The 56,987-nt window shown below is 62.7% G+C and carries 50 protein-coding genes, 1 other RNA gene and 1 pseudogene (2 of these 52 cut by a window edge); 19 read left to right on the forward strand and 33 right to left on the reverse strand.

Annotated features, from left to right (window positions below; genetic code table 11):
• The 3 genes in view from DOM32_RS12905 to DOM32_RS12915 are tightly spaced (at most 11 nt apart) and all read right to left on the reverse strand, a layout consistent with a single transcriptional unit that may run on beyond the window.
• Window positions 1–175, reverse strand: partial view of a tautomerase family protein gene (locus DOM32_RS12905; protein ID WP_110635117.1) — the 5' portion only. The gene continues 11 nt to the left of window position 1, outside the view; only the first 175 of its 186 coding nucleotides appear in the window; it begins with the start codon at window positions 173–175; the stop codon falls past the left edge of the window.
• Window positions 176–186: 11 nt separating this feature from the next.
• Window positions 187–603 carry a hypothetical protein gene (locus DOM32_RS12910; protein WP_167400672.1) on the reverse strand — a complete coding sequence of 139 codons (417 nt, stop codon included), beginning with the start codon at window positions 601–603 and terminating at the stop codon, window positions 187–189.
• On the reverse strand, window positions 563–847 hold the full coding sequence (locus DOM32_RS12915) for an FAD assembly factor SdhE (protein WP_071232836.1): 285 nt from the start codon (window positions 845–847) through the stop codon (window positions 563–565). The genes DOM32_RS12910 and DOM32_RS12915 overlap by 41 nt, the downstream gene beginning before the upstream one ends.
• 196 nt (window positions 848–1,043) lie before the next feature.
• Between DOM32_RS12915 and DOM32_RS12920 the strand changes: the two are divergent.
• The 3 genes and pseudogenes from DOM32_RS12920 to lapB form a co-directional block, all read left to right on the forward strand.
• Window positions 1,044–1,352: pseudogene (locus DOM32_RS12920) on the forward strand (integration host factor subunit beta); the annotation flags it as partial.
• Window positions 1,353–1,448: 96 nt separating this feature from the next.
• Window positions 1,449–1,754, forward strand: coding sequence for a LapA family protein (locus tag DOM32_RS12925; RefSeq protein WP_071232838.1), 306 nt, complete (start codon window positions 1,449–1,451; stop codon window positions 1,752–1,754).
• Window positions 1,755–2,942 (forward strand): lipopolysaccharide assembly protein LapB, encoded by a 1,188-nt coding sequence (lapB, locus tag DOM32_RS12930; protein ID WP_110635126.1) that lies wholly within the window; start codon window positions 1,755–1,757, stop codon window positions 2,940–2,942.
• A gap of 5 nt (window positions 2,943–2,947) precedes the next feature.
• Here lapB and pyrF read toward each other — a convergent pair whose 3' ends face one another.
• Window positions 2,948–3,652, reverse strand: coding sequence for an orotidine-5'-phosphate decarboxylase (pyrF, locus tag DOM32_RS12935; RefSeq protein WP_110635129.1), 705 nt, complete (start codon window positions 3,650–3,652; stop codon window positions 2,948–2,950).
• 230 nt (window positions 3,653–3,882) lie between these two features.
• On the opposite strand from pyrF, the gene DOM32_RS12940 reads away from it, so the two are divergent.
• The 5 genes from DOM32_RS12940 (at window position 3,883) to DOM32_RS12960 (ending at window position 7,836) form a co-directional block, all read left to right on the forward strand.
• Window positions 3,883–4,146, forward strand: a complete 264-nt coding sequence (locus tag DOM32_RS12940) for a ComEA family DNA-binding protein (protein WP_110635132.1) — start codon at window positions 3,883–3,885, stop codon at window positions 4,144–4,146.
• Window positions 4,147–4,246: 100 nt separating this feature from the next.
• Window positions 4,247–4,729 carry an FxsA family protein gene (locus DOM32_RS12945; protein ID WP_110635134.1) on the forward strand — a complete coding sequence of 161 codons (483 nt, stop codon included), beginning with the start codon at window positions 4,247–4,249 and terminating at the stop codon, window positions 4,727–4,729.
• A gap of 204 nt (window positions 4,730–4,933) precedes the next feature.
• On the forward strand, window positions 4,934–5,227 hold the full coding sequence (locus DOM32_RS12950) for a co-chaperone GroES (RefSeq protein ID WP_071232843.1): 294 nt from the start codon (window positions 4,934–4,936) through the stop codon (window positions 5,225–5,227).
• Window positions 5,228–5,286: 59 nt separating this feature from the next.
• Entirely contained in the window at window positions 5,287–6,927 is a 1,641-nt protein-coding gene (gene groL, locus DOM32_RS12955; RefSeq protein ID WP_071232844.1) for a chaperonin GroEL, read from the forward strand.
• Between the two features lie 180 nt (window positions 6,928–7,107).
• Window positions 7,108–7,836 carry an RNA methyltransferase gene (locus DOM32_RS12960; protein ID WP_110635137.1) on the forward strand — a complete coding sequence of 243 codons (729 nt, stop codon included), beginning with the start codon at window positions 7,108–7,110 and terminating at the stop codon, window positions 7,834–7,836.
• A gap of 222 nt (window positions 7,837–8,058) precedes the next feature.
• Here DOM32_RS12960 and rpsA read toward each other — a convergent pair whose 3' ends face one another.
• From rpsA to DOM32_RS12995, 7 genes are all read right to left on the reverse strand, one after another.
• Window positions 8,059–9,735, reverse strand: a complete 1,677-nt coding sequence (rpsA, locus tag DOM32_RS12965; protein WP_071232846.1) for a 30S ribosomal protein S1 — start codon at window positions 9,733–9,735, stop codon at window positions 8,059–8,061.
• Window positions 9,736–9,959: 224 nt separating this feature from the next.
• Window positions 9,960–10,640 carry a (d)CMP kinase gene (gene cmk / locus DOM32_RS12970; RefSeq protein WP_110635139.1) on the reverse strand — a complete coding sequence of 227 codons (681 nt, stop codon included), beginning with the start codon at window positions 10,638–10,640 and terminating at the stop codon, window positions 9,960–9,962.
• Window positions 10,637–12,817, reverse strand: coding sequence for a bifunctional prephenate dehydrogenase/3-phosphoshikimate 1-carboxyvinyltransferase (locus DOM32_RS12975; protein WP_110635142.1), 2,181 nt, complete (start codon window positions 12,815–12,817; stop codon window positions 10,637–10,639). The genes cmk and DOM32_RS12975 overlap by 4 nt, the downstream gene beginning before the upstream one ends.
• Before the next feature lie 58 nt (window positions 12,818–12,875).
• Window positions 12,876–13,976: a prephenate dehydratase gene (gene pheA / locus DOM32_RS12980; RefSeq protein WP_110635145.1), complete on the reverse strand. Its 1,101-nt coding sequence runs from the start codon at window positions 13,974–13,976 to the stop codon at window positions 12,876–12,878.
• Window positions 13,977–14,010: 34 nt separating this feature from the next.
• Window positions 14,011–15,093 carry a 3-phosphoserine/phosphohydroxythreonine transaminase gene (gene serC / locus DOM32_RS12985; protein ID WP_071232850.1) on the reverse strand — a complete coding sequence of 361 codons (1,083 nt, stop codon included), beginning with the start codon at window positions 15,091–15,093 and terminating at the stop codon, window positions 14,011–14,013.
• A gap of 89 nt (window positions 15,094–15,182) precedes the next feature.
• Entirely contained in the window at window positions 15,183–17,900 is a 2,718-nt protein-coding gene (gene gyrA, locus DOM32_RS12990) for a DNA gyrase subunit A (RefSeq protein ID WP_110635147.1), read from the reverse strand.
• A gap of 161 nt (window positions 17,901–18,061) precedes the next feature.
• Window positions 18,062–18,493 carry an acyl-CoA thioesterase gene (locus DOM32_RS12995; protein WP_087717894.1) on the reverse strand — a complete coding sequence of 144 codons (432 nt, stop codon included), beginning with the start codon at window positions 18,491–18,493 and terminating at the stop codon, window positions 18,062–18,064.
• A 189-nt stretch (window positions 18,494–18,682) separates the two neighbouring features.
• Here DOM32_RS12995 and DOM32_RS13000 point away from each other — a divergent pair, with 189 nt between their 5' ends.
• The 3 genes from DOM32_RS13000 to DOM32_RS13010 all read left to right on the forward strand — a co-directional run bounded on the left by DOM32_RS13000 (window position 18,683) and on the right by DOM32_RS13010 (window position 21,966).
• Window positions 18,683–19,609 (forward strand): recombination-associated protein RdgC, encoded by a 927-nt coding sequence (locus DOM32_RS13000; RefSeq protein ID WP_110635150.1) that lies wholly within the window; start codon window positions 18,683–18,685, stop codon window positions 19,607–19,609.
• Window positions 19,606–20,865, forward strand: a complete 1,260-nt coding sequence (locus tag DOM32_RS13005) for a 1-acyl-sn-glycerol-3-phosphate acyltransferase (RefSeq protein WP_083387471.1) — start codon at window positions 19,606–19,608, stop codon at window positions 20,863–20,865. Before DOM32_RS13000 ends, DOM32_RS13005 begins: the two co-directional genes overlap by 4 nt.
• Before the next feature lie 297 nt (window positions 20,866–21,162).
• On the forward strand, window positions 21,163–21,966 hold the full coding sequence (locus tag DOM32_RS13010; RefSeq protein ID WP_110635153.1) for an RIO1 family regulatory kinase/ATPase domain-containing protein: 804 nt from the start codon (window positions 21,163–21,165) through the stop codon (window positions 21,964–21,966).
• Window positions 21,967–22,000: 34 nt separating this feature from the next.
• Here the strand turns inward: DOM32_RS13010 and DOM32_RS13015 are convergent, their stop codons facing one another.
• The gene (locus DOM32_RS13015; RefSeq protein WP_244179917.1) at window positions 22,001–23,452 is read right to left on the reverse strand and encodes a TrkH family potassium uptake protein; all 1,452 of its coding nucleotides are present in this window, start codon (window positions 23,450–23,452) and stop codon (window positions 22,001–22,003) included.
• A gap of 380 nt (window positions 23,453–23,832) precedes the next feature.
• On the opposite strand from DOM32_RS13015, the gene DOM32_RS13020 reads away from it, so the two are divergent.
• Window positions 23,833–24,117 (forward strand): hypothetical protein, encoded by a 285-nt coding sequence (locus DOM32_RS13020; protein WP_071232855.1) that lies wholly within the window; start codon window positions 23,833–23,835, stop codon window positions 24,115–24,117.
• Between the two features lie 100 nt (window positions 24,118–24,217).
• Here the strand turns inward: DOM32_RS13020 and DOM32_RS13025 are convergent, their stop codons facing one another.
• Complete coding sequence (locus DOM32_RS13025; protein WP_110635156.1) at window positions 24,218–24,721, reverse strand: pilin; 504 nt, start codon at window positions 24,719–24,721, stop codon at window positions 24,218–24,220.
• 425 nt (window positions 24,722–25,146) lie between these two features.
• Here DOM32_RS13025 and pilB point away from each other — a divergent pair, with 425 nt between their 5' ends.
• From pilB to yacG, 5 genes are all read left to right on the forward strand, one after another.
• The gene (gene pilB / locus DOM32_RS13030; RefSeq protein WP_110635159.1) at window positions 25,147–26,874 is read left to right on the forward strand and encodes a type IV-A pilus assembly ATPase PilB; all 1,728 of its coding nucleotides are present in this window, start codon (window positions 25,147–25,149) and stop codon (window positions 26,872–26,874) included.
• A 115-nt stretch (window positions 26,875–26,989) separates the two neighbouring features.
• Window positions 26,990–28,243 (forward strand): type II secretion system F family protein, encoded by a 1,254-nt coding sequence (locus DOM32_RS13035; RefSeq protein WP_110635162.1) that lies wholly within the window; start codon window positions 26,990–26,992, stop codon window positions 28,241–28,243.
• 251 nt (window positions 28,244–28,494) lie between these two features.
• Entirely contained in the window at window positions 28,495–29,337 is an 843-nt protein-coding gene (locus tag DOM32_RS13040) for a prepilin peptidase (RefSeq protein ID WP_110635261.1), read from the forward strand.
• Entirely contained in the window at window positions 29,334–29,987 is a 654-nt protein-coding gene (coaE, locus tag DOM32_RS13045) for a dephospho-CoA kinase (protein WP_244179919.1), read from the forward strand. Before DOM32_RS13040 ends, coaE begins: the two co-directional genes overlap by 4 nt.
• Before the next feature lie 45 nt (window positions 29,988–30,032).
• Complete coding sequence (gene yacG, locus DOM32_RS13050) at window positions 30,033–30,311, forward strand: DNA gyrase inhibitor YacG (protein ID WP_110635165.1); 279 nt, start codon at window positions 30,033–30,035, stop codon at window positions 30,309–30,311.
• 141 nt (window positions 30,312–30,452) lie between these two features.
• On the opposite strand, the gene DOM32_RS13055 is transcribed toward yacG, so the two are convergent.
• The 4 genes from DOM32_RS13055 to DOM32_RS18125 form a co-directional block, all read right to left on the reverse strand.
• Complete coding sequence (locus DOM32_RS13055; RefSeq protein ID WP_071232858.1) at window positions 30,453–31,406, reverse strand: Nudix family hydrolase; 954 nt, start codon at window positions 31,404–31,406, stop codon at window positions 30,453–30,455.
• 97 nt (window positions 31,407–31,503) lie between these two features.
• Entirely contained in the window at window positions 31,504–32,712 is a 1,209-nt protein-coding gene (gene argJ, locus DOM32_RS13060; RefSeq protein ID WP_110635168.1) for a bifunctional glutamate N-acetyltransferase/amino-acid acetyltransferase ArgJ, read from the reverse strand.
• Window positions 32,713–32,760: 48 nt separating this feature from the next.
• Window positions 32,761–35,502, reverse strand: a complete 2,742-nt coding sequence (gene secA, locus DOM32_RS13065) for a preprotein translocase subunit SecA (RefSeq protein ID WP_110635172.1) — start codon at window positions 35,500–35,502, stop codon at window positions 32,761–32,763.
• A gap of 99 nt (window positions 35,503–35,601) precedes the next feature.
• The gene (locus DOM32_RS18125; protein WP_071232861.1) at window positions 35,602–35,946 is read right to left on the reverse strand and encodes a hypothetical protein; all 345 of its coding nucleotides are present in this window, start codon (window positions 35,944–35,946) and stop codon (window positions 35,602–35,604) included.
• Window positions 35,947–36,008: 62 nt separating this feature from the next.
• Here DOM32_RS18125 and DOM32_RS13075 point away from each other — a divergent pair, with 62 nt between their 5' ends.
• The gene (locus tag DOM32_RS13075) at window positions 36,009–36,581 is read left to right on the forward strand and encodes a DciA family protein (protein WP_110635175.1); all 573 of its coding nucleotides are present in this window, start codon (window positions 36,009–36,011) and stop codon (window positions 36,579–36,581) included.
• Window positions 36,582–36,758: 177 nt separating this feature from the next.
• On the opposite strand, the gene lpxC is transcribed toward DOM32_RS13075, so the two are convergent.
• The 16 genes from lpxC to rsmI all read right to left on the reverse strand — a co-directional run bounded on the left by lpxC (window position 36,759) and on the right by rsmI (window position 55,096).
• Window positions 36,759–37,670 carry a UDP-3-O-acyl-N-acetylglucosamine deacetylase gene (gene lpxC, locus DOM32_RS13080; protein WP_110635178.1) on the reverse strand — a complete coding sequence of 304 codons (912 nt, stop codon included), beginning with the start codon at window positions 37,668–37,670 and terminating at the stop codon, window positions 36,759–36,761.
• 114 nt (window positions 37,671–37,784) lie between these two features.
• Window positions 37,785–38,954, reverse strand: coding sequence for a cell division protein FtsZ (gene ftsZ, locus DOM32_RS13085; RefSeq protein WP_071232864.1), 1,170 nt, complete (start codon window positions 38,952–38,954; stop codon window positions 37,785–37,787).
• Between the two features lie 32 nt (window positions 38,955–38,986).
• On the reverse strand, window positions 38,987–40,258 hold the full coding sequence (ftsA, locus tag DOM32_RS13090; protein ID WP_071232865.1) for a cell division protein FtsA: 1,272 nt from the start codon (window positions 40,256–40,258) through the stop codon (window positions 38,987–38,989).
• Window positions 40,259–40,617: 359 nt separating this feature from the next.
• On the reverse strand, window positions 40,618–41,337 hold the full coding sequence (locus tag DOM32_RS13095) for a cell division protein FtsQ/DivIB (RefSeq protein WP_071232866.1): 720 nt from the start codon (window positions 41,335–41,337) through the stop codon (window positions 40,618–40,620).
• Between the two features lie 91 nt (window positions 41,338–41,428).
• Window positions 41,429–42,838, reverse strand: coding sequence for a UDP-N-acetylmuramate--L-alanine ligase (gene murC / locus DOM32_RS13100; protein ID WP_244179927.1), 1,410 nt, complete (start codon window positions 42,836–42,838; stop codon window positions 41,429–41,431).
• A gap of 34 nt (window positions 42,839–42,872) precedes the next feature.
• Window positions 42,873–43,958, reverse strand: a complete 1,086-nt coding sequence (gene murG, locus DOM32_RS13105) for an undecaprenyldiphospho-muramoylpentapeptide beta-N-acetylglucosaminyltransferase (RefSeq protein WP_110635183.1) — start codon at window positions 43,956–43,958, stop codon at window positions 42,873–42,875.
• On the reverse strand, window positions 43,955–45,169 hold the full coding sequence (gene ftsW, locus DOM32_RS13110; RefSeq protein WP_244179920.1) for a putative lipid II flippase FtsW: 1,215 nt from the start codon (window positions 45,167–45,169) through the stop codon (window positions 43,955–43,957). The genes murG and ftsW overlap by 4 nt, the downstream gene beginning before the upstream one ends.
• On the reverse strand, window positions 45,163–46,575 hold the full coding sequence (murD, locus tag DOM32_RS13115; protein WP_110635186.1) for a UDP-N-acetylmuramoyl-L-alanine--D-glutamate ligase: 1,413 nt from the start codon (window positions 46,573–46,575) through the stop codon (window positions 45,163–45,165). The genes ftsW and murD overlap by 7 nt, the downstream gene beginning before the upstream one ends.
• 4 nt (window positions 46,576–46,579) lie before the next feature.
• Entirely contained in the window at window positions 46,580–47,662 is a 1,083-nt protein-coding gene (gene mraY, locus DOM32_RS13120; RefSeq protein WP_110635189.1) for a phospho-N-acetylmuramoyl-pentapeptide-transferase, read from the reverse strand.
• A gap of 9 nt (window positions 47,663–47,671) precedes the next feature.
• Window positions 47,672–49,072: a UDP-N-acetylmuramoyl-tripeptide--D-alanyl-D-alanine ligase gene (locus DOM32_RS13125; protein WP_244179921.1), complete on the reverse strand. Its 1,401-nt coding sequence runs from the start codon at window positions 49,070–49,072 to the stop codon at window positions 47,672–47,674.
• Window positions 49,069–50,601 carry a UDP-N-acetylmuramoyl-L-alanyl-D-glutamate--2,6-diaminopimelate ligase gene (locus DOM32_RS13130; RefSeq protein WP_110635195.1) on the reverse strand — a complete coding sequence of 511 codons (1,533 nt, stop codon included), beginning with the start codon at window positions 50,599–50,601 and terminating at the stop codon, window positions 49,069–49,071. Before DOM32_RS13130 ends, DOM32_RS13125 begins: the two co-directional genes overlap by 4 nt.
• On the reverse strand, window positions 50,598–52,328 hold the full coding sequence (locus DOM32_RS13135; protein ID WP_110635198.1) for a peptidoglycan D,D-transpeptidase FtsI family protein: 1,731 nt from the start codon (window positions 52,326–52,328) through the stop codon (window positions 50,598–50,600). Before DOM32_RS13135 ends, DOM32_RS13130 begins: the two co-directional genes overlap by 4 nt.
• Window positions 52,325–52,657, reverse strand: a complete 333-nt coding sequence (ftsL, locus tag DOM32_RS13140) for a cell division protein FtsL (RefSeq protein ID WP_071232873.1) — start codon at window positions 52,655–52,657, stop codon at window positions 52,325–52,327. The genes DOM32_RS13135 and ftsL overlap by 4 nt, the downstream gene beginning before the upstream one ends.
• 8 nt (window positions 52,658–52,665) lie before the next feature.
• Window positions 52,666–53,667, reverse strand: a complete 1,002-nt coding sequence (gene rsmH / locus DOM32_RS13145; protein WP_110635200.1) for a 16S rRNA (cytosine(1402)-N(4))-methyltransferase RsmH — start codon at window positions 53,665–53,667, stop codon at window positions 52,666–52,668.
• 31 nt (window positions 53,668–53,698) lie between these two features.
• Window positions 53,699–54,049: RNase P RNA component class A (gene rnpB / locus DOM32_RS13150), an RNA gene on the reverse strand.
• A 192-nt stretch (window positions 54,050–54,241) separates the two neighbouring features.
• A complete protein-coding gene (rsmI, locus tag DOM32_RS13155; protein ID WP_110635202.1) occupies window positions 54,242–55,096 on the reverse strand; it encodes a 16S rRNA (cytidine(1402)-2'-O)-methyltransferase in 855 nt (284 codons plus the stop codon).
• 241 nt (window positions 55,097–55,337) lie between these two features.
• On the opposite strand from rsmI, the gene DOM32_RS13160 reads away from it, so the two are divergent.
• Window positions 55,338–56,987 carry the 5' portion of a penicillin-binding protein activator gene (locus DOM32_RS13160; protein WP_110635205.1) on the forward strand. Its footprint extends 231 nt past the window's final position, so only the first 1,650 of its 1,881 coding nucleotides appear in the window; it begins with the start codon at window positions 55,338–55,340; its stop codon lies beyond the right edge, outside the window.

Here is a 56,987-nt window from a genome sequence, read left to right on the forward strand (position 1 = left end):
CCACACCCAGACGACCGCCTCTCGCCCAATCTTCCTGCTCGGTTTCCTGAAAAAATATCTGCACCGACTCGGGCGCCTGTCCGTATGCCTGCACGAACGCATCGGTGATTCGCTCGGCAAGCTCGCGCTTCTGCTCGACGCTACGGGGAAACTGCTGGATCGTCACAATGGGCATGAAAGATACCTTCAGGATGAGAAATCGGCACGTTCGACCTGTTCGGCCAAGGTTTCGCGCAAATGACGTAACGAATCCACGTCGCTGCTGTCAGGCCAGAGCCACACTCGTCGCCCGGAGAGATCGATAGCGGAGAGAAGCGGACCCAGCCGAATCAGGCGACACGTCTTCGTTTGCCAGGTACGGGCGTCGATCGAGCTTTCCCAGACCGGTCGTTCCCGTTCGTATGTACAGCGCAGGTACAGCCTTTCCGGCGTCTCGAGATAGTGCCGATACCCCGCTGCAATGGCCACCACCGCGATGATGGCAGCCACCCGCCAATCGATCCACCAGCTCGCATAGAGCGCCACTCCTCCTGCCAGCAGGAGTTGAAAACCCAGTGATAGCCTAGAGCGCCTGATGACGACTGCGGTCAGTGGTTTCGGCATGTTCGACGATCATCTGGACGAGGCGACGCATCTCCGGGTCCTGCGGCCATTCGCGACGCATCAGCCAGACAAAGAGATCCTGGTCCTCCTGGGCCAGCAGCTCACGATAGAGCTCCTTGTCCCCAGGGGGCAGTTCGTCATAGCAGGCCTCGAGAAACGGCATCAGAAGCAGGTCCAGCTCCCACATGCCGCGTCGGGAATGCCAGTAAAGCCGTCGACGCGTGACATCTTCGTTGTCTGACATGGACTATCCTCGATCCCGTGTACTGAATGAATGTGTCGCGCTGCATTATACCCAAGGGAATCCCCCACCACTATTCGGGAACGCGCGGTGACCGGCTAATGCGTTGTTTTCTCGAAAGTTGCGAAGTATGCTGAGACGACAATAACAGACGTCGGACGCCCATTGTGCGGTCTCCCACCGCCAGGCCGAGGCCTTACGGAGAATGTCGATGACCAAGTCTGAATTGATCGAGCAGATTGCCGCCCGCCGGTCGGAACTGTCGGCGAAGGAGGTCGAAGCCGCGGTGCGTGTCATCCTTGACGACATCACCAACGCCCTGGCAGAGGGCGGGCGCGTCGAAATTCGCGGATTCGGCAGTTTTTCCCTGCATTTTCGCGAGCCCCGCACCGGACGCAACCCAAAGACCGGCGCCCCCGTCGATCTCGACGGAAAGTACGTCCCGCATTTCAAACCGGGAAAGGAACTACGCGAACAGGTCAATGCCAGCCGCGCGCTCGGCTATTGATCTTCCCAGTCACTGCAGCCGGCGCAGAGTCGGCGGCTGCCACCGCAATATGTAACGACGGCATGAGCCGTCGGCGGTGCGTCACCAGGAAAACCTATGCGCTGGCTCAAAGGCGTCATTCTCGCCATCATCTTGATCGTCGTGTTGCTGCTGGGCATTCTGTTTGCCGTCAATAACCAGCAGCCGCTGCCTCTGGATCTGATCTGGGTACAGCTGCCCCCGGCTTCGCTGTCGTTGTGGCTTCTGGTCGCTCTCGCCTGCGGCGTCATCCTCGGCATGCTCGCCATGACCGGCATGTATCTGCGGCTGCGAACCCTACTGACCCGGGCGCAACGTCATAATCAGCAACAACGCAAGGAACTCGATCGTCTCCGGACGCAGGAGTTCAAGGAAAGCCCCTGAATGAGCGATGTTCTGCTACTGGCGTTGCTGGTGGCAGCCATCGCCATCGGCTGGTTTCTGGGGCGATGGGAGTCCGGCCGGTTCCGGTCTCGTCCACAGCCGCCGCGCGGTTCGTTGCCGAGGGACTACTTCGTCGGCCTGAATTACCTGCTCAACGAGCAGCCCGATCGCGCGATAGAGACTTTTACGCAGGCCCTGGAAGTCAATAGCGACACGGTCGAAACGCACATCGCGCTAGGCAACCTCTATCGCTCACGGGGAGAAGCCGATCGGGCGGTGCGCATCCATCAGAATCTTCTCGCCCGCCCTGCCCTGACGCCCTCTCAGAGCGGGCAGGTACAGCTCGAACTCTCCCGCGACTTTCTCAATCTCGGCCTGCTGGACAGGGCGGAACGGCTGTTGCTGGCCCTGCAGAAAAGCCATGTCGACGACTCGCAGAAGCTCGCCGCCAAACGCCTGCTGGTCGATCTGTTCGAGCGAGAAAAGGAGTGGGCACAAGCTCTGGAGACCGCCCAGCCACAGCTGGTGCGCCAGGATGCCGATATCCGTCGAGCCGCCGCGCACTGGCATTGCGAACTGGCGAGCCAGCATCGCAACAACAGCAGCCCATCCTTGGCACGCAAGGCGTTGAAGCAGGCTCTGGGTATCGATGACCGCTGCGTTCGGGCCAACTGGATGCTGGGCCAGCTCGAATGGGACATCGGCCAGTATCGTGATGCAGCGCGGTTCTGGCAGCGCGTCCCCGAACAGGACGCCAGCTTCACCGCCATCGTGCTTGAGCCGTTGCGAGATGCGTATCGCCTGCTCGACGACGACAACGGCTGGTGGCAGTTTCTGGAAAGGCAATTGCAGCACAATCCGCAGACCACGGTAGTCATGATGGCGGCGGACACACTGAGACAACGACAAGGCGCCGATATCGCCTGCGCCTTCGTCAGCGATCAATTGCGCGAGCATCCCAGCCTGCGCGGGATCGACTATCTGATGGATCTCTATCTCGACGACAGCGATCCTGCAGAGCGCGATCGCCTGGAGCTGCTCAAGCAACACACCCGCCAGTTGCTGAGCATCCGGCCTCGCCACCGCTGCCAACGCTGTGGTTTCGGTACCGAACAATTGCATTGGCAGTGCCCTCGTTGCCGCAGTTGGGGCACCACCAAGCCGGTTGCCGGTCTGGAAGGCGAATGATCACGCTACTGCCAAGAGAGTGAACGCTCGATCTCCGTCAGCGCTGACATCGGGTCTACTGCCTGAGTGATCGCCCGACCAATGACCAGATGCGTACTGCCGGCAGCCATCGCGGCCTCCGGCGTCATTACGCGTCGCTGATCCCCCTGCTCGGCCGTCGCGGGACGGATCCCCGGCGTCACCTTGAAAAAGGCCTCGCCACAGAGTTCCGTCAGCCTCGCGCTTTCACGTGCCGAGCAGACGACGCCATCCAGCCCGCTCTCCCGTGTCAGTCTGGCCAGCCGTTCGACCTGAGCCAGCGCGTCGCCCGATACGCCTATCTCCTGCAGCTCGTCGTCCGACATGCTGGTCAGCACGGTGACCGCGATGAGATGAGTTTTCAGCCCTCGCTGCGCCAGCCGCTCGGCACTCGCCTCCATCATTCTACGGCCACCGGAGGCATGGACATTGACCATCCATACCCCCAGATCCGCCGCCGCCTCGACGGCACCGGCCACAGTATTGGGAATATCGTGAAACTTGAGATCGAGAAAGACCTCGAACCCCCGTTGATGCATGGCCTCGACGGCCGCCGGCCCCGCTCGAGTAAATAGCTCCTTGCCGATCTTGACGCGGCAACGGGCCGGGTCGAGCGCATCGACCAAGGGCAACGCCTGCGACAGGTCGGAATAGTCGAGCGCAATGATGAGCGGCGAGTTCGGGGAAGGCATGAATCGTCTCCGGCATTCGAGTTCGAGCGGAGTATACCGAATGGAAGGCATCTGCGGGGGCAGAAGCGAACCGAAGCGCCGCCTGGCGCCGGCATGTAGCCATTGTCTTACGACAATCTGCGATATTTACCCATTAATTCCTTGGAACAGCCGTCGATACACAGAATGAAGACCGGCCAGGAGCATTACCGGCCTTCATCCACCTTCCTGTTCCGATCAAGGAAATCGATATGAAGACTTTGATTCACGCAGCACTCTTCTCGCTTCTCAGCTTCAGCGCCCTCCCCGCACTGGCGCAGGCCACCCCGATCAATATCAACGAAGCGTCGGCAGAAGAATTGGCTACCCTCCCCGGCATCGGCGAAGTCAAGGCACAAGCCATCGTCGATGACCGGGAGGCCAACGGCGATTACAAGAGCCTCGAGGACCTGACTCGCGTCGACGGCATCGGTGAGACAACCGTCAGCAATCTGGCCGAAGAAGCGACGCTGTAATCGTCTCCGGGGTCGCCGACGGCCCCGGAACGTCAATACTTGTAATCCTGTCGATCGTCTCCATCTTGGCTGAACAGGCAGCGTCAACGACGGAGACACCATGCCCCTGCTATTCCTACTGGCGCTTTTCGCTATTGCGGATTTCGCCTTGCTGTTCACCCTTGGCGCCAAGATCGGTCTGCTGGCAAGTCTGGCATGGATCATCGTGAGTGCCGCTTTCGGTATTCATCTCATTCGCCGCGAGAGCCTGCTTACGCTTCAGAGAGCTCGTGAGCGCATGGCCGCGGGCCAGATTCCCTCTGACGAACTGATGGCCGGCGCCTCGTTCCTGCTCGCCGGCATCCTGTTGATAGCGCCCGGTTTTCTTTCGGACATCGTGGGCCTACTATGCCTGCTCCCCGGCAGCAGCCAGTTGATGCGCCGGTGGTCCGGGCGCGGCACGCGACATGCTGGCGGGAGCGGACAGGACATTCCCGGCGACTGGGACGTTGGTCGGCGCAGATCCGAGAGCGCTTCCCACGATGACCAAGCTCGACACGGGAGCACGCCGATCGAAGGGGAGTATCTGGGCAAGGATCGCTGATCCGATCGTCTGCCACACAGACGACACCAGGCGAGAAAATTTTTGGCCCGCCCCTTGAAACCGACCGGCAAGGCCCAATCAAGGCAACAGCGATAGCTTTAGGCCATCAGGCCCATTAACCGGAAGGCTAAGCCTTCACCCCTTGAGCCTCGCTCATGTGGGAACGTGCATTTGCAACATGCAACCATCAGGAGAACGTGAGCAATGAAAATCCGTCCCTTGCACGATCGCGTCATCGTACGTCGCAAAGAAGAAGAGCAGAAAACTGCTGGCGGCATCGTGCTTCCGGGCAGTGCCCAGGAAAAGCCGACCCGCGGTGAGGTCCTGGCCGTGGGCAACGGTCGCATCCTCGAAAGCGGCGAAGTCCGCGCACTGGACGTCAAAGTTGGCGATACCGTGATTTTCAAGGAAGGTTTCGGCGTCGAGAAGCAGAAGGTCGACGGTGAAGAAGTCCTGATCATGAGCGAAAGCGACATTCTGGCCGTCGTCGAAGGCTAATCGTCGCATCGCTCGACGCTTCATTACGATTTCACGTATTACATTAGGAAGATCGAACAATGGCAGCTAAACAAGTCAAGTTCTCTGATGATGCTCGCAAGCGCATGGCGCGTGGCGTCAACGTTCTCGCTGATGCCGTCAAGGCCACGCTGGGCCCGAAAGGCCGCAATGTCGTTCTGGAAAAATCCTTCGGCTCACCGACCGTGACCAAGGACGGCGTTTCTGTCGCCAAGGAAATCGAACTGAAGGACAAGTTCGAAAACATGGGCGCACAGATGGTCAAGGAAGTCGCTTCCAAGACCTCCGACGCTGCCGGTGATGGCACCACCACCGCAACCGTCCTGGCACAGGCCATCGTCAACGAAGGCCTGAAGGGCGTTGCTGCCGGCATGAACCCGATGGATCTGAAGCGCGGCATCGACAAGGCTGTCGTCGAGGCCGTCAAGCACATCCAGTCGCTCTCCGTACCGTGCACCGACTCCAAGGCTATCGCTCAGGTCGGCACGATCTCCGCCAACGGTGATGCTCGCATCGGCGAGATCATCGCGGAAGCGATGGAAAAAGTCGGCAAGGAAGGCGTCATCACCGTCGACGAAGGTCGCGGCTTCGAAGACGAGCTGGAAGTCGTCGAAGGCATGCAGTTCGATCGCGGCTACCTGTCTCCCTACTTCGTGACCAACCAGGACACGATGGCGGTCGAGCTCGAAGATCCGTACCTGCTGCTGGTCGACAAGAAGGTTTCCAACATTCGCGAGCTGCTGCCGGTTCTGGAAGCCGTCGCGAAGGCAGGCAAGCCGCTGGCCATCATCGCTGAAGATATCGAAGGCGAAGCGCTGGCAACACTGGTCGTCAACAACATGCGCGGCATCGTCAAGGTCGCTGCGGCCAAGGCGCCTGGCTTCGGCGATCGTCGCAAGGCCATGCTGCAGGACATCGCCATCCTGACCGGTGGCACCGTGATTTCCGAAGAAGTCGGTCTGAGCCTCGAGCAGGCCAACCTCGACCACCTGGGCAGCGCCAAGCGCATCACCATGTCCAAGGAAAACACCACCATCATCGATGGTGCTGGCGTCGAGTCCGACATCGAAGCCCGTGTCGCCCAGATTCGTGCCCAGATCGAAGAAACCTCTTCCGATTACGATCGCGAAAAGCTGCAAGAGCGTGTTGCCAAGCTGGCAGGCGGCGTTGCGGTCATCCGCGTGGGTGCGGCGACCGAATTCGAGATGAAAGAGAAGAAGGCTCGCGTCGAAGACGCGCTGCACTCGACTCGCGCCGCTGTCGAAGAAGGTGTCGTGCCTGGTGGCGGTACCGCCATGGTTCGCGTCCTGACGCTGATCCAGGGCCTGACCGGCGACAACGAAGACCAGACTCATGGTATCGCCATTGCACTGCGCGCCATGGAAGCGCCGCTGCGCCAGATCGTGACCAACGCTGGCGAAGAAGCTTCTGTCGTCGTCAACCGCGTCAAGGATGGCGAAGGCAACTTCGGCTATAACGCGCAGACTGGCGAATACGGCGACCTGTTCGAAATGGGCGTTCTCGATCCGGCCAAGGTCACGCGTACCGCACTGCAGTCCGCAGCTTCCGTTGCCGGCCTGATGATCACCACCGAAGCCATGGTGGCCGAAGATCCGGAAGATGCACCGGCAGGCGGCGCACCGGACATGGGCGGTATGGGTGGCATGGGCGGCATGATGTAAATCATCGCCCCGCCATCACCTGATTTTTCAGACTATCGAAAGGTTCAGGTATCATGGAAAGCCCCGCCATTGGCGGGGCTTTTTTGTTTTCGAGCCAAGCGTCAAGCGTTCGGGGCTATGTCGTTACGCCTTGGTCATCACGCCTTGCCTTATTCTTTTGCCTGCAGGAGTTTTTCGCGCATGCTGAATCGCATTCGCATCGTTCTCGTCCAGACCTATCATCCTGGCAATATCGGTGCCAGCGCGCGCGCCATGAAGACCATGGGTTTGAGCGATCTGGTACTGGTCGCACCACGCCAGTTTCCCGATGAGGAGGCCACTCGTCTCGCTGCTGGCGCCACCGACCTCCTCGACGACTGTCGTGTCGTCGATTCTCTCTCCGAGGCCATCGGTGATTGCGTTCAGGTAATCGGCGCCAGCGCCCGCCTGCGCAGCCTGCCACTGCCTTGCTATCACGCCCCGAATCGAATGGCCGCCGAACTCTGGCAGCGATTGCCGGAAGGGCCGGTTGCCATCGTTTTCGGCCGCGAGCGCTACGGACTGACCAACGAGGAAATCAGCCACTGCACCCACCAGTTGAACATTCCTGCCAACCCGGACTATGGCGTGCTCAATCTCTCCCAGGCTGTGCAGATCGTCGCCTACGAAACGTTCCGACAGTCTCGAACCGAGGAAGCAGCCCAGCAACCCCACAGAGCCAATGGCCCCTACCCGACGGTGGAACAGCTGGAATACTTCTACGATCACCTTCATCGCGCCCTGGATAGCGCCGGATTTCTGACGCAGCCTCACGCCAAGACCGAAGCGCATCTACGCGCCCTGTTCGCTCGCGCCGAACCCAGCCGCAAGGAGCTATCGATTCTCCGCGGGGTACTCAATGCCCTGGAGAGCCGCAACCCATCCGAATGAAGCCCGGCGACAAAGGTCTTCGGCTACTATCACGACGAGTGCTCGGTAGGTATCTGTATCGGAAGCGCTGAAGGCTTTCTATAAGAAAGCTTTCTATAAGAAGACTCTCTGTAAAACTATAAAAGCAGCGCTCCATAAAAACAGCGCCTTATACAAAAAGCGCCCATAAAAAAACAGCGCCCGGAGGCGCTGTTTTTCATGGGAGAGAACGGATTCGGAGAATCAATCCTGACCCATCTGCTGCTTGATCAGATCACCGATGGTAGTCGGGCCGTTCGGCTCGGCTTCCTGATCCCGCTTGCCGCCAGTGCTGCGACGCGGCTCGACCTGATCCTTCGCCTTGATGGACAGGTTGATGACGCGGCTCTTGCGATCGACGTTGACGATCTTGGCTTCGACGCTGTCGCCTTCGTTCAGCACGTTGCGAGCGTCTTCGACGCGGTCAGCGCTGATCTCGGAAGCCTTGAGCACGGCCACGACGTCAGTCGCCAGCTCGACATGAGCTTCCTTGGCGTCGACTTCGACGATACGGCCCGTGACGATGGAGCCCTTGTCGTTGACGGCCAGGAACTCGGAGACCGGATCGGACTCGAGCTGCTTGATGCCCAGCGAGATGCGCTCGCGCTCCGGATCGATCGAGAGGATGACTGCTTCCGCCTCGTCGCCCTTCTTGAACTGGCGAACAGCTTCTTCGCCGGTCTCGCTCCAGGAGATGTCGGAGAGGTGAACCAGGCCGTCGATGCCGCCTTCCAGACCGATGAAGATACCGAAGTCGGTGATCGACTTGATGGTACCGGCAACGCGGTCGCCCTTGTTGTAACGAGCGCTGAAGTCTTCCCACGGGTTGGTGGTGCACTGCTTGATACCCAGGGAAATACGGCGGCGCTCTTCGTCGATGTCCAGAACCATGACTTCGACTTCGTCACCGACCTGAACCACCTTGGACGGATGGATGTTCTTGTTGGTCCAGTCCATTTCGGAAACGTGAACCAGACCTTCGACACCCTCTTCCAGCTCGGCAAAGCAGCCGTAGTCGGTCAGATTGGTGACGCGGGCGTTGACTTTCATGCCTTCCGGATAGCGGTCGACGATGTTGACCCACGGATCTTCGCCCAGCTGCTTCAGACCCAGCGATACGCGGTTGCGCTCGCGGTCGAACTTCAGCACCTTGACATTGATCTCGTCGCCAACGGCCACGATTTCGCTCGGATGCTTGATACGCTTCCAGGCCATGTCGGTGATGTGCAGCAGGCCGTCGACGCCACCGAGATCCACGAACGCGCCGTAGTCGGTCAGGTTCTTGACGATACCGTTGATCTGCTGGCCTTCCTGCAGGGTGGCGAGCAGCGCTTCACGCTCGGCACTGTTCTCGGCTTCGAGAACGGCACGGCGGGAAACGACGACGTTGTTGCGCTTCGGATCGAGCTTGATGACCTTGAAGTCCAGCTCTTTGTGCTCCAGGTGCGCGGTATCGCGGACCGGACGCACGTCGACCAGCGAGCCCGGCAGGAAGGCACGGATGGAGGCGACATCGACGGTGAAACCGCCTTTGACCTTACCGTTGATCACGCCCTTGACGATCTCGTCCTTCTCGAAGGCCGCTTCCAGTTCCTTCCACGCTTCGGCACGCTTGGCCTTCTCGCGTGACAGGCGGGTCTCGCCGAAGCCATCTTCCACGGCTTCCAGCGCGACCTTGACTTCATCACCGATCGCGATGGTCATCTCGCCATTGTCGTCGCGGAACTGCGCGACGGGGATCTGTCCTTCGGACTTCAACCCGGCGTTGACGGTGATCCAGTCGCCTTCGATGTCAACCACGGTTGCCATGACGATGGCACCGGGTTCCATGTTGATGTCCTGGAGAGACTGTTCAAACAACTCAGCAAAGCTTTCGCTCATGTGATTCCTACGTGATCAACGTTGATGACGGTCATACCGTCTTCCTCCGTACCACCAGCGAGCACGGGCCTTATCGACATATCCCTGGGGATGTTGGCGCTGGTTCGACCTGCAACGACTTGTCAGTCGGATCATTGCACGTCATGACATCTTGCCAGGGTCCCCGGTAGCGGAAGTGCGTCGTCGGCTTTTGCCACGAACCGGCAGTCAGACCAGAAAAGGCGCTAGACCAGGTTTCGTTCGGCGAGCAGCGTCTCGATACGCTCCACGACTTCCGGTATATCCAGCTGCGTCGTGTCCAGCTCTACCGCATCTGCGGCGGGTTTGAGCGGGGCCACGGCGCGCTGCATGTCACGCGCATCGCGCGCTTTGATTTCTTCCAAAAGGGTCGAGAGTCTAGCATCTTCACCCGCCTGCTGCAATTGCAGCAGGCGCCGCCTGGCACGCTCTTCGGCGGAGGCAGTGAGATAGATCTTGAGCGGCGCATCGGGAAAGACCACCGTCCCCATATCGCGGCCATCGGCCACCAGGCCCGGTGCCTGATGAAAATCGCGCTGACGCTGCAGCAACGCATCACGCACCGGTGGTAGCGCCGCGACCTGGGAGGCGGCGTTGCCGACTCCCTCGCTGCGAATCGCCGTGGTCACGTCGTCGCCTTCCAGCAGGATCTGCATCGCGCCATTCTCGACCGCGAACACTACATCGAGATTCTGGGCCTGCTCGGAGAGCGCCTGCGCATCATCGACAGCGATCCCATGGCGCAATGCCGACAGCGCCGTCAAACGATAGAGCGCCCCGCTGTCCAGTAGATGCCATCCCATGTGCTCGGCGATCATCCGGCTGATCGTGCCCTTCCCGGCACCCCCCGGACCGTCGATGGTCAGAACCGGTGCCAGCTGGGTCATGTCGATGCCTCCGTCAGTTCCAGCCCCACCTTGTTGGCCAGCGCGACGAAACCCGGGAAGGATGTCGCTACGTTGGCACAATCATCGATCACTACCGGCTCGCTGGCGCGCAATGCGGCAACGGCGAAAGCCATGGCGATACGGTGATCGCCCAGGCTATCCACCTGTCCGCCACCGTAGCTGGCACCATCGCCAGCCCGGCCGACGACATCGATGCCGTCTTCGTAGACCGTCGTCTCGACGCCGAGAATGGTAAGTCCATCGGCCATCGCCTGGATCCGGTCGGACTCCTTGACGCGAAGCTCTTCGGCGCCGCGCAGCCGCGTCGTGCCCTCGGCATTGGCTGCGGCGACGAACAGCGCCGGAAATTCGTCGATCGCCAGCGGCACCTGATCGACGGGAATATCGATACCCTTCAGCGGTGCATAGCGGATATGCAGGTCGGCGACCGGCTCGCCACCGACCTCGCGCGGATTCTCCAGCCGCAGATCGGCACCCATCGCCTTGAGAATGTTGATGACGCCGATACGCGTCGGATTGACCCCGACATGCTCGAGCACGAGATCCGACCCTGGCGTAATGGCCGCCGCCACCAGGAAGAAAGTGGCGGAAGAGATGTCCGACGGCACATCGATGGGCGCACTGGTCAGTTCGCCTCCACCCTGCAGCGTCGCCAGATCGCCGTCGCGGACGACCTTGTAGCCGAAGCCGTTGAGCATGCGTTCGGTATGGTCACGCGTCGGCGCCGGCTCGCGCACGCGCGTTTCACCTTCGGCATAGAGACCCGCCAGCAGCAGGCAGGATTTGACCTGGGCGCTGGCCATCGGCATGTCGTAGTGAATGCCTTTCAATGGCTGACCGCCATGGATCTTCAACGGCGGGCGGCCACCTTCGGCGGTATCGATCTTCGCGCCCATCAGGCGCAGCGGATCGGCCACCCGCGCCATCGGTCGCTTGGTCAACGAGGCATCGCCGGTCAGCTCGGTATCGAAGGCCTGGCCCGCCAGGAGACCGGCAAACAGACGCATGGCAGTGCCCGAATTGCCCACGTAGATCGGCCCCGCCGGCTTTTTCAGTCCGTGCAGGCCCACGCCATGGATCGTCACTCTGCCCTGGTGCGGGCCCTCGATGGCGACCCCCATGTCACGGAAGGCTTGCAGCGTTGCCAGGCTATCCTCGCCCTCGAGAAAGCCCTTGACCTCGGTGACACCACTGGCCAGTGCGCCGAGCATGATCGAGCGGTGAGAGATAGACTTGTCGCCGGGAACGCGAATCCGGCCACTGACCGAACCGCCGGGCGACACCCGGTACTGAACCTGTCGTGCTTCCATGGTCTGATAACTCGTCTGATTCAACAGCGTTTCAAAATAGTGTCTGGCGTGACTGGCACGGTCGAACGTACCCAGCATGGCGTCGCTGTCGCCCTGCTCTATCGCCGTTCGCAGCCGGGCGAGACCGGCTTCGAAATCATCCAGCGCCGCCAGCAACGCGCCGCGATTGGCAGTGAAGATATCGCGCCACATGACCGGGTCACTGCCGGCGATTCGGGTAAAGTCGCGAAACCCGCCGGCGGCATAGCGAAAGATCTCCAGACGTTCGTCCTGCCGTGCCAGCGTATCGACCAGCGAAAACGCCAGCAGGTGCGGCAGGTGGCTGGTCCTCGCCAGAACCTGATCGTGGCGATCCACCGGCATTTCCAGCACGTCGGCTCCGCAGCGTTGCCATAGCGCACGCACCGCAGCGACAGCGGCCGGTGCCGTGTCAGCCTCCGGGGTCAGGATGACCTTGTGATGACGATAGAGCGCCGGATTGGCCGCAGCCACGCCACTTTTCTCGGAGCCGGCGATGGGATGGCCAGGAACGAAATTGGTCGGCAGATGGCCGAAGGCTTCCCGTGCGGCATCGCAGACGCGACGCTTGGTACTGCCGACATCGGTCAGGATCTGCTCGTCGATCAACGGCGACAGCTGCGCGAAGACCTGTTTCATGGCCAGCACCGGCACCGCCAGCACGATGATGTCGCTCCGAGCGACCAGCGGCGCCAGTTCGCCACCGCCCTCGTCGATCACGCCCAGCTCGAGTCCGGTCGCGATCTCGTCCCGATCCCGGTCACAAGCCAGGATGCGCCCGGTATAGCCGTTGGCCTTGAGCGCCGCGGCCAGCGAACCTCCGATCATGCCCAGCCCCACGATCAGCAGCGTCGCCTCTCCTGTTGGCGTATCTCCGGCCCGCACCTTACAGCACACCTACCGGGTAGGAGCCCAGCACTTTCATGTCCTGGGCACAGTTGCGCACTTCATCCAGCACACGGGCGATCTCGGGCTGGTCGACATGTCCCTTGAAGTCGATGAAGAACACGTAGTTCCAGGCCCCGGTACGGGACGGACGCGTTTCCAGCCGCGTCATGTCGACACGGTGGCGATGGAACGGCTCGAGCAGATCGTGCAGCGCGCCCGGCTCGTTACGCATGGCGACCACGATGGAAGTCTTGTCGGTGCCGGATGGCGGGACCAACTCATTGCCGATGATCAAAAACCGCGTGGAGTTGTCCGGCCGATCCTCGATCTTCTCGGCGACGTGGTCGAGCCCGTAGAGCTGGGCGGCCATATCGCCCGCGATGGCGGCGCTGTGCCATTCGGTCTTGACCAGCCGCGCGGCCTCCGCGTTGGAGGATACCGCCACACGCTCGGCGTGCGGATAGTGCGCGTCCAGCCACTTGCGACACTGGGCGAAGGATTGCGGATGCGAGTAGATGCGCGAAATCTTGTCCTGGCGCGTGACGCTCGACATCAGCAGGTGATGATGAATACGCAGCACCACCTCGCCGCTGATATGCAGGCCGGAATCCATGAACGAATCCAGCGTGTTGTTGACCACGCCCTCGGTGGAGTTCTCCACCGGCACCACGCCGTAGTTGACCGCGCCCGCCTCGACCTCGCGGAACACTTCGTCGATCGCGGCCATCGGCAGGCTGATCGCACTGTGCCCGAAATGCTTGAGCGCTGCCTGCTGGGTAAAGGTCCCCTCCGGGCCGAGATAAGCCACCTTGATCGGCTTTTCCAGCGCCAGACAGGCCGACATGATCTCGCGGAACAGGCGCGCCATTTCCTCGCTGTGCAGCGGCCCGGGGTTGTTTTCCATCACCCGGCGCAGAACCTGGGCCTCGCGTTCCGGGCGATAGAACACGGCGTTCGGATCATCCGCCGTCTTGACGTGGGCGACCTGCTGGGCGCAATCGGCGCGCTCGCTGATCAGCCGCAGCAGTTCGCTGTCGATGGTGTCGATACGTTGCCGCAGGGCTGCAAGGTCCAGCGGCGAATTCGAGGAGTCACTCATGACCATATCCTGAAGGAGGTGGGTGACGCCCCGCTTAACCGCGGCGGCGCTCGAAATCCCGCATGAACGTGGTCAGCGCCTGCACGTCGGCTTCGCTGACCGCATTGTAGAGGCTCGCACGCATGCCGCCGACGCTGCGGTGCCCCTTGAGGTTCAGCAACCCTTCCGACTCGGCCTCGCTGAGAAAGACCGAATTCAGCGACTCGTCCGCCAGCGTGAACGGCACGTTCATGATCGAGCGGTTGGTCGGGTCGATCGGGTTGGCATAGAAGTCGCTGTCATCGATCGTCGAATAGAGCGCCTCGCATTTGCGACGGTTGATCGCCTCCATCTCGGCCAGGCCACCGATATCCTGCTTGAGCCATTGAAATACCAGGCCGGCCAGATACCAGGCGTAGGTGGGCGGCGTATTGATCATCGAGTCGTTGTCGGCGTAGACCTTCCACCCCAGCAGCGACGGCGTCTGCGGCAGAGCGCGCTCGAGCAGGTCGTCGCGAACGATGACCACGGTGATACCGGCAGGGCCGATGTTCTTCTGCGCCCCGGCATAGATGACGCCATAGCGACTCACGTCCAGCGGCGCCGACAGGATCGACGACGACATGTCGCACACCAGCGGTACGGAGACTTCCGGCGTGTAATCGTACGCCAGTCCGCCGATGGTCTCGTTATGGCAGTAGTGCAGATAGGCGGCATCGTTCGAGAGCGCAATCTCGTCGGGGCGCGGCACATGCACGTAACCGTTGCCGCGTGTCGATCCGGCGATATGGGAGGCGGCGAGATGATCCGCTTCCTTGATCGCCTTGGTCGACCAGATGCCGGTATCCAGATAGTTGGGCGTACCGCCCTGCCCCAGCAGATTGAGCGGCACGCAGGCGAACTGCATGGTGGCGCCGCCCTGCATGAACAGCACGCGGTAGTTGTCAGGAATCGCCAGCAGATCGCGCAGGTCCTGCTCGGCCTGAGCGGCGATTGCTTCGAACGTCGGGCTGCGATGGCTCATCTCCATCACCGACAGCCCCTGGCCCCGGTAGTCGAGCAACTCTTCGCGAGCGCGTTCCAGAACGGCGGTCGGCATCGCCGCCGGGCCAGCACAGAAATTATGCAGACGTGTCATCGTCAAGGTTTCCCGATTCAAAGCCTAAAAGCCACTTACAAGAGCCACGGCTCACAAACACGCCCCGGCTGTTGCCGGGGCGCCACTGCCTACTCGCGTCCTTCGCCGGACTCGGCATCATCCTCGCCAGTGTCGACGGGCGGCGTCTCTTCCGCCAGATCCGCAGCGGCCCCGCCTTCCGCCATCTCTTCCTCGCTCGGCTCGTCCACACGAACCGTCTTGACCAGACGCTCGTCGTCGCCGGTGCGAATCAGGGTGACGCCCTGGGTGTTACGCGAACTGACCGAGACTTCGGCCACGCGAGTACGCACCAGCGTGCCACGATCGGTGATCAGCATCATTTCATCGCTACTGCGAACCTGCATCGCCGCGACCAGCGAGCCATTGCGCGCGGTGGTCTGCATCGCGATCACGCCCTGGCCGCCACGCCCGCGAATCGGGAACTCCTCGAGTCGGGTGCGCTTGCCGTAGCCATTTTCCGACGCCGTCAGAATATAGATCTGCTCGTCGCCGCCGTTGCTGGCGCCATCATTCCCGGCATCGGCCTCGCTGTCGGCGTCGGCATCCGCATCGATGGTCTGACTCTGCGGAATGATCAGACTGATCACCTCGGCGCCATCCAGCAGACGCATGCCGCGCACGCCGCGGGCCGTTCGGCCCATCGCGCGGACGTTACCTTCCTCGAAGCGGATCGCCTTGCCGTTGGACGACAACAGCATGACGTGATCCGAGCCGGAAGTGATGGCGGCGCCAATCAGGCGATCGCCTTCATCGATATCGATGGCAATCAGACCCACGCTGCGCGGCCGCGAGAACTGGTCCAGCGACGTCCGCTTGACCGTGCCGCTGGCGGTGGCAAAGAAGATGTAGCTGTCCGGGTTGTATTCGCGCACCGGCAGGATCGCGCTGATCGACTCGCCGGCATCCAGCGGCAGCAGGTTGACCAGCGGCTTGCCACGCGATCCGCGGCTGGCATTGGGCATTTCGTAGGTCTTGAGCCAGTACACCTTGCCGCGACTGGAGAACAGCAGCATGGTGTCGTGCGTCGAGGCCACCACCAGATGCTCGATGACGTCTTCGTCCTTCATGCTGGTGGCCGACTTGCCGCGTCCGCCCCGCTTCTGTGCCTGATAATCGGAGATCGGCTGCGTCTTGGCATAACCGCCGCGGGACAGCGTGACCACCATGTCTTCCTCGGCGATCAGATCTTCCATGGATAGGTCGAGACGGCTGGTATGAATCTCGGTCCGGCGCGCGTCACCGTACTGGTCGCGGATCGCCTCCAGTTCCTCGCGGATCACCTCGAGCAGGCGATCCGGCGACGCCAGGATATGATTGAGTTCAGCGATGCGCTCGAGAATGCTCAGGTACTCGTCGAGCAGCTTCTCCGTTTCCAGACCGGTAAGGCGATGCAGACGCAGTTCGAGGATCGCCTGGGCCTGTGCCGGAGAGAGCCGATACATGGCACTGTCGTCACTCAGGCCATAGCCCTCTTCGAGATCTTCCGGCTTGCAGGAAGTCGCGCCGGCGCGCTCGAGCATGCCGGTGACCTGCCCCGGCTGCCAGTCGCGGGCAAGCAGTTTTTCCTTCGCTTCGGCGGCGTTCGGCGAGGCCTTGATCAGTTCGATCACCTCGTCGATATTGGAGATCGCGACGGTCAGGCCTTCGAGCAGATGCCCGCGTTCACGAGCCTTGCGGAGTTCGAACAGCGTGCGGCGAGTAACGACTTCACGCCGGTGCCGGACAAAGGCCTCGAGCAGTTGCTTGAGGTTCAGTGTCTTGGGCTGGCCGTCGTCGAGGGCGACGATATTGATCCCGAACACGTTCTCGAGCTGCGTGTGCGCGAACAGGTTGTTGACGACGACATCGCCGGATTCGCCACGCTTGACCTCGATCACCACGCGCAGCCCTTCCTTGTCGGACTCGTCGCGCAGCTCGGCGATACCCTCGATCCGCTTTTCCTTGACCAGCTCGGCGATCTTCTCGATCAGCCGCGCCTTGTTGACCTGGTAGGGAAGCTCGGTGATGACGATGTGGTCACGACCGCTCTTCTTGTCGAACTCGACGGTATGCTTGGCGCGCACGTAGATGCGCCCGCGGCCGGTACGGTAGGCTTCGAGAATGCCGGCGCGACCGTTGATGATGCCGGCAGTGGGGAAGTCGGGCCCGGGGATGTACTCCATCAGGTCATCGACCGTCAGCGTGTAATCCTCGATCAGCGCCAGGCAACCGTTGATCACCTCCACCATGTTGTGCGGCGGAATGTTGGTCGCCATGCCCACGGCGATACCGGAGGCACCGTTGATCAGCAGGTTCGGCACCTTGGTCGGCAGCACTTCGGGGATTCGCTCGGTGCCGTCGTAGTTGTCGACCCAGTCGACGGTATCCTTCTCGAGATCGGCGAGCAGTTCATGCGACAGGCGTGCCATGCGAACTTCGGTGTAACGCATTGCCGCCGCGTTATCGCCGTCGATGGACCCGAAGTTGCCCTGACCGTCGATCAATACGTGGCGCATCGAGAAGTGCTGCGCCATGCGCACGATGGTGTCGTAGACCGCGCTGTCGCCGTGGGGATGATATTTACCGATGACATCGCCGACCACGCGCGCCGACTTCTTGTATGGCTTGTTCCAGTCATTGCCAAGCTCGTGCATCGCGTAGAGCACGCGACGGTGGACCGGCTTCAAGCCATCGCGGACATCGGGTAGCGCGCGCCCGATGATGACGCTCATCGCATAGTCCAGATAGGACTGCTTGAGTTCGTCCTCGATGTTGACTGGCAGAATCTCTCTGGCGATATCACCCATGGGTCGTCAAATCCTTTGCACCGCTGCCACGCCCGGAGTCCGGCCGTGGCAGCGTTAATAAAGCCCTGGCTAGGCGGCCAAGTGGCTCAGCCACACAATCACGGGATCATACCATTTCAGGGACTTCAAAGGCAGGCGTTGACGCGCTTTGACCCGGTTTTCTACTTCGTTTCAGCCACATCGACGACCAAGGGTCCCAATCGCTCCGCCCATTCCCCTTCCATCGGGATCACCTGGCCGCTTTGCTGGTCCAGCAACACGAAGGTCAGCTTAGCCGATGCGACCAGCTCACCGCTGCCGACATGGGTAATGCGATGACCGACCACCCCGCTGCGCCCGCCAAGCCGGGTCAGGCAGGTCTCGACCTCGAGGTCGTCGTTCATGACGGCCGCGCGCCGGTAATCGATATTGAGATTGACCGCGACCAGCGCCACGCCTCTTGCCAAGCCTTCGGCAAACTCCGGGTGCGCGTCGACATAGGCCCAGCGCCCTTCTTCCAGAAACTCCAGATAGCGGGCGTGATTGACGTGACCGTAGCCATCGAGATGAAAGCCGCGAACGCGCACGGCAGTCACGGTAGTGCGTGAATCCATGGAATCTCTCCTGTTGGTGCAAAGTCTCGCCGTAGCTCGTAGCTCGTAGCTCGTAGCTCGTAGCTCGTAGCTCGTAGCTCGAAAACATACGCCCGTTTTAAACAGACGCGCAAATATCGACGCGCAACCTTGGTGGTAACACCTGGGTCGTTTCGCCATAATATGCCTCCTTTCAAACGGATCGGGCGCATGTGGTTCAAGCATTGTCATCTGTATCGCTGCCATGACACCGAGGTTCTCTCCGTCGAGGATCTGGAAACCGCGCTGGCAGAATTTGCGTTTCGCCCCGTCTCCCCGCGTGAAGCACGCCGGGTTGGCTGGAGCGCACCGGCCGGCCGCCGCAGCGAACAACGCGTACACGAAATTCAGGGGCATCGACTGCTGTCGATGCTGCGTCAGGAGCGTCTGCTGCCGGCCGCGGTCGTCAATGACGAAGTCAACGAGCGTAGCGAGGCACGCGAGCAGGCCGAAGGGCAGCCACTCTCGCGCCGGGAGCGCCAACTGCTCAAGGAGCAGGTGATGGAGGAACTGCTGCCGCAGGCCTTCACCCGGACGCAGCGCGTCGAACTGTGGTGGGACACCCGCAAGCAGCTGATCGGCATCAACGCCTCCAGCCGCAAGCGTGCCGAAGAAGTGCTCGATCTGCTGCGTCAGACGCTCGGCTCGTTGAAGGTGACACCGCTGGCGACGAAAACGCCGCCCTCTCGCGGCATGACCCAGTGGTTGAGCGACCCCGCCAGCCGCCCCGCCAGCCTGCTGCTCGGCGATCAGGTCGAGCTGCGTGCCGCCGAGGACGACGGCGTGCTGCGCGCGCGCCAGGTCGATCTCGACAGCGAAGAGATCCAGTCGCTGCTCGAAAACGGACGCCAGGCTAGCCAGCTCAGCCTGGGCAGCGAAGGTCAGCTCCGCGTGATGCTGCATGACGACCTGGCGCTCAAGTCGCTGCAGTTCGACGACGCCCTGCTGGACGAAGCCAGCCAGAGCGACGACGGCGACGACCCGATCGTCAGCCTCGAGACCGATTTCGCCCTGATGTCCCAGACCTTGGCCACCTTCGTCACCCAACTGATCGAATGGCTGGGTGGCGAAGCCGACCCGGCAGCCCCGACACCATGACGCTCCGTTTCGATACCGACAAAGGCGCAGCCCCCTCCCAGGGCACCGCGACCGGCAATTCGCATGGCAATCCGCACAGCGCCGAAGCGGCGATCGATCTCGATCGCTTTGCCGACATCCGCCCCTATCACGATGAAGAGGTAGCAGCGGTACTGGCCCGGCTGGCGCATGACAGCGAACTGCTGGATGCGATCACCCGCTACCGCCTGCCGCGGCTGTCGCGCTTCGCCCCGCCGCTGGCGCGCAAGCTGGCCAGCTTCCGGATCCAGCGCGAGGTCCGCAACGTCTCGACGGTACGCGACTTCCAGTTGCGCATTGCCGACTACATGGCGCACATGATCGGCAGCACCACCCGAGGGTTCGAAGTCGAAGGTCTGGATCGGCTGTCGCCGGATCAGGCCTATCTGTTCATCGGCAATCATCGCGATATCGCCCTCGACCCGGCCTTCGTCAACTACGCGCTCTATACGGCAGGGCATGACACCGTCCGTATCGCCATTGGCGACAACCTGCTGCAGAAGCCGTTCGTGACCGACCTGATGCGGCTCAACAAGAGCTTCATCGTGCCGCGCTCGGTCAAGGGCAAACGGGCGATGCTGGCAGCGTATCAGTCGCTCTCCGGTTATATCCGTCACTCGATCACCGACGACAATCACTCGGTCTGGCTGGCCCAGCGGGAAGGCCGGGCCAAGGATGGCGTCGACCGCACCGACAGCGCCATCGTCAAGATGCTGTCCATGGCACGGCGTCTGGAAGAGGGCGACAGCGATATCGGCGCCGCCGTGCGCGAGCTCAAGATCGTGCCGGTCTCGATCAGCTACGAGTACGACCCCTGCGCCATCAACAAGGCTCGCGAGCTGCATGCCAAGGAGACCGACGGCGCCTACAAGAAGGTGGAGTTCGAGGATATCCTCTCCATTGTCGCCGGGATTACCGGCGACAAGGGTCGCGTCAAGCTGGTATTCGGCACGCCGCTCTCGGCGGATTTCGACAACGCCGATGATGTTGCCGCAGAGATCGACCGCCAGGTGCTGGAAAACTACCCGATCTTCCCCAGCCATCGGCTCGCGCTGGCCGAAACCGGCCTGGCACCGGATCTGGTCGACCTTTCCGGCGTGACAGCGGGCGATCGCGAGCGGTTCCAGGCGCAGCTATCCCAGGTGCCGGACGAACTCCGTCACTGGTGGCTGATGCAGTACGCCAATCCCATTCTGAACCGCGCCGGCCGAGCCCACGGTCGGGAAGCCCAGTCCTGATCCCCGCATACCGTTGACCCAACCGCCATCGCTCCTTGCAATGGCGGTTTTCCTGATGCCTCGCCCCTTCTCCGCACCCGCTACCCAGCCTTCCTTTTCTATCGAATCGAATCGAATCGAATCGAATCGAACCAAATCGAACCGAACCAAACCGAGCCGAACCCGACTCGGCCAAAAATAGCTTCCCTACCCTGACTTTATCGCTGTCCGTCGATCCCGTACTGGCGTGATCGCAGCAAGTTTCTTAAAATGAGCTTAAACTTAGTCAGCTAATTAGTATCTTTATCGTTTCCAGCCATGAATTCTCCTCTCGATTCCGCCACCACTTCCCCGGCCGAGGCCAGAACGCTCGATGCCGATGCCGTTCTCTCAGCCACCCAAACGCCATATCCAGCACCGGAAACGCCAACACCGTCAGCAGACCCATTTCCAACGATCCTGACGCCACCGCTGATCACGCCAAGGACACTGCAACGTGGCGAAGGTCTGCTCAAGGCCGATGTCGTCCTCAAGACCCATGCGGGCCAGCCCGTGATCTGCAAGGACTACGGCCGCTACGCCGGCAGCTGGCTGGCAATTCCCGCACGCCTGCTGCTGCGCCACGAGGCACGCATTCTGGAACGCCTGCGCCACTGGCCTCACGCGCCCAAGGTGGTCGGTCAGGTCGGCAAGCTCGCGTTATTGCTGGAGTACGTGCCCGGCGAGATGCTGAGCGAAGCGGCAGATCCCACGAGCCCGATCTACTTCGCCCAGTTGATGACCGTGCTGACCTCCCTGCACCGCAGCTCGATCGTGCATAACGACATACGAGGTTCCAACATCATCGTGAGCCGGGGTCGCGTGGTGCTGATCGATTTTGCCTCGGCGATCTATCTGCCCGGCGGGCGACTGCTGCGCTTTCTGCTCCGCCCTCTGCGGCGCAGCGACCTCGCCGGCGGGCTCAAGCTCAAGGCCCGGCTGACCGGCGAAGCCCTCACGCCGGAGGAGGCTCGCCTGCGTCGCAAACCGGCCTGGATCAGAGGTCTCCAGCACACCTGGAAACGCCGCTTGCTACCCCGGCTCAAGCGCCATTCGCACCAGCGCCGCGATGAAGCCCGGTGAACTCACGCTGCGTTGATACTCGACGCTCTCCTGCCTACTTGCGCCAGAAGAACGGCATCAGCAGCACCAGCACGGTGAGGATTTCCAGACGCCCCATCAGCATGCCCAGGCAAAGCAACCATTTGGCGGCAGCCGGCAGGCTGGCGAAATTGCCGGCCGGGCCAATGGTATTGCCCAACCCTGGGCCGACGTTGTTGAGCGCCGTGGCCGCGCCGGTGATCGCCGTGACCATGTCCAGCCCCAGCGCCGCCAGTGCCAGGGAAAGCACCGCCACGGTGAGAAAGAAGAAGAACGAAAAGGCGATGACCGCGCGCACCACCTCGTCGTTGAGCCTTCGGCCGTTGTAGCGCTGGGCGAACACGCCGCTCGGATGGACCAGATAGCGCAGCTGATTGACCAGCAGCAGGCCGCCGATCTGGAAGCGGAAGATCTTCATGCCACCGCTGGTCGAACCGCTACAACCGCCAATGAAAGTGATGAAGAAGAATGTGGTGACCGCCAGCGGCCCCCATAGCGAATAGTCCTCGCTGGCGTAGCCGGTGGTCGTCACCACCGAAATCACATTGAAAGCGACTGCCGTCAGCGCCTCGAAGGGCGCTTCGGAAAACGCCAGGACCCGATAGGTCGTCAGCGCCACGATCACGACGACCAGCAACCCGACCAGCCCTCGCACCTGCTGGTCCTGCCACAGCGCGCCACGACTATCGCGCAGCAGCCGGATGTAGAGCACGAACGGCAAGGCTCCGGCCAGCATGAACGCACAGCCCAGCCACAGGATCAGCGGCTGGTCACGATAGATACCGAACGAGGCGTCATAGTTGGCAAAGCCGCCAGTGGAGACCGAACTCATCGCATGGACGATGGCATCCAGCGTGCCCATGCCCGCCAGCCGGTAGCTCAGGATCGCTGCCAGCGTGAAGCCGAGATAGATGAACGTCGAGGCCTTGGCGATACCCCCAGCCCGAGGCAGCACCTTGTCCGACCAGTCCGAAGACTCGGTCTGGAACAGCCGCATGCCGCCGACCTTCAGAAACGGCAGGATCGCGATCGCCATCACGATGATGCCGATACCGCCCAGCCACTGCATCAGCCCGCGCCACAACTTGAGCCCATCGGACAGATTCTCGATACCGACGAGCACGGTGGAACCCGTCGTGGTGATCGCCGAGACCGACTCGAACACCGCATCGGTGAACGACAGCTGCGGCGCACCCAGCACCAGCGGCAGGCTGGCGAAGGCGCTGATCGCCGCCCAGCTCGACGTGGTCAGGATGAACATGTGGCGCGTCTTCAACTCCACCGGCGTACGCCAGGTCCACGCCAGCAGCGATAGCGACACCACCAGCGCGAGCGCCATCGACTCGAGAAACGCCCACAGGTCCGGATCGTTCTCGAGCCCCAGCAGCACCACCGGTGGCACCATGAATAGCGACAGCACGATCAACAGCAGCGCCAGAATCTTGAAAATTGGCTTGGCGTCTTGCAAGACTTCCTCCCGGTCTTCGTCACGCGAGCTCGACTGGCGCTATCCGACCGCACTGCGGCCGAGTCCAACCCTACTGCATTCGCTATTGTCATTCGGCCGACGACATCCCCCGCCGAACGAATCGGAGCGATGATAGGCCATCCCGCCGTGCAAGACACGACTCGGCCTGCATTTCGCATCCGCCGTTCTCGCCCGGCCCATGAACCATGGTTCATCGACCGCACCGACTCTGGCCGCGCAGCGAGATGTGCTATGGTGGCGCCATCGCAACGCAGGCGCGCCGGCCCGGCGTTGAAAGCTACGACGAACATTCATCTCGACGACGAGCCGGCGCCGAGACAGGCCGAATATTACAAGCTAGTCACTGGAGGAAAGCCCCCATGAGTTCCGCCTCGGAAATGCAGAAGACTCGCGTCATTCAGGAGCTTCGCGCCTTTATCAAGAAACTGCTGCAGGAGCCCGGCATTCTCGAGAGCTCTCTGGCCATCGCCAAGCGCCACTCCGACGGCAGCAACGACGCCCAGGCCTGGGCGACCATCGCCAACGAGATTTCGGATACTACCAGCGTGCATATTCCGGAAGACCCGGCCGAGCACTCGGAGGCGGATCGGCTGTTTCTGGAGGTGTTGAGGGAGGTCGTGGGGGAAGAGAAGGCGTTGTATTGAGCTGGAAGCTTTAAGCTGGAATCTGTAAGAGGAAGAGAAAAGAAGATAGAGGGAAGAAGGAAGAGTCGAAAGGGCCGGCGAATGCCGGCCCGATATTACATTATTCGCCAGATGAGAGTGTTTCACGGCAGGAAGAGGGTAGATATTCAAAAATGGCCGTATCGTCCGCACCACACTTCCATGTCAGCTTATCACCATCACTCGTCGCTTGGAGAATCACGGCTTTACCTGCCAAAGTGGAGTTGATCGTCTCCCCGTCATCGGTATCCCCTCCACTATTCAGGAGGTAAGTCAACGTGGCCCCATCAGTGCCGATAGGGGCATATTTAACGCCAGCTATGTAATTTCCTCTTTCCTCATCCACCACACCGGATGTTGACTGTGAATCCGGGAATTCCCCTTGAGATACGAAGTACTCGGACACAGCGGTTTTATCCGGTCCCATCATTGTGATGACTTCGGACATCTTGGCCCTGGCGGTATAGTTCTGATACTGCGGAATCGCGACAGCGGCGAGGATGCCGATGATCGCGACGACGATCATGAGTTCGATCAGGGTGAAGCCGCCCTGCCGGTGTGAAACGGGTTTGCGCTGCTGTTGCATCGTGGTTCCCTGCCTTGCCGATGTTGAGACTGTTGGCGTGATGTTTTCCATCGTGCCGCCGGTCGTTTCTCTCTTTATGCTCATGCTATCGTTACGCTCACGCTGGTTTTACGTTCACGCTATCGTTACATTCGTTCTATCCTTGCATTCCTTCCGCTTGCTTCCCGAGCGCTACGTCGGGTGTTCGGACGGTGCCGAACCCTGCCGAACCGCTCGCAAGCTCGCGCCTGCAAAGATACACAAATTTACCATGGATGACATTCGACTGCTTTATCGGCAGATTGCCAAGAATACTTAAAGAAAAAAAGGCGTCAGCCGATAACGGATTCGTCGATCGAACCATTCGTGCCGGTGAACGCGGGGGCTTCACGGGGCCGCTCCCCCGCCATCCGTTCGCCAGCCAGCTAGCCGGGGCTCTCATCTCCATGTCGGACGTCACCACATCGCGTACGCAAAGCAGTCTTGCCCAGCGCTTCATCGAACACGGCCTGATCAGCGCGGAGGCGTGCGAGCAGGCGATCCGCGACGCGGCGGACAGGCAGCTGACGCTGCTGGAGCTGGTGGTCCGTGAAGGCAGGGTCGATCCCCGCGAAGCCGGCGTACTGGCAGCGCGCGAGTATGGCCTGCCGTTCATGGACCTGGAGCATGTCGACTGGGACAAGCTGCCGATCATCGAGCCGGTGGCGGACAAGGTCATCCGCCGCTTTCAGGTGCTGCCGCTGGCCCGCGACGATCGTCGTCTCACCGTGGCGATCGCCTTCCCGGCCACGCTGGCACAGCTGGACGAGCTGCAGTTCACCACCGGGCTTGCGATCGAGGGTGTCCTGGTGCCGTTCGATCAACTGGAGCGGGCGCTGGCCAAACGTTACCAGCGCCATGAAACCTCCGGCATGCTGGAAGCGCTGGGGGAAGCCAGCGAGGCGCTGACGCTGGACACCAGCGAGGCCGACCTGGCCAGCGAAGCGGCCGCGCTCGACCAGATCGGGGAAGACGACGAGCCCGTGGTGCGCTTCGTCAACAAGATCCTGCACGACGCGATCCAGCGCGGCGCCTCCGATATCCACTTCGAGCCCTACGAGTCGAGCTACCGGATTCGCTTTCGCATCGACGGGTTGCTGCTCGAGATCGCACGACCGCCGCTGAGCTTGCGCACCCGCCTCGCCGCCCGGCTCAAGGTCATGGCGCGACTGGATATTTCGGAGCGCCGCCTGCCCCAGGACGGCTCGATGAAGATTCGGCTCGATAGTGAGCGTGCCATCGATTTCCGCGTCAACACGCTGCCCACCGTGTTCGGCGAGAAAATCGTCCTGCGACTGCTGGATGCCCGAACGGCCAGCTTCGGCATCGATGCGCTGGGCTTCACCCCGGAGCAGCGTCAACTGTTCGAGGCCGCGCTGGCCGAGCCCCAGGGGATGATTCTGGCCACCGGCCCCACCGGTAGCGGCAAGACGGTAACGCTCTACACCGGCATCAATCTGCTCAATACCGAGGAGCGCAATATCTCGACCGCGGAAGATCCGGTGGAACTCAAGGTGCCCGGCGTCAACCAGGTCAACGTGCAGCCACGCATCGGCCTCGACTTCGCCAGCGCGCTGCGCGCCTTTCTGCGCCAGGATCCGGACGTGGTGATGGTCGGCGAAATCCGGGATCTGGAAACGGCCGAGATCGCGGTCAAGGCAGCCCAGACCGGCCACCTGGTGCTATCGACGCTGCATACCAACTCCGCCGCCGAAACCCTGACGCGCCTGCGCAACATGGGCGTTGCCAGCTTCAATATCGCCAGTTCGGTATCGCTGATCATTGCCCAGCGGCTGGCGCGTATGCTCTGCCCGCGCTGCAGGGCGCCGGCGGAGATTCCCGAGGACGTGATGCTACACGAAGGCGTCTCGCCGGAGAGACTGGCAAGCGCCACTCTCTACCGCGCCGTGGGCTGCGATCGGTGCACGCTGGGCTACAAGGGGCGCATCGGGATCTACGAGGTGGTGCCGGTGGACGATGCCATGAGCCGGCTGATCATGGCCGACAGTCACGCGCTGGAGCTGGCCCGCGCGGCACGCGATGCCGGCTTCCCGGGGCTGCGCCAGAGCGGTATCGACAAGGTACTTCAAGGCGTGACCAGCCTCGAGGAGATCAACCGCGTGACGATCGACTGACGGCGACCCACTCGTTTCGCCCGGACTCTGGCACAATCCGTGGTTCGCGGTTCGGGCCAATCTTCGATCTCACTCACGCTCGGCGCCTCGTCGAGTCATTGTCAGGAAAGCGATCATGGCGACCAGCCGGAAGTCAGCCAAGTCACTGAAGTCATCCAAGCCGCCTCGGCGGGTAGTCATGCACCGCTGGCAGTGGCGCGGCAAGAACCTGCGTGGCGAAGTCGTCTCCGGGGAGCTCGTCGCCAGCGAGATCGACGAGGTGCGCAAGGAGCTGACCCGCCAGAAGATCATCGTCAAGCGCATCACGCGCAAGACCGGCATCTTCGGCCTGGGCCGGGTCAAGTCGCGGGATATCACCCTGTTCTCGCGTCAGCTGGCCACCATGCTCCGGGCCGGCGTTCCGCTGCTGCAGGGCTGCAAGGTCGTCGCCGAGACGCTCAAGAACCCTGCCATGCGCAACCTGGTCGAGACACTGGCCAATGACATCAGCGCTGGCTCCAGCTTCTCGGAAGCGCTGGCCAGGCACCCAGCGCGGTTCGATCGCATGTTCGTCAACATGGTCGCCGCCGGCGAACAGGCCGGTGCGCTGGACAAGATGCTCGAGCGCGTCGCCAGCTACCGCGAGAAGGTCGACACCCTGAAGGGGCGCGTCAAGAAAGCGCTCTACTATCCCACGGCGGTGGTTCTGGTCGGGATCGGCGTCACCGCCCTGCTGCTGGTCAAGGTCGTACCCCAGTTCGAGAGCCTGTTTCAGGGATTCGGCGCGGAATTGCCGGTCTTCACCCAGTTCACCGTGAATCTGTCCCAGTTGACCCAAGCCTACTGGTGGCAGGCCGTGCTGGCGCTCGTGGTGATGATCCTCGGCCTGCGCCAGGCCATGAAGCGCTCGCCGGCATTTGCCTATCGTGCCCATCATCTGGCGCTCAAGCTGCCGGTGATCGGCAATATCATCGACAAGGGCTCGATCGCCCGCTTCTCGCGCACGCTCGCGACCACGTTCAACGCTGGCATTCCGCTGGTCGAGGCGCTCGATACCGCCGCCGGCGCCACCGGCAACCAGGTTCATCAGCGCGCCATCGCCGAGATTCGCGAAGACGTCGCCACGGGGCAGCAGCTCAACTTCGCCATGCGTCGCACCAAGGTCTTCCCGATAATGGCCGTGCAGATGGTCAGCATCGGTGAGGAAGCCGGCGAACTGGACACGATGCTGGACAAGGTGGCCGAGTTCTACGAGGAAGAAGTCGATAATCAGGTCGACACGCTGACCTCTCTGCTGGAGCCGTTCATTCTGGTGGTGCTCGGCACCATGGTCGGTGGATTGGTGGTGTCGATGTATCTACCAATCTTCCAGATGGGTTCCGCTATATAGGTATGAACGGGCTGCGCTCGGCCAGGCGTTGTTAAAAGCGCGCTCGCGATCCTCATTGATACCCGGTCAACTCCGGTCGCTCGCGCGCTTTCGCCTAGCCTGACCTTCGCTCGCCACGTTCCTAAGCGTTTGCCTAACTTATCGAACGAAATGTGACGCCCAAGGGCGGCCCTGTATGTTTGGGTGCGTTACCCTTGGCGCTATCCGTCTATCTAGTTTTCGTGGAGCTTCCGTTGTCCGATCTTCCCCCTTTGTTTATCTGGCCATTGGTGTTTTTGTTCGGCGCTGCCCTGGGCAGTTTCTTGAACGTCGTTATCGTGCGGCTGCCGGTAATGCTGATGCAGCGCTGGCGGGTCGAGGCGCTGGAAGCGCTGGAGCAGCCGGTGGAAGCCGGCCCTGCCTACAATCTGGCGACGCCACGTTCGCACTGCCCCGGCTGCGGGCACTTCATCGCCTGGCATGACAATCTGCCGCTGGTCGGCTGGCTCAAGCGTCGCGGCCGCTGTGCCGCATGCGGTACGGCGATCAGTGTCCAGTATCCGCTGATCGAGCTGGTTTCGGCATTGCTGACGGTGGCGATCATGGCGCTGCATGGCGTGAGCTGGCAAAGCCTGTGGCTGGTCGGCGCCTGCCTCTGCCTGCTGGCGCTGGCGGTGATCGACTGGCGAACCCAGCTGCTGCCGGATGCGCTGACCCTGCCGCTACTCTGGGCCGGCCTGCTCTATCAGTGGCTGTTCGCGCCATTGATGCTGGAAAGCGCCGTGCTGGGCGCCGTCGCCGGGTATCTGTCACTGTGGTCGGTCTACTGGCTCTTCAAGCTGGCGACCGGCAAGGAAGGCATGGGTTACGGGGATTTCAAGCTGATGGCGGCGCTCGGCGCCTGGCTCGGCTGGCAGAGCCTGCCGCTGCTGCTGTTGCTCTCGGCGGGCGTGGGCGCCGTGGCCGGCCTGATACTGATCGCCCTGCGCCAGCAGGATCGCAACCAGGCAATGCCCTTCGGCCCCTATATCGCCCTGGCCGGATGGATCGCCCTGCTGATCGGCGCCCCGCTGTTGGCCGGCTATCAGGCGCTGTTACTGGGAGGCTGGGGATGAACAAGAGCGGCACACGCACCGAGAACAGAAACGAAAGCGAGCGCGGCACCCTGGTCGTGGGCGTCACCGGCGGGATCGGCTCCGGCAAGAGCGCAGTGGCGGATGCCTTCGGTGCCCTGGGCATCGGCTGGGTCGATGCCGATCACGTGGCGCGGGAAGTCGTGATGCCCGGCGAGCCGGCGCTGGCGGCCATTGTCGGGCGCTACGGCCCGGCGATACTCGACGGCAACGGGGCACTCGACCGACGCGCGCTCCGGGCGCGGATCTTCGACGATGAAACCGAACGCCGGTGGCTGGAACGAGAAACGCACCCGCGTATTCGCCAACGGCTGCTGATGCACCTGGAGCGACTGCGCAACGCAGGCGCCCCCTACTGTCTGCTGGTCTCACCGCTGTTGATCGAGTCGGGGCAGCTCGAGCTGGTCGATCGCGTTCTGGTGGTCGATGTGCCGCCGGAGACCCAGATTCAGCGCACCCTCGCGCGGGACGGGGTCGATCGGCGTCAGGTGGAGTCGATACTGGCGGCCCAGCTTCCCCGGGAACGTCGCCTTGCAGCCGCCGACGACGTCATCGACAATAGTCGCGACCGACAACACCTACTCGACCAGGTTGCCCGGCTGGACGCCCGGTATCGCCAACGGGTCTTCTGACCCTCGCGCCTGATGCAACGATCACCGACACGATACCCCCTCGCCATGACTCGACGTAACGACCCGAACCGTTCTCCGGACGCCGGTGCCGACAGCGGTGCCAGCCAGGATGCGAACAAACCCGGCTTGACCGTGCCCTGCCCTCAGTGCCGAAAATCCGTCGCCTGGACACCCGAGAACCCCTACCGCCCCTTCTGCTCGAAGCGCTGCAAGCTGCTGGACCTGGGTGCCTGGGCCGACGGCTCCCACCGTATTGCCGGCGAGCCCCACATGGACGAAACCGAACTCGATGAACTGATCGACCGGCTCGAGCGCGGCGAATAGCGCCTGCGAGCCGCGAAAGTCAGCATGTGCTTGTAGCGAAGAAAAGGGCCAGCGACGTCAGTCGCTGGCCCTTTCCGTAGCTCGTAGCCACTGTCCACAGCGCCCCGAAGCCGGCGCTAGTCGCAGCTCGTAGCTCGTAGCTCAGGAGTCGTCGCGCCAGAAATCCCGGATCGAGGCGATGCCCTGCGCGCCGACACCACGCGCCTGATTGGCGTGATGACGGGTCATGCCACCCAGCGCGAAGACCGGCATCGCGGCCGTTTCCACCATCTGCTGGAAATCGTGCCAGCCAATGGTCACCGCGTCCGGATGCGACGGGGTCGGCGCCAGCGGCGACAGCGTGACGAAATCACAATCGATCTGGCCGGCCTGAGCAAGCTGCTCATCACCGTGAGTCGACGCTCCCAGCCACTTGTCGGCGGGAATCGGCCGGTGCTTGAGCGCCATGAGCCGTGCGCTGGTCAGATGGATGCCGTCGGCATCGACGCGCTGCAGCCACTCGGGGTCCGCATTGAGCAGCAGCTTGGCGCCATAGCGTCGGCACAGCGCCAGGGTCTTCTCCGCCCGCGCCTGGTAGGCGGCGTCATCCAGCTCCTTGGCACGCAACTGTACCAGGCGGACGCCGTCCTCCTTCAACGCCCGCTCGAGCCGCGCCAGGAAAACATCGTCGTCCGCGGCCTCGGCAGTGATCAGATACTCTTGGGGCAGCGCTACCGCACGCAGAATCGGCATATTGGCTGCCGGGAACGGGTAATTGGGCAGATCGTCGACCTCGACCCAACGTACCGGCTGGCCTTCCCGACCGTACGGATCGCCGTCGTATTCCCGCACCTGCCAGACGTCCAGCAGAATGTGCTTGTCGGCATATTCGTGATGAACGCGGATCAGCGGCTGAGCGCGCACGATCTGGATACCGAGCTCCTCGTTCAGCTCCCGCTTGAGCGCCTCGAGCCCGGTTTCGTAGGGCGCCAGCTTGCCCCCCGGGAATTCCCACAGACCGCCCTGGTCGACAGTCGCCGGGCGTCTGGCGATCAGCACTCGGCCGTCGCCGCGAATGACGGCGGCTGCCGCTACGTGGACCCGTCTTTTGATCATCTTGCTAAGTCTCTCGTACCACTGCAGTGTTTACCCTTGACGCGCGAGGTCGAGATAGCACGCGACGTCTGGATAGCGTTCAACATGTGAATGTCGCTCAACTACGGTAATCCGCGTTGATCGATACATAATCGTGGGACAGATCCGATGTCCAGACCGTGGCGTTGGCGTCGCCACGACCAAGCTGAATGCGGATGACGATCTCTTCCTGCGCCATCACCCGGGCGCCAGCCTCTTCCGTGTAGCTCTCGGCGCGCCCGCCGTGCTCGACCAGGCGCACGTCGCCGAGATCGATGACGATGCGCTCGACATCGAGCTCGTCGACCGGTGCGCGACCCACGGCGGCCAGAATGCGGCCCCAGTTGGCATCGCTGGCGTAGAGCGCCGTCTTGACCAGCGGCGAATGGGCCACCGTGAACGCCACCGCCCGCGCTTCGTCGACACTCATCGCCTGTTCGACCTGCAGCGTGACGAACTTGGTCGCGCCCTCGCCATCGCGAATGATCGCCTGGGCCAGGTCGGTCAGCACCGTCGTCAGCGCCGCGCGAAACCGCTGCTCGTCCTCGGCCGACTCGGCCTTCGGCCCGCGTCCGGTGGCGATCAGGGTGCAGGCGTCGTTGGTGGATGTGTCGGAATCGACGGTGATGGCATTGAACGATACCTTCACGGCGTCGCGCAGCCACAGCTGAAGCCGGGTGGCGTCGATCGCCGCATCACAGGCGACGAAGCCGAGCATGGTCGCCATGTTGGGCTGGATCATGCCCGAGCCCTTGCTGATGCCGTTGATGGTGACGGTTCCGCCGCTCAGTTCGACCTGCGTCGAGGCGCCCTTGATTCGGGTATCGGTGGTCAGGATGCCCTCGGCGGCGAGCGCCCAGTCGGCTTCGCTCAGCGACTCCAGCGCTGCCGGCAGGCCGGCGGCAATGCGCTCTACCGGCAATGGCTCGCCGATCACGCCGGTCGAGAACGGCAGCACCTGATGCGCATCGACGCCGGCGAGATCCGCCAGCGAGTTGCAGCAGCTCTCGGCATCCTGACGGCCACGAGCGCCGGTACCGGCATTGGCGTTACCGGTATTGATCAACAGATACCGGGGCACCGTGTGCTGCAGATGATCCCGAGCGACATGCACCGGGGCGGCGCAGAAGGCGTTGCGGGTGAACGTCGCCGCGACCGTGGCGCCTTCCGGCACTTCGATCACCACCAGATCACGCCGATCGGGCTTCTTGATCCCAGCCATCGCCGTGCCGAGACGCACGCCGTCAATGGCCGGCATCTCCGGAAATACTGACTTACCTACCGCCATCTCGATTCTCCTTGGCGGACTCGAGCCCGGCCCGAGTCCGACGCCAACTCAACTCAGCGTGCCGTGGCACTGCTTGTATTTCTTGCCGGAACCGCAGGGGCACGGGTCGTTGCGCCCGACCTTGGGTCCTTCACGCCGTACCGGCTGAGTCTGGTCTTCACCGGACTCCGGGGCGGGCTCTTCTCCTTCGGCGGTCTGCTGCGCGGCGGCCACGGCATCTTCATGGACCGATTGACTGGCAGCCTTCTCGCGCTCCAGCGCCTCGCGACGCTGGCGCTCCAGGTCTTCGATCTCTTCCTGGCGACGCACCTGAACGTGGCTCAGGATACGCGTGACGTCGTGCTTGATGTTGTAAAGCAGCGACTGGAACAGCTCGAAGGCTTCGCGCTTGTACTCCTGCTTCGGGTTCTTCTGCGCATAACCCCGCAGGTGAATGCCGCGACGCAGATGATCCATCGACTGCAGATGTTCCTTCCAGCGAGTATCCAGCACCTGGAGCATCACCTGCTTCTCGAAACGACGCATCATGTCGGCGCCGATCGCCTCGACCTTGGCCACATACTGCCCACGATGCTGGTCCAGCAGACGCTGACGCAGCACTTCCTCGTTGAAGTTGTCGTCTTCTTCCGCCCACTGCACCAGCGGCAGATCGAGATTGAACTCCTGCTTGAGCTGATCCTGCAGCCCGGCCAGTTCCCACTGCTCCGGCAGGCTCTGCGGCGGCACGTAGTCGGAAATCGTCTGCTCGAGAACCTCGTCGCGGATGCTGGCGATGTTATCGGAAATCTCGTCGGCGGCGAGAATGTCGTCGCGCTGATCGTAGATGACTCGACGCTGATCGTTGGAGACGTCGTCGTACTCCAGCAGCTGCTTGCGAATGTCGAAGTTGCGTCCTTCGACCTTCTTCTGCGCGCGCTCGACGGCATTCGAAACCATCTTGTGCTCGATCGCCTCGCCCTCTTCGAGCCCCAGCGCGCCCATCAGACGCTGAACACGATCCGAACCGAACAGACGCATCAGGCTGTCTTCCAGCGACAGGAAGAAACGCGTCGAGCCGGGATCGCCCTGACGCCCCGCGCGGCCACGCAACTGGTTGTCGATACGACGAGACTCGTGACGCTCGGAGCCGATCACGTGCAGACCGCCGGCTTCGAGCACCGCGTCATGGCGCTGTTGCCATTCGGCCTTGATGGCCGCGATCTGTTCTTCGCTCGGGTTTTCGAGCTTGGCGACCTCGGCTTCCCAGTTGCCGCCAAGCATGATGTCGGTGCCACGGCCGGCCATGTTGGTGGCCAGGGTCACGGCGCCGGGGCGGCCGGCCTGAGCGATGATCTCGGCCTCGCTGTCGTGCTGCTTGGCGTTGAGCACGTTGTGCGGAATGTTCTTCGCCTGCATCAGCTTGGAGAGATATTCCGAGGTCTCGATCGAGGCGGTACCGACCAGCACCGGGCGGTTGGCCTCGCGCTGGGTGTTGACGTCCTCGATGATCGCGTTGAATTTCTCCTTGGCGCTGAGGTAGACCAGATCGTTCAGGTCCTGACGCGCCAGCGGCCGATTGGTCGGGATGACCAGCACGTCGAGCCCGTAGATGTGGTTGAACTCGAAGGCCTCGGTATCGGCGGTACCGGTCATCCCCGCCAGCTTCCCGTAGAGACGGAAGTAGTTCTGGAAGGTGGTGGAAGCCAGCGTCTGGCTCTCGCGCTGGATCGGCACGCCTTCCTTGGCCTCGACCGCCTGGTGCAGACCCTCCGACCAGCGCCGCCCCGGCATGGTACGGCCGGTGTGCTCGTCGACGATGACGACATTGCCGTCGGAGACGATGTAGTCGACGTCACGGTGATAGAGGCAGCGAGCGCGCAGCGCGGAATGGATATGCTGCAACAGGCCCAGATTCTGCACCGCGTAGAGCGAGTCCTCCGCCTTCAGCAATCCCGCTTCGCGCATCAGCTGCTCGACCTGCTGGTGCCCTTCTTCCGTCAGTTCGACCTGCTTCTGCTTCTCGTCGATCAGGAAGTCGCCGGTAGAGGGATCCTCCTCGTCGGTGCACTGCTTGAGTTGCTTCGAGAGCGCGTGAATCGTGCGGTAGAGTTCGACGTTCTCTTCGACGGGGCCGGAAATGATCAGTGGCGTACGCGCCTCGTCGATCAGGATCGAATCGACCTCATCGATGATCGCGTAGTACAGCGGCCGCTGAACCTTGTCCTGCAGCGAGAACGCCATGTTGTCGCGCAGGTAATCGAAGCCGTACTCGTTGTTGGTGCCGTAGGTGATGTCGCAGGCGTAGGCCCGACGCTTCTCTTCGTTGGGCTGCCCGGAAGCGATGACGCCGACGCTCAGACCGAGGAATTCGTAGAGCGGGCGCATCCAGTTGGCGTCGCGGCCGGCCAGATAGTCGTTGACCGTGACGACATGAACCCCCTTTCCGGGCAACGCATTGAAGTACACCGCGAGGGTGCCGACCAGGGTCTTGCCCTCGCCGGTCTTCATCTCCGCGATCCGGCCTTCATGCAGCGCCATGCCGCCGACCATCTGGACGTCGAAGTGGCGCATGCCCAAAACGCGCTTGCTCGCCTCGCGAACCGTGGCGAAAGCCTCCGGCAGCAGCGCATCGAGTTTCTCGCCATCGGCAAGGCGCTGGCGAAACTCGACCGTCTTGGCCTGGAGCGACGCGTCATCGAGCGCTTCGAAACTGGCTTCCAGGTCATTGATCGCCGCCACCTGCTTGCGCAGGCGCTTGACGTCACGATCGTTCTTGGAGCCGACCAATTTGTGTAGCAATCCGTTCAACATGATCCGTTTCCTGCCTGACTCTGTTCCTGCGTAGTACCAAGGCGACGATGCGACGAAAGGCCGGCATCGGCCACCGATAATATACGTGTCTGACGATGATCAGGCAGGGACGGGAGGACCACGACGGGAAATGACATCCAGCGCGGCGCTGGCGGCGATGAGAGGCGGGGAATAACCCGGTGACTGTATGAAGACAGCCGCCGCTTGCGGGTAGACGGGACGCTTGGCAGCAACACGAGCGACGCGTCGGGACTCGGCGCGAATGGCCTCCGGGGCCATCAGGTAGACCTGGGTGAGCCGCTCGGCCAGCCGCATGGCTTCGGCATGCATCAACCCGGCAGGCAGCAGGCAACCGACCAGCACACTGGCCAGCCACCAATGGGCTCGCTGCCGGGGGCGCCATACGGCACCACACTGACCGGACTGCGCTTTGGCCGAAGTCATGCTGTCGACGAACTCCGCGTCGTGATAGGTTTAGCGGGTCTATCCCCACTGCGTGCAAGCCGATGAGTATAAAGGCTAAGCGTTTGCGAGCCCAGCCCGTTTCCCGACTCCTGGAACAACCCGGCGGGTTGGGTGACGTCATGCGCATGGCGACGCTGATCGAACGTGCCCAGAATCACCTGAGACGCCAGCTACCGCCGGACGTGGCCGAACATCTTTATGTCGGTGGCTACCGCAACGGCGTGTTGACGCTGATCACCGACCGTGCCGCCTGGTTGACCTGGCTGCGCTACGAGCAGCCGCGCCTGCTCGGATTGCTGCACCAATTGCCGGGATTCGAGGCAGTCATGAAATTCTCGCTGAAGGTACGCCCGATCCGGCCGGTCAAGGCGATTCCGCGGCAGACACGGCACCTGTCACCGGCAGGTGCCGAGGCGCTCGCCCATTGTGCGGAAGGTCTGGAGGACTCACCGCTCAAGCGTTCGCTGAATCGGCTGGCTTCCCATGCCAATGCCGCCGTGGAGCCCGGCGACGATTTCTCTAACGACAGCTCCTCCAACGACAGTTCCTCTAAGGACGATTCCTCTAGCGACACCCCCTTCAGCGACGCCTCTTCCAGCGACGATCCCGCCTGACGGCAACGCCAATCCAGCCTCGACGACGCGAGCATTGCCCGGCTGGCTAATGCGGCTATCGGCGTCGATCAGACACAAAAACGCCGATCCTGGGATCGGCGTTTTCTCTATTTGGGCCCTGGCAATATCAGGTCGACATCATCAGATCGTCACGACGGCACTCGGTGCCGGTTCGCGTCAGGCCATTGCGGGCGCTGCATAGGAGATCGGTGCAGTCTGGGTCGCTTTTTCGAAGGTCACGATTTCGTATGCCTCCGGATGAGCGAGCAGCTCGCGGCAAAGCTGGTTGTTGAGGCCATGACCAGATTTGTAGCCTTTGAACTCGCCGATCAAGCTGTGACCCAACTGATACAGGTCGCCGATGGCGTCCAGCATCTTGTGCTTGACGAACTCATCGTCGTAGCGCAAGCCGTCCTGATTCACGATGCGATAATCGTCGACGACGATGGCGTTATCGAGGCTGCCGCCCAATGCCAGGTTCTGCGACCGCAGAAACTCCAGATCGCGCATGAAACCGAAGGTGCGAGCACGCGACACTTCCTTGACGAAGGAAGTGGTCGAGAAATCGACGCTGGCTGTCTGCTTCTGCTGCTCGAAGACGGGGTGATCGAAATCGATCGCGAAGCTGACCTTGAAGCCGTCGTGCGGCAGAAACGTCGCCTGCTTGCCGTCATCGTTGACGGTGACTTCGCGCTTGATGCGAATGAACTGCTTCGGCGCGGCCTGCTCGGCGATACCAGCAGACTGGATCAGAAACACGAACGGGCCTGCGCTGCCATCCATGATCGGCACTTCGGCCGCACTCAGCTCGACGTAGGCGTTATCGATTCCCAAACCGGCAAATGCCGACATCAGATGCTCGACCGTGGCGACCTTGACGCCATCCTTGGACAGCGCCGTACACAGATTGGTATCGGTCACGCTTTCTGCGTGCGCCGGAATATGTACCGCCGGATCGAGATCAGTACGCACGAACACGATACCCGTGTTGGGCATTGCGGGTCGCAGCGTCAGATACACTTTCTCCCCGGAGTGGAGGCCCACGCCTGTCGCGCGGATCGTGTTCTGCAACGTTCGTTGTTTGATCATGGGCATCGACCTGACAGTCAAATGGTTTGGAAACGGTGTTCACTATAACACCAAACCACCGCTTCACCAACCTTATCGACGTTACAGAATGATGACGGGCAGTTTAAATCGCTATCAATCCGCCTGACGACGCAGGAACGCCGGAATGTCCAGATAGTCATCCATGTCGGACGTCTTGCGCTTTTCCTGCTGCGACTTCTTGGCCGCCGCTTCCTGCTCGGCGCGTGCCGCCTGCTGGCGCATGACCGCCGGCTGCTGAAGCTTGCGATAATCGGTCGTTTCCGGGCGGGAAGCCACCGATTCACGCGGGATCGCCTTCTCTTTCTGCGCATCCAGCCCTGCAGCAACCACTGTCACCCTCAACTCGTCGGACATTTCCATGTCGATGGAAGTGCCGACCACGATGGTCGCATCCTGGGAGGCGAACTCCTGAACCGTGGCGCCGACGTCGTTGAACTCGCCGATGGACAGATCCGGCCCCGCCGTGATGTTGACCAGGATACCGCGTGCACCGTGCAGATCGATGTCTTCGAGCAGCGGGCTGCGAATGGCCTTCTCGGCGGCTTCGCGGGCACGGTTTTCGCCGGTCGCGGCGCCGGTGCCCATCATCGCCATGCCCATTTCCGACATCACCGTGCGCACGTCGGCAAAGTCGACGTTGATGATGCCCGGGCTGGTGATCAGCTCGGCGATACCCTGAACGGCACCCAACAGGACGTCATTGGCGGCACTGAACGCCGTCAGCAGGCTGGCATTCTTGCCCAGTACGGACAGCAGTTTCTCGTTGGGGATGGTGATCAGGGAGTCGACGTACTCGGACAGCTCCTTCATGCCCTCTTCCGCCGCGCGCATGCGCTTCGGCCCCTCGAACGGGAAAGGACGTGTCACGACAGCAACGGTCAGAATACCCAGTTCCTTGGCGACCTGAGCGACGACAGGCGCCCCGCCCGTGCCGGTGCCGCCGCCCATGCCGGCAGTGATGAAAACCATGTCCGCACCTTGGAGCATATCCGCGATGCGATCGCGATCTTCCATCGCCGCCTGACGTCCGACATCCGGATTCGCCCCCGCTCCCAGTCCCTTGGTGATCTCGCCACCCAGTTGGAGAACGGTCTTGGCCGCTACACGCTTGAGCGCCTGGGCATCGGTGTTGGCGCAGATGAACTCGACGCCTTCGATGTTACTCTCGACCATGTGGTTGACGGCATTACCGCCGCCGCCGCCGACACCGATGACCTTGATGACTGCACTACTAGAAGGTGCATTATCTACTAGTTCGAACATTGCCCCGTCTCCAAGACCGCGCTTGCGGCCTGTCAGAAATTTCCTTTAAACCAGCCTTTGAGTCGCTCCAGCGCCGAAACCTCTTCCCTGGTTCCGCGCCGGGGAAGTGAGTCTTCCCGTTGAGGCTGGGCTGATACTGCGCGAGAGTGCTTGGCGTCTTTCATACCGTAGAGTAGCAAACCTACCCCGGTCGAATAAATCGGGTTGCGTACTACGTCCGCCAAGCCGCGGACATTGTACGGACAAGCGATACGGACCGGCATGTGAAATATTTCCTCTGCCAGTTCGACGACCCCCTCCATCCGGGACGTGCCCCCCGTCAACACGATCCCGGCTGCCACCAGATCCTCGTAGCCGCTGCGACGCAATTCTTCGCGCACCAGCGTGAAGAGCTCCTCGTAGCGGGGCTCGACGACTTCCGCCAGCGCCTGGCGGGAGAGATCCCGTGCCGGTCGGTCTCCGACGCTGGGAACCTTGATCATCTCGTCGCTGCTCGCCAGCTGGGTCAGCGCGCAGGCATACTTGACCTTGATCTCTTCGGCGTACTGAGTCGGAGTGCGCAGCGCCATGGCGATATCGTTGGTCACCTGATCGCCGGCGATGGGGATCACCGCGGTATGGCGAATGGCGCCTTCGGTGAAGACCGCGATGTCCGTCGTACCGCCGCCGATGTCGACCATGCAGACACCGAGTTCACGCTCGTCTTCGGTCAGCACCGCGTGGCTGGAAGCCAGTTGTTCGAGGATGATGTCGTCGACTTCCAGGCCACAGCGTCGCACGCACTTTTCGATGTTCTGAACGGCATTCATCGCCGCCGTCACCAGATGCACGCGGGCCTCGAGACGCACCCCGGACATGCCCAGAGGCTCGCGGATGCCCTCCTGGGTGTCGATCGCGAACTCCTGGGGAATGACGTGAAGCACCCGCTGGCCTTCGGAAATGGCCCGGGCACGGGCAGAGTCGATGACGCGGTCGATGTCTGCAGGCGCGACTTCGCGCTCCTTGATCGCCACGACACCATCGGAATTCATGGAGCTGATATGGCTACCGGCGATACCGACATACACAGAGTGGATATCGCAGCCTGCCATCAGTTCGGCTTCTTCAACGGCGCGCTGAATCGACTGAACGGTTGATTCGATATTGATCACGACACCCTTCTTCATGCCACGAGAAGGATGCGAACCAATCCCGGCAATTTCCAACCCGCCATCATCAGTGGGCTGCCCCACGATGGCGACCACCTTGGATGTTCCGATATCCAGCCCGACCACCATATTGGAAGCGTTGGATTGTCCTGCCATAGGTCGGGGTCGCTCCTCAAACTTCACCGATAAACCGGATAGAAATGGGCCAATAAAGAGTCGGGCTTATTATAGGAACAAGACGACCTTTTTCACCAGCCCATCGCGAAAACAAAAGCCACAGTAAGCCCTTTTTCATTAAAAAGGAAATAAGGAAGAAGCCTTACCGCTATTTAAGTCGCGCCGACATGGCGGAATACATAGGCTGACATGGCGGAACACATAGATAGCCGAGGCCAAGAATGGCGTCCGGCGTATAAATGCCGGTCGCCGCCGGGCCTGCTTCCTTGCCGATGAGGAAAGCCGAGAGGCCGTCAACTGCGGGGCTCGATTGAGATTAGCTGCCAATGATTTCCATGCTAATCACTGGGGACCGTAGCCGTTTCACCATGCCTTGCCACCGAAACGCCATTGGGATAACGAAGATCTATGTAGCGAATCTGCGACGCCTCTTTACCCAACTGTCGCTTCCATGCGGCAATAAAACGAGCCAATCTCGCATCCAGATCTGCACGCCCGAGAATGATCCAAACGCCATCATTGATTTGAAAGCGCCAGGCACCGCGTGGTTCCAGTCTCAATTGCGTGATGGAAACCCCCAGGCCCGATAGCGCGCGACGCAGTGAGTCATAGTAACCGAGCACTTCCCGCCCCGACCCGGCGGGACCGCCAAGATCGGGCAGGCGACGACCGAAATCGCTCACCGGCCCAGGCGAAAAAGGCTGTCCCCGCGTATTGAGCAGGAGTTCATCGTTCCAGCGCGCAACCGGATCCTGTTCGTAAAGCACGAACCGCAAGGTATTGGGCCATTCCCGTGAAACGGTGACCTCGCGCAGCCATCCGATCTCGCGCGCTTCGTCACGCAGGTCGGACAACGACAGGGAAAGCCAGGTATGACCGCGCACCAGCGGCGCCAACTCCTTCTGCAGGTAGCTCGCACTCACATAATTCAAGTCGCCACTGATCGACACGCGAGCGATGGGCTTGTCCAGCCACAACCACAGCGCTCTGCCGCCGGCGCCGATGAGCACCACGATCATGAGCACGCCGAGCAGCGTTCCCCGCGCACTGGAATTCATGACGCCCGCCCCACCCTCGAGCTGCCATGAAGCCGCTCGACGGCTCCGAACCTCTTCGCCAGACGCGCACCTTTGGACAGGATCGCCACACTCAAAGGACCACCTCGTCGAGTCTCAGCGCACTGTGTGCCAGCGCCTGCGCAATGCCACCGATATCGCCGGCGCCCTGAGTGATCAGGATGTCCCCGGGGCGCAGCACCCGCGCGAGAATATCCGGCAGGGCCGATTTTTTCTCGATGAACAGCGGGTCGACCTGGCCGCGCTGGCGAATCGATCCCGCCAGCATCTTGCCTTCGGCACCCGGAATAGGCGCTTCCCCAGCGCTATACACGTCGAGCAGCAATAGCGTATCGACCCCGGAAAGCACCCGGACGAAATCTTCATAAAGGTCGCGAGTGCGGGTATAGCGGTGCGGCTGATAGACCATCACCAGACGTCGTTGCGGCCAGCCGGCACGCACCGCACGGATGACCATCTCCACCTCCCGCGGATGATGGCCGTAGTCGTCGACCAGCATCACCTCGCCACCCTGCGGAAGCGGGTAGTGACCATGGACCTGGAACCGTCGGCCAACCCCTCCGAACGATGCCAGCCCCTTGACGATATCGTCGTCGCTGACACCGGCATCGGTAGCGACGGCAATCGCGGCGAGAGCGTTCAAGGCGTTATGGGTGCCGGGCATGGCCAGCGTGATGGCCAGCGGCTCGAATCCCTCGGGTCGTTCGGCGACGAACCGGATGACGCCGGCCGTCTGCTGGAAATCCCGCACGCGGAAATCGGCCTCTTCACTGAAGCCGTAGGTCACGAACTGGCGCTGAACCTGGGGCAGCAATTCACGCACGTGATCGTCGTCGAGGCACAGCACGGCGCGACCGTAGAATGGCAGATTGTGCAGGAACTCGATGAAGGTCGTCTTCAATCGCGTGAAGTCGCCATCGTAGGTCGCCATGTGGTCGGCGTCGATATTGGTGACGATCGCCGTCATCGGCTGCAGGTGCAGAAAGGACGCATCCGATTCATCGGCCTCGGCAACCAGAAAGTCGCCGGATCCCAACCGCGCATTGGTACCCGCGCTGGTCAGCTTGCCGCCGATCACGAAGGTGGGATCGAGTCCCGCCTCGGCGAACAGCGTCGACAGCAGGCTCGTGGTCGTGGTCTTGCCGTGGGTGCCGGCGACCGCGATGCCGTGACGAAAGCGCATCAACTCGGCCAGCATTTCGGCGCGCCGCACCACCGGCACGCGACGCTCGCGCGCCCACTGGATTTCCGGATTGGTCGGATCCACCGCCGTCGATACCACGATGACATCGGCCCCTTCGGCATTGACCGCCGCATGGCCGATGGCCACCCGAATGCCGCACTCGCGCAGATGATGAGTAACGGTCGACTCGCGCAGGTCACTGCCGCTGACCTCGTAGCCTTCGTTGACCAGGACTTCGGCGATGCCGCACATGCCAGCGCCGCCGATCCCGACGAAATGAATGCCTCGAATACGTCGCATGCCGAGATGCGAGCGCACGGGACGCGTCTGAATGCTATCGTTCAAAACCGATCTCCATGCAGCCGTCGACAAGACGTTCGACGGCATCGAGGTGAGCCACCCGGCGTGCCTGGCTCGCCATCCGCGCCAGCACGTCCGGCTGCAAAAGTGACTCGAGCGCCGCCTGCAAACGTTCAGGGGTGAGCTCGGCCTGCTGTATCAATTGCGCGCCGCCGGCCTCGACCAGATGACGCGCATTATGTGTCTGATGATCATCCACCGCGTGGGGGAAAGGCACCAGCAAGGAAGGCTTGGCCGCCGCCGAGAGCTCGGCGATGGTAAGCGCGCCGGCCCTGCACACGATGAGATCCGCCCAGTCGTACGCGGCAGCCATGTCATCGATGAAAGCGCTGACCTCTGCCTCGACACCCGCCGTGCGGTAGCCTTCTCGCGTGACGTCGTCCTTGTCGCGCCCGGCCTGATGACGAACCTGCGGGCGACGCGAGGCGTCCAGCGCCGACAGTGCAATCGGCAGCTTCTGATTGAGCGACTGCGCGCCCAGCGACCCGCCAAGCACCAGCAGCCGCAAGGCGCGGCCATTCATCTGCGCCGCCGTTCTGGGGTGCTCGCCCAGCGTTGCGATATCCGCACGCACCGGATTGCCGACCACCTCGGCCTTTCCGTCGGGGAAAGCGCCGGGAAACGCCGCGTAGACCCTGGTCGCCAGACGCGCCAGCGACCGGTTGGTCAACCCCGCAATGGCGTTCTGCTCGTGAACGACCAGCGGCTTGCCGGCCAGGCGTGCCGCCAACCCGCCGGGGCCGCTGGCGAACCCGCCCAGACCGACCACCAGTTGAGGGTCGAAGCGCCGGATCACCTGACGCGACTGCCGAATGGCTCGCGTCAGCCGCCACGGAATCGACAGCCAGCCGGCCAGGCCGTTGCCCCGCAGACCGGCCACGTCGATCCGGTTCAGCGCGATACCGGCCTCGGGAACGAGACGGTTTTCGATTCCCCTTGGGCTACCCAGCCATTCCACCGCCACGCCGCGCTCGATCAGTGCCTTGGCCAGCGACAACGCCGGCACGACATGCCCGCCCGTGCCGCCAGCCATGATCAGTACACGTTTCAATTCGCTCATAGAGTCGGCTCCACCGCTTCGCTCGTGGGCTTGGCCTCGCCGCTTTCCGTCGCGGGCTTCGGCCGACGCTGCAGCCGCCTGACCTCCACGTCGACGCGGAACAGAATCGCCATCATGATCCCGCTGATGATGAGGCTCGAGCCACCGTAACTCAGCAGTGGCAGCGTCAGCCCCTTGGTCGGCAACATGCCGGAACTGACCGAGATGTTGATGAAGGCCTGCGCACCGATGACGAGCGCGATGCCGTAGCAGAGATAGGCCGCGAACGGAATGCCGGCCAGCTCCGCCTTGCGCCCGATGCGAAAGGCGCGGAATACCAGCAGCGCGAACAGCAGGATCACGCCCACGGCGCCGAACAGCCCCAGTTCCTCGGCCAGCACCGCGAACACGAAGTCGGTATGCGCCTCGGGCAGGTAGAACAGCTTCTGGACACTGTTACCCAGCCCCAGGCCGAACCAGTGGCCACGACCGAAGGCGATCAGCGCCTGCGTCAGCTGGTAACCGGTGTTGTACTGATCCGCCCAGGGATTGGCGAAGCTGGTGATACGCTGCAAGCGATAGGGCTCCGCCACCGCCAGCATGACCGCGCCCGACCCGACGACGATCAGGATCAGCAGGAACCGCCACAGCGGCGCCCCCGACAGCAGCAGCATCCCCATGACACAGCCAGTCAACACCACGACGGCACCGTAGTCGGGCTCGAGAATCAGCAGAAAACCGATCAACGCCATTACCGCCAGCGGGCGCATGAACGCCCCCCAGCTTCGGCGTACCTCGGGCAGGTAGCGCTCGAGATAGCCGGCGATATAGACGATCAGGCATAGCTTGGCGACTTCCGACGCCTGGACATTGATGATGCCGAGCGAAATCCAGCGCCGACTACCGTTGATTTCGCGGCCGACGACCAGGACCACGAACAGCAGCAGCAGCGCCATGATCAACATCAACGGCCCTTTCTGGCGCCACCAGTCCAGTGGCAGACGCACGGCAAACAGCCCCACCCCGATCGACGCGAGCACGAAAATGCCATGTCGGATGCTGAAGTAGTAAGGGTTGCCGGTCAGGCTCGCGGCGATTTCGGTGGAAGCGGAAGTCACCATCACCCAGCCGATCAACATCAACGAAAGCGTCGCCAGCAGCAGCCAGCCATCGAATGCCTGATGCCGCGTGGTCAGTCGCTCCTGCGAGGTCTTCAACATCGCCTTCAGCATGCGGCTTCCTGCCCTGGTTCGAGCGGTCCTTGATCAAGAAAGGCGCGAAAAGCCTCGCCACGCGCCAGATAGTTGGGGAACTGATCGAGACTGGCGCAGGCCGGCGACAGCAGCACGCAGTCTCCTGCCTCGGCGATCGAGGCCGCCCGCTGCATGGCCTCGACCAGGGTATCGACGCGATGAGTCGCCACCTGTGGCGCCAATGCCGCCACCAGCTGCGGCGCATCCTGGCCGAAGACGATCGCCTCGCGGGCGTGTCGGGCCAGCGGCGCGGCCAGCGGCGTGAAATCCGCCCCCTTGCCGACGCCGCCCCCCAGCCAGATCAGCTTTCCGGCCAAGGTCTCGCCCAGACCGGCGATGGCCGCCAGCGTCGCGCCCACGTTAGTGCCTTTGGAATCGTTGATCCAGCGAACGCCGCCGCGCTCGGCGACTATCTCGCCGCGGTGCGGCAGCCCGGCAAAGTGCCCCAGTACCTGGCGCATGACCGCCAGCGGCAGCCCGATGACATGCCCGATTGCCATTGCGGCCAGTGCGTTGGCCTGATTGTGACGCCCCGCCAGCCGCAGCTCGCTGACCGGCATCAACGGCTGCTCGCCGTGGCACAGCCACTCGCCTGCCTCGAGAGGCGAGATGCCCCACGTGTCGCCCGTGGGTTGCTTCGTCGTGAAGCGCTCGCAGGGTATCGACGTATCCTCCGGCCAGGTCGCCTCGTCTTCGGCATTGACCACGACGTGCCTGGCCTTGTCGAAGATTCGCGACTTGGCTTGCCGGTAGCCGGCCATGTCGCCATGCCGATCAAGGTGATCGACGGACAGGTTGAGAAAGGCGGCGCACACCGCGCCCAGCCCCTCGAGCGTCTCCAGCTGGAAACTCGACAGCTCCAGCACGAACAGGTCGGCATCGAGATGATCGATCAGCAGATCGAGCGCAGCGTCGCCCAGGTTGCCTCCCACGGCGACCCGCCTGCCGGCCTGCCGCGCCATGTCGCCAACCAGCGTGGTCACCGTGGACTTGGCGTTCGACCCGGTAATGGCGATTATCGGCGCCTTGCAGTGGCGTGCGAACAGCGCGATCTCGCCGATGACGCGATCCCTCACCGCGGCCAGCCCGGACTTCTGCAGATCCACGCCGGGACTGACGACGATCTCGGCGAACACCTGCAGATCCAGCGCCTCGAGACCGCCCAGATGGATCTCGACCGTCGGGAACGCCTCACGGAAGGCCTCGATGCCCGGCGGTGCGGTGCGGGTATCGGCCACCACGAAGCGCTCCCCCCGATGCTGCAGAAAGCGGGCGATCGCGCGGCCGGAGATCCCCAGCCCGACGACCAGCCAGGGAGCCCCATCTCGATGATGAGGTTCCGGCGAGCGTTGGGTTGACGGGGTGGAATGCACGGAATCGCTCATGGCATCAACGCAGCTTCAAAGTCGCCAGGCCCAGCAGGACCAGCATGACGGTAACGATCCAGAAGCGCACGATCACTCGCGGCTCCGGCCAGCCCTTGAGCTCGAAGTGGTGATGCAAGGGCGCCATGCGGAAGATGCGACGCCCGGTCAGCTTGTAGGAGCCGACCTGGAGAATGACGGAGATTGTTTCCATGACGAAGACGCCGCCCATGATGAACAGCACGATCTCCTGGCGCACGATGACCGCGACGATACCCAGCGCGGCACCCAGCGCCAGCGCACCGACGTCGCCCATGAAGACCTGAGCGGGGTAAGTGTTGAACCACAGAAACCCGAGCCCCGCGCCGGCGATGGTGCCGCAGAATACCGCCAGCTCACCCGCACCCGGCACTTCGGGAATATGCAGGTAGTTGGCGAAAACGGCGTTGCCGCTGGCATAGGCGAAGACCGCCAGACCCATGGCAACGAGCACGGTCGGCATGATCGCCAGACCATCGAGGCCGTCGGTGAGATTGACCGCGTTGGAGCTACCGACGATGACCAGATAGCTCAGCACGATGTAGAACAGGCCCAGCGGAATCACCACATCCTTGAACAGCGGCACGATCAGGCTGGTCTCGACCGGGCTCGCCGCGGTGAAATAGAGAACCAGCGAAGCGCCGAGGCCGATCACCGACTGCCAGAAATATTTCCAGCGCGCCGGCAGCCCGCGAGGATTCTTTTCCACTACCTTGCGAAAGTCGTCGACCCAGCCGATGGCGCCGAACCCCAGCGTGACGGCCAGCACCACCCAGACGTAGTGATTGGTCAGGTCGCCCCAGAGCAGCGTGCTGACGGCGATGGAGATAAGGATCATGGCACCGCCCATGGTCGGCGTACCCGCCTTGGACAGGTGCGACTGGGGGCCGTCGTCGCGCACGGCCTGGCCGATCTGGCGCTCGACCAGACGACGAATCATCTGCGGCCCCATCCACAGGCTCAGAAACAGTGCGGTCAGCGTCCCCAGGATCATGCGCAGGGTCAGATACCCGAACACATTGAAAGCACTTTGGAAATGGGTCAGCAGTTCAGCCAGAAAAAGCAGCATGAGTCGAATTCACCTTGAGGCATCATCACGCAGTGCGGCGACGAGTCGTTCCATGCCGGCGCTGCGCGATCCCTTGACCAGCACGCTGGCCCGGGAAGGAAGCTGATCCTGGGCAAAACGCTCGAGCGCTGCCCAGTCATCGAAATGATGGCCTTCGTGACCGAAGGCCTCGGATGCGGCACGTGCGGGTTCACCATACGTGCCCAGAAAATCGAGTCCGAGATCGCGGGCCGAACGGCCGACCTCGGCGTGCAGGCGCTCGCTATCCTCGCCCAGTTCCCCCATCGCGCCGAGAAAACACCAGCGCGGCGACGGCAACGACGACAACGCCTCCAGCGCCGCTCGCATCGCGCCGGGGTTGGCATTGTAGGTGTCGTCGATCACGCAGCTGCCGCGAATGCCGTCGACCACCTGCATTCGCCCCGCCATGCTGCGGCAGGCTTCGAGCCCGGCCGCGATCTCCGCTGCGCCGAAACCCAGCGCATGCGTGGCCGCCGCCGCCGCCAGCGCATTGCGTACGTTGTGCCGGCCCATCAGCGAAAGCCCGACGCGTACCGACGCCTCGCCCGGCAGGCAAAGCGTGAAAGCATAACGCCCGGCCGGGTCGCAGACCAGATCACGAGCAGTGACACTGGCGCCAGCCTCGATACCGTAGTCCTTGATACCGTAGTCCTTGATACCGTAGTCCTCGAGACCGTAGTCGACGACCCGGGCGCGCCCGGCCAGCGCCCGCCAGACGGGAAAATAGGCTTCGTCCCGATCGAGAACGGCGCAACCGTCGCTGGAGAGACCCGCCAGGATTTCCCCCTTGGCCTGGGCAATCTGTCCCATGCCGCCGAACTCGCCGACATGCGCGCCCGTGACGTTGGTGATGATCGCCACCTGCGGCTTGGCCAGCGCCGTGGTCCAGGCGATTTCCCCCAGATGGTTGGCGCCCAGTTCGATCGCCGCATAGCGATGCTCGGCGGCAAGCTCGAGCAGTGTCAACGGTGCGCCGATGTCATTGTTCAGATTGCCGCGCGTGGCCAGCGTCGGCGCCCGCCGACCCAGTATCGAGGCCAGCATCTCCTTGACCGTGGTCTTGCCGCTGTTGCCGGTGACCGCGATCAGCTGTCCGTCCCAGTCGAGCCGATGCGCGCGGGCCAGCAGACCCAGCGCCAGACGCGTGTCGGGCACGACGATCTGTGCCAGCGAGTCGGCTACCGGATGGTCGACGACGGCGCCGACCGCCCCTTTTTCCCGCGCCTGAGCCAGAAATTCATGGGCATCGAACCGCTCCCCCCGCAGTGCGACCAGCAGATCGCCGGGGCGGAGCGCTCGCGTATCGGTGACGATTCGCGTGACCGCGGCATCTGCTCCTTCGAAAGGCGCACCGAGCCGCGCGGCGATGGTGCTCAACACCTCGCTCATGCGGTTTTCCCCTTTACCTGGCATAGCGCCGTCGCGATGTCGATATCGCTGAACGGGTGGCGCACGCCGTCGATCTCCTGATAATCCTCGTGGCCCTTGCCGGCAATCAGCACGATGTCGTCGGCGCCGGCAGCGTCGATGACCCGCTCGATCGCCTGCCGCCGGCCATCGATAGACCAGGCCGTCGCTTGCGCCGAAGGTGACAGGCCGGCCACGATCTGGTCACGAATGCGGCTCGGATCTTCGCTGCGCGGGTTGTCGTCGGTGACGACGATTCGATCGGCGAGCGTTTCGGCCAAGGCGGCCATCAACGGACGCTTGCCGCTGTCGCGATCGCCGCCACAGCCGAACACGCACCAGAGCTTGCCGCCTTCCCTGCTCGGCAGATGTGCGCGCAGTGCCGAGAGCGCATTCTCCAATGCATCGGGGGTATGGGCGTAATCGACCACCACGACAGGCCCGCCGGCATCGGCCACTCTCGGCAGCCGCTGCATGCGCCCCGGCACCGGCTGGAGCCGGGACGCGGCTTGCCACAGCGAATCCAGCGGGTAGCCCAGCCCGTAGAGCGTGGCGATCGCCGACAGCGCATTGTCGAGGTTGAAACGTCCCATCAGCGGCAATTCGAGAACGCCCTCGTTCTCCGGCGTCGCGACGATGGCGCGCAATCCGCCGGGCAGCGCCTCGCAATCGACGACCCGCAAGGTCGTCGCCTCGTTGCTACCGGTGGCCAATACCCGGACGCCTTCCGGCAACCCCGCCAGCATCAGTCGTGCGAGCGGGTCGTCGCCATTGACGACCGCCAGCTTCAGCCCGTCGCGCTTGAACAGCCTGGCTTTCGCCGCCGCGTAAGCCGCCATGCTGCCGTGATAATCGAGATGATCGCGGCTCAGGTTGGTGAAGACCGCGGTATCGATTCGGGTATCGCCCAGCCGCTCCTGCGCCAGTGCATGCGACGACACCTCCATCGCCACGACTTCGATGCCCTCGCTCGCCAGTTCGCCGAGCATCTGTTGCAGCGCCAGCGGCCCCGGCGTGGTCTGCAATGCGGAACGTACCGCGCCGGGCCGGCCATAACCCAGCGTACCGATGACCCCGGCCGGCGTACCGAGCGCCTCCAGCAACGCGGCGATATAGTGAGTCACCGAACTCTTGCCGTTGGTGCCGGTGACACCGATCAGTTTCAACGAATCCGGCACCGCAAACAGCCGGCGACCGAGGGCCGCCAGCTGCCGCGTCAAACCCGGCAGCGCAAGAACCCGTTCGTCATCCGACCATTGCGGATCGAGCCCATCGGCCTCGCACAGCACGCCCGCGACACCGGCTCCAAGCGCATCGGCGATGAATTGTCGCCCGTCCGCGCTGACGCCCGGCACCGCCAGGAACAAATCGCCCTCCTGCAGTTGCCGACTGTCCAGGCACAGCGTCGAATCGACCGAGGCGGGAAGCCAGGAAGTCAACCGCTCGGGGCGAGCGATCTCGGGCCAGAGCGAGGCCAGCGCGTCGGCGAGTCTTGCGGTATCGGTCTTCATGGGTTGGACTCCTGTTCCGCCGCGCCGGATGGCGCATCGGGAGGCACGTCGAGCAGCCGCAAGGCGTTACCGACGACACGACTGAACACAGGGGCGGCGACCAGGCCACCGTAGTAGTCACCCTTCTTGGGATTGTCGATCATCACCACCGTGACGATACGCGGATTGGAAGCCGGGGCAATACCGGCAAAAAGCCCGCGATACTCGACTTCCTGATAGCCCGTGCTGGTTACCTTGCGCACCGTGCCGGTCTTGCCGGCAATCTGGTAGCCCGGCACCATCGCCAGATGTCCACCCGCGTTGGGCTGGACGATCTTTTCCATCATCGCCAGCAACTCATGGGCGATACGCGGCGACATTACCTGCTCGCTATCCGGGTCGCCATTGAGTTTGAGCAGCGATGGAGACAACCGCTTGCCATCGTTGGCGATGGCCGTATACGCGCTCGCCAGTTGCAACGGCGTCACGGCGACGCCGTAGCCGTAAGCCATCGCCGCCTGGGCGCTACGCGGCAGATTGATCGTGGAGGGCAGGCTACCGCTGTTTTCACCGGGGAAGCCGGTTCCGGGCGACTGCCCCAGGCCCAGTTCGCGATAGCGATTCCAGATGGCATCCTGGGGCAGCGACAACGCGATGTGAGACATGCCGATATTCGATGAGTGCAGCAGGATTCCCGCCGGCGTCAGCTTGCCGTAGTTGCGGAAGTCCCGGATGGTGTAGCCATCCACCACCATCCAGCCCGGCGAGGTGTCGATGATGCTCTCCGGCGAAAATTGATCGGAAGCCAGGGCTGCCGACATGGCCAGCGGCTTCATCACCGAACCGGGCTCGATGGCGTCGGTAATCGCCTGATTGCGCAATCCGCGCACATCGACATCGCTGCGGTTGTTGGGGTTGTAGGATGGCAAGTTCGCCATCGCCAGCACCTCGCCGGTCCGCGCATCCAGCATGACCAGCGAACCACCGTCGGCGTCGTTCTTGCGAACCCCCGCTGCCAGTTCGCGATAAGCCATGTACTGCAGGCGCAGATCGATCGACAGCGAGAGATCACCGCCCGGCTTGGCTTCCTCGATCAGATGCAGATCCCGAACCAGCCGCCCTTTGCGATCCTTGAGCACACGTCGCTTGCCGGGCTGGCCGGTGAGATAGCGGTTGTAGGCGAGCTCGAGCCCTTCCTGCCCCTTGTCGTCGACATTGGTCACGCCGACGAGCTGTGCCGCCACTTCTCCCGCCGGATAGTAGCGCTTGTATTCGTCGCGGGCGTAGACGCCGGGCATCTGCAGGTCGAGAACCGGCTTGGCTGCGGCCGGCGTGAGCTGGCGCCGCAGATACATGAATTCATGATCCGAGTAACGCGAGATGCGATCGGCCAGTTGGCCGGGATCCACCTTGAGCGCCTTCGCCAGCAGCGTCTGCTGGATAGGATCCTGGGGCAGTTCCTGCGGATTGGCCCAGAGCGTGATGACCGGCGTCGAGATCGCCAGGGGGTCGCCGTTGCGATCGCTGATCATTCCGCGATGCGCCCCGATGGACTCGACGCGCAGCGTGCGGGCGTCGCCCTGGTTCTGGAGGAAACTGCGGTCGATTACCTGGAGATAGACGACGCGGCCCACGAGGGCGGATAGCGCCACCAGGATGATGAACAACATGAACCAGTAGCGCCCCGCCCCCAACGGGGCGTCCGCTCGGCGTCGCCTGTCCGTGGCAGCGCGTCTTGTCGCACTCATGGATGAATCACCTTCACTTCATCGACACTCGGTACGCGCATGTTCAGACGCTTGCTGGCCAGCGACTCGATACGTGCCGGTGACGACCAGGTACTCTCCTCGAGCAGCAGGCGCCCCCACTCCGTCTGCAGGGAATCCCGCTGATTCTCCAGCTTCTGCAGCCGTGCATACTGCACCCGGGTCAAATGAGACGTGCTGATGATGGCCAGCGCCGTCACCAGCACCGCGATGGTCACGATGCCGAGCAGTGTGCCGCGGAACCCCGGACGGCGGGCGAACGGCCAGTCACCGGTCTCCAACAGGCTGCGTCGTCGTCCTTGAACGGCCATGTTGCTCCTTATCTCGACTTCTCGACGGCAGGCCCCAGCTTCTCGGCGATGCGCATGACCGCACTGCGCGCACGGGGGTTCGCATCGACCTCGCTGTCGCTGGCACGCATTGCCTTGCCTACCGGCTTGAGCCGCTTGTCGAGTTGATCCTCGCGAATGGGCATGCCGCGGGGCAAATGCGTATCCCCGCGAGACTGATCGCGAATGAAACGTTTGACCAGCCGATCTTCCAGCGAATGAAAACTGATCACCACCAGCCGACCTCCAGGCGCCAGCGCATCCAGCGCGACGGCCAGGGCGCGTTCCAGCTGGCCCAGTTCGTCATTGAGATGGATGCGAATGGCCTGGAAGACGCGAGTTGCAGGATGCTTGCCCTTTTCCCAGGCAGGATGCGCCGCCTTGACGATCTCGGCGAGCTGATGGGTCCGTTCGATCGGGGCCTCGCGACGCGCCGCGACGATGGCCCGCGCGATTCGCTTGGCGAAGCGCTCTTCCCCGTAGGTCTTGAAGACACGCGCCATCTCCTGATCGTCGGTGCGCGCGATCCATTCGGCAGCGCCAATGCCCGAGGTCGGGTCCATGCGCATGTCCAGCGGGCCATCCCGCAGGAAGCTGAAGCCGCGCTCGGGGTCGTCCAACTGGGGTGAAGAAACACCGACATCGAGAAGAATGCCGTTCAAACGGCCATGGACACCGCACGCCTCGGCATGACGGTCCAGTTCGCCAAACACGCCGCGACATACCGTCAGCCGCGGATCGTCGATCTCGGCGGCAACCGCCAGCGCGGCAGGATCGCGGTCGATCGCGATCAGGCGCCCACTCTCGTCGAGACGGGAGAGAATCGCTCGAGAGTGGCCACCACGGCCGAAAGTGCCATCGAGATAGACACCGGTGGGGGACTGCACCAACGCATCCACGGCTCCGTCGAGCAGCACGCTGGTATGGCGAAAATCGGCGCGATTCGCCGCACCGCCTTGGGGTGCTTCTGGAGCGTTGTCGCGGTGCTGCATGAAGATCTCGGTATCGAACGGCGGAAATCGAAGAGGGAGCCGGCCGATAAGCCGGGTTCTGTCTAAGACAGTCATTCATCTAGGAAACGCGTCGCCACGTTTCTCAAGCAACCTACCCGGATCCAGCGCGGGCCGCGCCAAAGGATCCCTATTTGGTCTTGCTCCAGGTGGGGTTTACCGTGCCACGCACTGTTACCAGGCGCGCGGTGCGCTCTTACCGCACCCTTTCACCCTTACCGGCAGCGAATCGCTGCTTAGGCGGTCTACTCTCTGCTGCACTAGCCGTCGGCTTGCGCCGCCCAGGCGTTACCTGGCACCTTGCCCTATGGAGCCCGGACTTTCCTCCCCCGGCAATGCCGGCGGCGACTGTCTGGCCGACTCCCAAGCGCGCAAGAATAGCAGCCCCCCGTGACCCTCTCAAGACAGCATTGCCGCGTTGAGCGAAAGCCGTTGCCATCGGCACGAAAACGTCGCGTAATGCCGACACTTGCAGCCCATGACAAGGGCTAAAGACATCTTTACAAGAGATCTTCAAAAGAGACCTTCACAACATCCAGGAATCCCGGGTATCGACCTAGACGTCAGACTTCAATTCTAGTGCCATCTGATACCAGTGCTTGCGACGCCCGCCCAGAAGGCGCACGACGACCGCCGCCGCATTCTTGACCGCCACCCCTTCGGCCAGCATCGCGCGGAGCAGCGCTTCGCCCTCGGCATCATCGGCAGCTTCCTCCCGGGGCGGCGCGCCAGCCAGCATGACCACGAACTCTCCCCTCGCCTGATCGGGATCTTCGTCCATGATGCTCAGCAGTTCGGCCGCGGAACCGTCGAGCAGTGTCTCGAAGGTCTTGGTCAGCTCCCGTGCCAGCACCACCTGGCGCTCGCCGACCACGGCGGCGAGATCCGCCAGCAGATCGCGAATCCGGTGCGGCGATTCGTAGAACACCCGCGTTTCTTCCCGCGATGCGCCCACCTCCAGCTGCTTCCGCCGCGGACCGGACTTGGCCGGCAGAAATCCCTCGAAGGTGAAGCGATCCGTCGGCAATCCGGCGGCGCTAAGCGCCGCGATCAGTGCGCAAGGGCCCGGGATCGGCACCACACGACACCCGGCCCGACGCAGCTCTCGCACCAGGACGAATCCCGGATCGGAGATCAATGGCGTTCCGGCATCGCTGACCAGCGCCAGCTGCGCCCCATCGGCCAGCCGTCGACGAAGCTGCTCGACCCGTGCCGCCTCATTGTGTTCGTGCAACGAGACCAGCGGCCGCTCGATACCCAGATGCCGAAGCAGACGCTGCGTATGCCGCGTATCCTCGGCCGCGATCGCATCGACCTCCGAGAGAACCCGGCCCGCCCGGGCGCTCAGGTCCTCAAGATTCCCAATCGGCGTAGCGACCACGTACAATACGCCTTCCTTTGTCTCGCTCATTCGGTACCATCCGGATTGACATGCATTCACATCGACGACCGCCACTGGCAGACTCGATGCTCAGTTTCGGCAAGGAAGCCTCCGCAAGGCCGCGATGGACGACCACAGGCCATCGATCGATAGACGCCTTCAGCGGAACGGGTAAAGGTCAATGCTTCGGGCTACGATTTATCGATAGTGGCTTCATCGATGACGGGTGTCCCGGGCGCAAGGCCTCTCAACAAGTAAAGGGAAAGACACTATGCATAACGCGCTGCGGCGACTCCTCCTGCCACTGGTGGCAACTCTGACGCTGGCAGGCTGTGCAGGCCAGAGCATGATGCAGGACATCAGCGGCCCGAGCGCCCAGGAGCTACTCCAGCAGGCCAATACCCAGAGCGGGCAACAGGCTGCCGCTTCCCGCCTCGAGGCGGCGGATATCCTAGCACGCCAGGGCGACACGGCGCAGGCACTCCAGATCGCCAGCCAGATCGACAGCACCCAGCTCGACAGCACCCAGCGAATCCGCTGGGCCATGGTGCTGTCCGACAGCGCGCTAGCCGAGGAAGATGGTCAGAGCGTGATTCGCGCCACCGATATTCTCGATAGCACGAGCGAGCTCTCGACCGGTGATCGGCAGACGTTGCGCTATCGCCGCGGTCTTGCCCTGAGCATGATCGGCGAACCGGAGGCGGCGGCCCGCCTGCTGATCGGCCTGCAGCGCGACAACGCTCCTTACGAGCTGAACGACGACGTCTGGAAGCCGCTGTCGGGTCTCAGCCCCACCGCGCTGGATGCCCTGGCTGCGACGGATAGCGACCCGGTCACTCAGGGCTGGGTGGATCTTGCCCGCCTTTACCGTACCAGCAGCGGTGATATCTCCAACCTGTTCGATCGTCTGGATCAGTGGCGTAGCCGCTATCCGAACCACCCGGCCAATCGACGACTGCCGCAGGATCTGTCGGCGTTACGCCAGCTCGAAGGCAATGAAGTCGACCAGATCGCCGTATTCCTGCCCGACAGCGGCCCGCTGGCCAATATCGCTTCGGCCATCCGCCAGGGCCTCGAAGCCCGTGCCAGCGATGCCGAAAGTCAGGGAGAACGCATCCCTCGACTGACCTTCATCGACTCCAGCCAGCAGAATCTCGATGCCCTCTACGCCCAGGCGACGATGAGCGGCGCCCAGGCGGTGATCGGCCCGCTCGACAAGGACAAGGTCAGCGAGCTGGAAACCCACGGTAGCGTGCCTCTGCCCACGCTCGCGCTGAACTATGGACAGCATGCGCACAACCAGGCGACCAACCTGTTCCAGTACGGCCTGTCAGCGGAAGACGAGGCACGCCAGGTCGCCCATCGCGCGTATCTCGACGGCCACCGCCAGGCCGGCATCATGGTTCCGGATAACGAATGGGGCTCGCGCATTCTGGCCGCGTTCTGCAACGCGTGGGAGACCGAAGGGGGCAACGTCGATTCGGTGGTCAGTTACGATCCGTCGGGATCCGTTGCCACGGCGGTGCGCAATCTGCTCGACAGCGACCCCTCGAGCATGGACATGCTGTTCCTGCTCGCACTGCCCAGCTACGCCCGCCAGGTACCGCCGACACTGGAGTTCTATTACGCTGGCGATCTACCTGTCTACGCCACCTCTCACCTCTATGAGGGCACGCCACAGCCGCGCGCCGATCATGACCTGAACGGCGTGCAGTTCCTGGACATTCCGTGGATGATTCCGGACGCGGCCGTCGGCGGTGTCGACGCCCTGCCTTTCGTTTCCACCTTCCGCCGACTATCGCAGCAAGACAGCGACCCCGGCTTGCTCAAGCTCAACGCCATGGGCGTCGACGCCTACGAGCTCGCGCGCCGCCTGCCGCTGATCCAGGCATTACCGAACACGCAGATCTTCGGCGCCACC

It is taken from the genome of Salinicola salarius (genome assembly GCF_003206135.1).
In the GTDB taxonomy this organism is placed as follows: domain Bacteria; phylum Pseudomonadota; class Gammaproteobacteria; order Pseudomonadales; family Halomonadaceae; genus Salinicola; species Salinicola salarius.

Coding starts and splice junctions, on each gene's coding strand:
- DOM32_RS12915 (WP_071232836.1), bottom strand. CDS start 847: ATGTCAGACAACGAAGATGTCACGCGTCGACGGCTTTACTGGCATTCC.
- DOM32_RS13055 (WP_071232858.1), bottom strand. CDS start 31,406: ATGATCAAAAGACGGGTCCACGTAGCGGCAGCCGCCGTCATTCGCGGC.
- coaE (WP_244179919.1), top strand. CDS start 29,334: ATGAACAAGAGCGGCACACGCACCGAGAACAGAAACGAAAGCGAGCGC.
- DOM32_RS13020 (WP_071232855.1), top strand. CDS start 23,833: ATGAGTTCCGCCTCGGAAATGCAGAAGACTCGCGTCATTCAGGAGCTT.
- secA (WP_110635172.1), bottom strand. CDS start 35,502: ATGTTGAACGGATTGCTACACAAATTGGTCGGCTCCAAGAACGATCGT.
- DOM32_RS13005 (WP_083387471.1), top strand. CDS start 19,606: ATGACGCTCCGTTTCGATACCGACAAAGGCGCAGCCCCCTCCCAGGGC.
- lpxC (WP_110635178.1), bottom strand. CDS start 37,670: ATGATCAAACAACGAACGTTGCAGAACACGATCCGCGCGACAGGCGTG.
- DOM32_RS12975 (WP_110635142.1), bottom strand. CDS start 12,817: ATGATCGGAGGTTCGCTGGCCGCGGCGCTCAAGGCCAACGGCTATACC.
- DOM32_RS12925 (WP_071232838.1), top strand. CDS start 1,449: ATGCGCTGGCTCAAAGGCGTCATTCTCGCCATCATCTTGATCGTCGTG.
- DOM32_RS13135 (WP_110635198.1), bottom strand. CDS start 52,328: ATGAGTGCGACAAGACGCGCTGCCACGGACAGGCGACGCCGAGCGGAC.
- murG (WP_110635183.1), bottom strand. CDS start 43,958: ATGAGCGAATTGAAACGTGTACTGATCATGGCTGGCGGCACGGGCGGG.
- DOM32_RS12995 (WP_087717894.1), bottom strand. CDS start 18,493: ATGGATTCACGCACTACCGTGACTGCCGTGCGCGTTCGCGGCTTTCAT.
- DOM32_RS13075 (WP_110635175.1), top strand. CDS start 36,009: ATGAGTATAAAGGCTAAGCGTTTGCGAGCCCAGCCCGTTTCCCGACTC.
- DOM32_RS13025 (WP_110635156.1), bottom strand. CDS start 24,721: ATGCAACAGCAGCGCAAACCCGTTTCACACCGGCAGGGCGGCTTCACC.
- DOM32_RS13130 (WP_110635195.1), bottom strand. CDS start 50,601: ATGAAGACCGATACCGCAAGACTCGCCGACGCGCTGGCCTCGCTCTGG.
- DOM32_RS12945 (WP_110635134.1), top strand. CDS start 4,247: ATGCCCCTGCTATTCCTACTGGCGCTTTTCGCTATTGCGGATTTCGCC.
- yacG (WP_110635165.1), top strand. CDS start 30,033: ATGACTCGACGTAACGACCCGAACCGTTCTCCGGACGCCGGTGCCGAC.
- rpsA (WP_071232846.1), bottom strand. CDS start 9,735: ATGAGCGAAAGCTTTGCTGAGTTGTTTGAACAGTCTCTCCAGGACATC.
- DOM32_RS12950 (WP_071232843.1), top strand. CDS start 4,934: ATGAAAATCCGTCCCTTGCACGATCGCGTCATCGTACGTCGCAAAGAA.
- DOM32_RS18125 (WP_071232861.1), bottom strand. CDS start 35,946: ATGACTTCGGCCAAAGCGCAGTCCGGTCAGTGTGGTGCCGTATGGCGC.
- DOM32_RS12940 (WP_110635132.1), top strand. CDS start 3,883: ATGAAGACTTTGATTCACGCAGCACTCTTCTCGCTTCTCAGCTTCAGC.
- pheA (WP_110635145.1), bottom strand. CDS start 13,976: ATGAGTGACTCCTCGAATTCGCCGCTGGACCTTGCAGCCCTGCGGCAA.
- rsmH (WP_110635200.1), bottom strand. CDS start 53,667: ATGCAGCACCGCGACAACGCTCCAGAAGCACCCCAAGGCGGTGCGGCG.
- argJ (WP_110635168.1), bottom strand. CDS start 32,712: ATGGCGGTAGGTAAGTCAGTATTTCCGGAGATGCCGGCCATTGACGGC.
- serC (WP_071232850.1), bottom strand. CDS start 15,093: ATGACACGTCTGCATAATTTCTGTGCTGGCCCGGCGGCGATGCCGACC.
- gyrA (WP_110635147.1), bottom strand. CDS start 17,900: ATGGGTGATATCGCCAGAGAGATTCTGCCAGTCAACATCGAGGACGAA.
- DOM32_RS13095 (WP_071232866.1), bottom strand. CDS start 41,337: ATGAATTCCAGTGCGCGGGGAACGCTGCTCGGCGTGCTCATGATCGTG.
- lapB (WP_110635126.1), top strand. CDS start 1,755: ATGAGCGATGTTCTGCTACTGGCGTTGCTGGTGGCAGCCATCGCCATC.
- pilB (WP_110635159.1), top strand. CDS start 25,147: ATGTCGGACGTCACCACATCGCGTACGCAAAGCAGTCTTGCCCAGCGC.
- murD (WP_110635186.1), bottom strand. CDS start 46,575: ATGAGCGATTCCGTGCATTCCACCCCGTCAACCCAACGCTCGCCGGAA.
- DOM32_RS12960 (WP_110635137.1), top strand. CDS start 7,108: ATGCTGAATCGCATTCGCATCGTTCTCGTCCAGACCTATCATCCTGGC.
- ftsW (WP_244179920.1), bottom strand. CDS start 45,169: ATGCTGAAGGCGATGTTGAAGACCTCGCAGGAGCGACTGACCACGCGG.
- DOM32_RS13035 (WP_110635162.1), top strand. CDS start 26,990: ATGGCGACCAGCCGGAAGTCAGCCAAGTCACTGAAGTCATCCAAGCCG.
- ftsZ (WP_071232864.1), bottom strand. CDS start 38,954: ATGTTCGAACTAGTAGATAATGCACCTTCTAGTAGTGCAGTCATCAAG.
- ftsL (WP_071232873.1), bottom strand. CDS start 52,657: ATGGCCGTTCAAGGACGACGACGCAGCCTGTTGGAGACCGGTGACTGG.
- groL (WP_071232844.1), top strand. CDS start 5,287: ATGGCAGCTAAACAAGTCAAGTTCTCTGATGATGCTCGCAAGCGCATG.
- mraY (WP_110635189.1), bottom strand. CDS start 47,662: ATGCTGCTTTTTCTGGCTGAACTGCTGACCCATTTCCAAAGTGCTTTC.
- cmk (WP_110635139.1), bottom strand. CDS start 10,640: ATGACCCAGCTGGCACCGGTTCTGACCATCGACGGTCCGGGGGGTGCC.
- murC (WP_244179927.1), bottom strand. CDS start 42,838: ATGCGACGTATTCGAGGCATTCATTTCGTCGGGATCGGCGGCGCTGGC.
- rsmI (WP_110635202.1), bottom strand. CDS start 55,096: ATGAGCGAGACAAAGGAAGGCGTATTGTACGTGGTCGCTACGCCGATT.
- DOM32_RS13010 (WP_110635153.1), top strand. CDS start 21,163: ATGAATTCTCCTCTCGATTCCGCCACCACTTCCCCGGCCGAGGCCAGA.
- DOM32_RS13000 (WP_110635150.1), top strand. CDS start 18,683: ATGTGGTTCAAGCATTGTCATCTGTATCGCTGCCATGACACCGAGGTT.
- ftsA (WP_071232865.1), bottom strand. CDS start 40,258: ATGGCAGGACAATCCAACGCTTCCAATATGGTGGTCGGGCTGGATATC.
- DOM32_RS12910 (WP_167400672.1), bottom strand. CDS start 603: ATGCCGAAACCACTGACCGCAGTCGTCATCAGGCGCTCTAGGCTATCA.
- pyrF (WP_110635129.1), bottom strand. CDS start 3,652: ATGCCTTCCCCGAACTCGCCGCTCATCATTGCGCTCGACTATTCCGAC.
- DOM32_RS13125 (WP_244179921.1), bottom strand. CDS start 49,072: ATGAGCGAGGTGTTGAGCACCATCGCCGCGCGGCTCGGTGCGCCTTTC.